Below are 57,671 nucleotides of genomic sequence, written 5' to 3'. Positions count from 1 at the left end.
GATCCCGACATGGAGCGGCGCAACGCCTACGCCATGGCCGAGCGCCGGGCACGCCAGCTGGCCGGGCTCGACCGGCAGACGGCCGAGCGGCGGCTGTCGGCGTTCCTGCAGCGGCGCGGGTACCCGGGCGACCTGGTGCGCGAGGTGGTGACGGCGGCGCTGTCCGCCGCGGGCTCGTAGACTGGTGCGATCATGAGCACCCTTCACCAGGCCCCGACCGTCGAGGCCGTCGAACCGGCCGCGGCGCCGCGCACCTACGAGGTCCGCACCTTCGGCTGCCAGATGAACGTGCACGACTCCGAGCGCCTGAGCGGATCCCTCGAGGCCGCCGGGTACGTCCCCGCCGACGGTGCGGAGCCCGACGTCGTCGTCATCAACACGTGCGCCGTCCGCGAGAACGCCGACAACAAGCTCTACGGCAACCTCGGCCATCTCGCCGGCGTCAAACGCCGCCACGCCGGCATGCAGATCGCCGTCGGCGGCTGCCTCGCCCAGAAGGACAAGAACGTCATCCTCGAGAAGGCGCCCTGGGTCGACGTCGTGTTCGGCACCCACAACATGGGGTCGCTCCCGAGCCTGCTCGAGCGGGCGCGCCACAACGACGAGGCGCAGCTCGAGATCCTCGACGCGCTCGAGGTCTTCCCGTCGACGCTGCCGACGAAGCGCGACTCGACCTACAGCGGCTGGGTGTCGATCTCGGTCGGCTGCAACAATACCTGCACCTTCTGCATCGTGCCCGCGCTGCGCGGCAAGGAGAAGGACCGCCGGCCCGGCGAGATCCTCGCCGAGATCCAGGCGCTCGTCGACGACGGTGCCGTCGAGGTCACCCTCCTCGGGCAGAACGTGAACTCCTACGGCGTCGAGTTCGGCGACCGGCAGGCGTTCGGCAAGCTGCTCCGCGCCGCCGGGCAGATCGAGGGCCTCGAGCGCATCCGCTTCACGAGCCCGCACCCCGCGGCCTTCACCGACGACGTCATCGACGCGATGGCCGAGACGCCCTCGGTCATGCCGCAGCTGCACATGCCGCTGCAGTCGGGCTCCGACCGCATCCTCAAGGCGATGCGCCGGTCCTACCGCTCCGAGAAGTTCCTCGGCATCCTCGACCGGGTGCGCGCGAAGATCCCGAACGCGGCGATCTCGACCGACATCATCGTGGGCTTCCCCGGGGAGACCGAGGAGGACTTCCAGGAGACCCTCCGCGTCGTCGAGGCGGCACGCTTCGCGTCCGCGTTCACCTTCCAGTACTCCATCCGCCCCGGCACGCCCGCGGCGACCATGGACGAGCAGGTGCCGAAGGAGGTCGTGCAGGAGCGTTACGAGCGCCTCATCGCCCTCCAGGAACGCATCTCGTGGGAGGAGAACCAGCGGCTCGTCGGCCGGGCCGTCGAGGTGCTCGTCTCCACGGGCGACGGCAAGAAGGACGCTGAGACGCACCGCCTGAGCGGCCGCGCGGAAGACAGCCGCCTCGTGCACTTCGAGGTCCCGCCGGGCTCCGAGCTGCCGCGCCCGGGCGACGTCGTCTCGGTCACGATCACGCAGGCGGCGCCGTTCCACCTGCTCGCCGACTCGCTCGACGACGCGCCGCTGCGCGTCCGCCGCACCCGCGCGGGCGATGCGTGGGACCGCGCCGAGGCCGAGAGCTGCGGCGTGCCGGCGGCCCCCGGGGCATCCGGCGCCGGCAGGGTCTCGCTCGGGCTGCCCGTGCTGCGCGCCCGCGGCACCGAGCCGCTCGTCGCGCCCGGCGTCGGGACCATGCCGATCTACGACCCCACCGACGCCCAGCGCTGACGTGACCCTCATCGCGATCGTCGGCGCCACCGGCACCGGCAAGTCCGACTTCGCGCTCGACCTCGCCGAGGCGTTCGGACGCGTCGGCCGGGTCGCCGAGGTCGTGAACGCCGACGCGATGCAGCTCTACCGCGGCATGGACATCGGCACGGCCAAGCTGCCGCCCGAGGCGCGCCGCGGGGTGCCCCACCACCTGCTCGACGTGCTCGACGTCGCGCAGGAGGCATCCGTCGCCGCCTACCAGCCCGACGCCCGCGCCGTGATCGACGAGATCGTCGCGCGCGACGGCGTCGCCCTGCTCGTCGGCGGGTCGGGTCTCTACGTGTCCTCCGTCATCCACGACTTCCGGTTCCCGGGCACGGATGCCGCGATCCGCGCGCGGCTCGAGGCCGAGCTCGTCGCGCTGGGCCCCGGCCTCCTGCATGCGCGACTGCGCGACATCGACCCCGAGACCGCCGCGAGTGTCGACCCGCAGAACGGACGGCGCATCGTGCGCGCGCTCGAGGTCATCGAGCTCACGGGGGAGCCCAAGGCCGCGCGCCTGCCCGACGAGCCGGTGCCGTGGCGCGAGCACCGCATCGTCCATCTCCGCAGCGACCGCGCGCGCCTCGTCGAGCGCCTCGACGCCCGCGTCGAGCGCATGTGGCGCGACGGGCTCGTCGGCGAGGTGGAGGCGCTCGTGCCGCAGGGCCTCGAGCGCGGCGTCACGGCCCGCAAGGCGATCGGCTACGCCCAGGCGCTCGCCGAGCTGCACGGGCGGATGTCGCGCGACGACGCCGTCGCCGAGACGCAGCAGCTCACCCGCACGTACGCCCGACGGCAGGTCGGCTGGTTCCGCCGCTACGCCGACGCCACCACGATCGACGCCGACGACGCGGTCGATCGGGGCGCCGAGCTGGCCCGCCAGGCGGCCCTAGACTGATCGAATGTCCTTCGATCTGCGATTCACCAAGGGGCAGGGCACCGGCAACGACTTCGTGCTCTTCAGCGACCCCGAGGGTGACACCGAGCTCACGCCCACGCAGATCGCCGCGATCTGCGACCGACGGTTCGGCGTCGGCGCCGACGGAGTCATCCGCGCCGTGCGATCGAGCAACCTCGACGACGGCGCCGCGGCCCTCGCCGCAGATCCCCATGCCGTCTGGTTCATGGACTACTGGAACGCCGACGGCAGCGTCTCCGAGATGTGCGGCAACGGCATCCGGGTCTTCACGAGCTACCTGCTCGACCAGGGCCTCGCCGAGCTGCCGGCCGGCGGGTCGATCGCGATCGGCACGCGCGCGGGCGTCCGCACCGTGAGCCGCACGGCGACCGGGTTCCAGGCCGACCTCGGCCCGTGGCGCCTCGCCGGCGGCGAGCCGCTCGTGCGGGCGAAGGAGCTGCCCGTCGCACGCCCCGGCCTCGGCATCGACGTCGGCAACCCGCACGTCGTCGTGGCCCTCGCCGACGACGACGAGCTCGACACGGTCGACCTGAACTACCAGCCGCTCATCGACCCCGTTCCCGACGCGGGCGCGAACATCGAGTTCGTCGTTCCGGCGGAGCCGCTCGTCGAGGACGGCATCGGCCGCATCCGCATGCGCGTGCACGAGCGCGGCTCGGGCGAGACGCTCTCGTGCGGCACGGGCGCCGTGGCATCCGCCCTCGCCGTTCGGCACTGGGCGGGCGAGGGCGCGCCGAACGACTGGCGCGTGCACGTGCCGGGCGGGGTGCTCGGCGTGCGGATGTTCCAGGCACACGACGGCGAGCACGTGGCCCTCGCCGGGCCGGCCGAGCTCGTCTTCGACGGGGTCCTCAGCCTCGGCTGACCAGCGGCTCAGTCGCCGGCCGCGTGCCGCACCTCCAGCACGCGGAACCCCTTCGAGTTCGCCGCCCGCTCGACGTCGAACCCGAGGTCCGTGCCGATCCAGCGCTGCAGCGACTCGGCGCCGAGGTGCTTCGCGACCACGAGCCACGCCGCCGCGTCGGGCTCGAGGCGCGGCAGCCACCGGCCGAGCATCGCGTGCAGCTCGGCCTTGCCCACGCGGATCGGCGGATTCGACACGATCTGCGCGAATCGCACCTCGGCGGGAACATCGTCGGGCACCACGGCGTTGACATTCGATATGGAGAGCCGCTGACAGTTCCGCCGCACGAGGTCGAGCGCACGTTCGTTGACGTCGACCGCCCAGACCGTGGCATCCGGCGACTGCAGCGCGAGGCTCACTGCGATCGGTCCCCATCCGGCGCCGAGGTCGAGCAGGTGGCCCGCAGCGGGCGGCTCGGGCATGGTATCGAGCAGCACCCGCGTCCCCTGGTCGAGGTGCTCGGGGCTGAAGACGCCGGCAGACGTCACGAGCTCGAGCTCGCGCCCGGCCAGCCGCGCACGGATGGTGCGGACGGTGGAGTCGCTCCGAGGGGCAGGGGAGAAGTAGTGGTCGGAGCCCATGCAAGCAAGCTATCGCACGACAGCAGGACCGAGAGAAGTAGGGTGGATTCGATGAACGAACCAGAGCGAAGCACCGCCGACGACGCCGTCGAGCGCGTGCTGCGCAGCGCGGAGACCCGCGCGGGCGTGGCGCGATTCGGCGCCGCCGAGGCGTCGGCGATCCAGCGGGACTGGTCGGATGCCGCGGGCGCCGACACGGCGGACGGCGACCAGTACGACCGCGAGGAGCGCGCGGCGCTCCGTCGCGTCAGCGGGCTCTCCACCGAGCTCGAGGACGTCACCGAGGTCGAGTACCGGCAGCTGCGACTCGAGAACGTCGTGCTCATCGGCGTGTACTCCCAGGGATCGCAGGAGGACGCCGAGAACTCGCTCCGCGAGCTGGCGGCCCTCGCCGAGACCGCGGGCGCCCGCGTGCTCGACGGGCTGCTCCAGCGTCGTCCGCACCCCGACCCCAGCACGTACCTCGGCAGCGGCAAGGCGGAGGAGCTCCGGCACGTGGTGGCGGCGCTCGGCGCCGACACCGTGATCGCCGACACCGAGCTCGCGCCGAGCCAGCGGCGTGCGCTGGAGGACGTCGTGAAGGTGAAGGTCATCGACCGCACCGCGACGATCCTCGACATCTTCAGCCAGCACGCGAAGAGCCGCGAGGGCAAGGCCCAGGTCGAACTCGCGCAGCTCGAGTACCTCCTCCCGCGCCTGCGCGGCTGGGGTGAGTCGATGTCGCGGCAGGCCGGTGGCCAGGTCGGCGGCGCGGGTGCGGGCATGGGCTCCCGTGGCCCGGGTGAGACGAAGATCGAGCTCGATCGCCGTCGCATCCACTCGCGCATGGCGAAGCTGCGCCGGCAGATCGCGGGCATGAAGCCCGCGCGCGAGGCGAAGCGGGCCAACCGCCGCCGCAACGCGGTGCCGTCGGTCGCGATCGCCGGGTACACGAACGCCGGCAAGTCGAGCCTGCTCAACCGCATCACCGGCGCGGGCGTGCTCGTCGAGAACGCCCTGTTCGCCACCCTCGACGCCACCGTGCGCCGCAACACCACGGCCGACGGCCGCGTGTACACGATCGCCGACACCGTCGGATTCGTGCGGAACCTGCCGCACCAGCTCGTCGAGGCGTTCCGCTCGACGCTCGAGGAGGTCGGCGACGCCGACCTGATCGTGCACGTGGTCGACGCCGCGCACCCCGACCCCGCCGGCCAGATCGCGACCGTGCGCGACGTCATCGGCGAGGTGGGCGCGCGCGACGTGCCCGAGCTCGTGGTGTTCAACAAGGCCGACCTCGTGTCGCCCGAGGACCGCCTCGTGCTGCGCGGCCTCGAGCCGAACGCCGTGTTCGCCTCGGCCCGCACGGGCGAGGGCGTCGCCGACGTGCTCGAGGCGATCGGGCGCATGCTGCCCGACCCCGCCGTGGAGGTCGACCTCCTCGTGCCGTACGACCGCGGCGACGTGGTCTCCACGCTGCACGAGACGGGCCGCGTCCTCTCGGTGGAGTACGTCGAGGACGGCACCCGCATCCGTGCGCTCGCGTCGCCCGAGCAGGCCGCGCAGCTCGCGGAGTTCGACGCGGCATCCGTGCCCGCCTGACGAGCGGGCGAAACGCTCGACACGATCGGCGCACCCGACCCAGGGTGTGCCGATCGTCCCGTTTCAGGGCGTCACGTCACGTCATAGTGCTCATTTCCGCGGAACGCAGGCGTATCGTCGCTGGTGATCGTCGGTGCACGGCCGGATGCCGGGCACCAGGAGCGACCGCCGAGCCCGGCACCCGCCCGCGACACCCACCCGCCGAGTCCGGCCGGGGGACGCGGCCTGCCGTGCCTTCCCCGACGACCCGGCCCCGCCCCGCAGGAGCACCATGGCAGAGACCGGACAGGACGCCGGAGGCGCCGACTGTCGGCCCCGCCCGCCGGTCTCGTTCGAGCTGTTCCCGCCGCGATCGGATGCCGCGGCGCTCGCGCTCGGGCGCACGATCGACCGCCTCGCCGAGGCTGATCCCGCCTTCATCTCGGTGACCTTCGGCGCCGGCGGCTCGTCGCGCGAGCGCTCGCTCACCGTGCTCCGCTACATGCTCGAGAACACCGACGTGGAGCCGATGGCGCACCTCACGTGCGTGGGCTCCTCGCACGCCGAGGCGAACCGCTTGGTGCGACAGTTCCTCGACGCCGGCATCACGAGCTTCCTCGCGCTCCGGGGCGACCCGCCCGTGGGCGCCCATCCCGACGCGGGGATCGGCGACCTCGACAGCGCCGCCGAGCTCGTGCAGCTCATCCACCGCGTGCAGGAGGAGCGGGAGCCGTTCGCGCAGGTCGGCATCCCCGGGCTGCCCGGCGTCACGCAGATCCGCGAGCGTCCGCGGCCCGAGCGCGTCGCCGTCGCGGCGTTCCCCACGGGGCATCCGCGCTCGCGGGGCCCCGCGCAGGACGTGGACACCCTGCTCGCGAAGGAGATCGCCGGGGCCAACCTGGCGATCACGCAGCTCTTCTGGCACGCCGACGACTACTTCGGGTTCGTCGAGCGCGCCCGCGCGGGCGGGGTCACCATCCCGATCCTGCCGGGCATCATGCCCGTCACCACGCCCGCCCGGCTCGCGCGGCTCACCGAGCTCACCGGCGTCGAGCCGCCCGCGTCGCTCGCGATCGACCTCGAGATCGAGCCCGACCCGGCCGCGCAGACCGAGATCGGCATCGACTACGCGACCCGGCTCGCCGCCGCGGTGCTGGACGGCGACGACGCGCCCGGCCTGCACCTCTACACCTTCAACCGCCACGAAGCCGTGCTCGACGTCGTCGACCGCCTCGGCCTCGGCCCCCACGACCGACTCGTCAACGAGAGGAACACCACAGAACGATGACCGCACACGCCTTCCCCACCGGCACGATCCTGGGCTACCCGCGCATCGGCCGCCGTCGCGAGCTCAAGAAGGCCGTCGAGGCTTTCTGGTCCGGCGCGATCGACGCCGCCGAGCTCGAAGCCGCCGCGGCCGAGCTCCGGGCCGCGACCCGGGAGCGCCTCGCGTCGCTCGGCCTCGGGCGCGACGACTCGTCGATCCCCGAGTCCTTCTCGTACTACGACCAGGTGCTCGACGCCGCGATCGCCGTCGGCGCCGTCCCCGAGCGCTTCCGCCGCCTGCAGGACGAGGCCGGCCGGGTCGACCTCGCCGGGTACTTCACCATCGCCCGCGGCGAGGGCGAGGACGCCCCGCTCGAGATGACGAAGTGGTTCGACTCGAACTACCACTACCTCGTCCCCGAGATCGGCCCCGACACCGCCTTCGCGCTGCACGCCGACCGCGTCCTCGCGGAGTTCGCCGAGGCGAAGGCGGCCGGATTCCTGACCCGCCCGGTCATCGTCGGCCCGGTCACCCTCCTCCTCCTCGCCAAGGCCGCCGACGGCGCGCCCGAGGGCTTCCGTCCGCTCGACCGTCTCGACGACCTCGTGCCCGTCTACGCCGGGCTCCTCGCCGAGCTCGCCGCGGCGGGTGCCGGCTGGGTGCAGCTCGACGAGCCGGCGCTCGTGAGCGAGAGCATCGACGAGCCCCGCGAGCGGGTGCTCGACGCGATCGGCCGTGCCTACGACGTCCTCGGCTCGGCCGAGGACCGTCCCGCGATCTTCGTGGCCGCGCCCTACGGCGCGCTCGGCGACGCGCTGCCCGCGCTGGCCGCGGCCCCCGTCGAGGCGATCTCGCTCGACCTCGTGCGCGGTGCCGCGCCCGAGCAGCTCGACCCGGCGACCGAGGAGTCGCTCGCCGCGAAGACGCTCGTCGCGGGCGTCGTCGACGGCCACAACATCTGGCGCGGCGACCTCGCGCACGCGTTCGAGCGCGCCGACGCGCTGCGCTCGTTCTCGGGCGACGTCGCCGTCTCGACCTCCACGTCGCTGCTGCACGTGCCGCACGACGTCGACGACGAGACGCTGCTCGACCCGCGCCTGGTCAGCTGGCTCGCGTTCGCCGACCAGAAGGTCGCGCAGGTCGCGGCGCTCGCGCGCGGCCTCGCCGAGGGACGCGACGCGATCGCGGACGAGCTCGACGCGGCATCCGCCGCGCTGGCCGACCGCGCCGGCGCGCCCGGCGTACGCGTGCCCGCCGTGCGCCACCGTCTCGACGCGCTCGTCGACCGCGACTTCACGCGGGCGGCGTACGACGAGCGGGTCGCGGCGCAGGAGGCGCTCGACCTGCCCGAGCTGCCGACCACGACGATCGGCTCGTTCCCGCAGACGCCCGAGATCCGCCGCGCGCGTGCGCGCCTGGTGAAGGGCGAGCTGTCGGATGCCGAGTACCGCGCGCTCATGCGCGAGGAGATCGAGCGCGTCATCCGCCTGCAGGAGGACCTCGGCCTCGACGTGCTCGTGCACGGCGAGCCCGAGCGCAACGACATGGTGCAGTACTTCGCCGAGCTGCTCGACGGCTTCGCGGTGACGCAGCACGGCTGGGTGCAGTCGTACGGCTCGCGCTGCACGCGCCCGTCGATCCTCTGGGGCGACGTCTCACGCCCCGCGCCGATGACGATCGAGTGGTCGACCTGGGCGCAGTCGCTCACCGAGAAGCCCGTCAAGGGCATGCTCACGGGCCCGGTCACGATCCTCGCGTGGTCGTTCGTGCGCGACGACCAGCCGCTCGGCGACACCGCGCGACAGGTCGCGCTCGCGCTGCGCGACGAGATCGGCGACCTCGAGCAGGCCGGCATCCGCGTCATCCAGGTCGACGAGCCCGCGCTGCGCGAGCTCCTGCCGCTGAAGCGAGCCGACCAGCCGGCGTACCTCGACTGGTCGGTCGGCTCGTTCCGGCTCGCCACGGGCGGTGCCGCGTCGGCGACGCAGGTGCACACGCACCTCTGCTACTCGGAGTTCGGCGTGGTGATCGACGCGATCCGCAACCTCGACGCCGACGTCACCTCGATCGAGGCCGCACGCAGCCGCATGGAGGTCGTCGACGACCTGTCGACGAGCGGCTTCGACCACGGCATCGGGCCGGGCGTCTACGACATCCATTCGCCGCGCGTGCCGAGCGCCGCCGAGGTGCAGGCGCTCCTCGAGCGGGCCGTCGCCGAGATCCCGGCGTCGAAGCTGTGGGTCAACCCCGACTGCGGCCTGAAGACGCGCGGCTACGACGAGACCGTCGCCTCGCTCGAGCACATCATCGAGGCGACGCGTGCCGTGCGCGCCGAGCTCTCGGAGCCCGTGCTGGCCGAGTAGTCCGCAACGACGAGGGGGCGGATGCCGCGGGCTCGCGGCATCCGCCCTCGTCGTCGCCTGCGCATGGACCTGCATGTGGCAACCCCTCGGCTGCCGTCGGGCGATCGCACAGGTGGATCGCGTACGGTCGGCCCATGCGTCTCGCGGTGAACGAATCCGGCAGCGGTTCGAAGACGGCCGTGCTCATCCACGGCATCATGTCGGATTCGCGAGCCTGGCACCGCGTGACCGCCGAGCTCCGCGAGCACGGGTTCCGCGTGCTCGCCGTCGACCTGGCCGGGCACGGACGCAGCCCGCGCGCCCGCCGGTACTCGCCCGCCGCCTGGGCGGACGACGTCGTCGAGACCCTCGCGCCGCTCATCGACGGGCCGCCCGACGTGGTCATGGGCCACTCGCTCGGGGGCCTCGTGGCCAGCCTCGTCGCCGACCGCATGGCGCCGCGGGCCGCGATCTACATCGACCCGGCGTTCTCGTTCCCGACCGGCATCCGCGGCTGGGCGTTCAAGGCGTTCTTCGCGGTCGCGCCGCGACCGAAGCGCTCGGCGCTCGTGCGGATGAACCCGAAGTGGAGCGCGGCCGACGTCGACATCGAGCTCGCGACGCTGCGGGACTGGGACCGCCGCACGATCCTCGGCTTCGCCGACACACGTCCGCTCGTGCCGCCGGCCCGGCTCGTCGCGCCCAGCCTCGTCGTGCTCGCCGAGAAGAGCCTGCTCATCACGGAGCGCGTCGCGGCGCAGCTGCGCCGCCAGGGCATGACGGTCGAGACCGTCGAGGGAACGGGCCACACCGTGTTCCGCGACGACCACGCCCGCTTCATGGACACGGTCGTCGACTGGCTCCGCGGGGTCGCGAAGGCGCAGCCCCAGGCGGCCTTGGCAGTCGCCGCCTAGACGGCGCGGAGGACCGCCACGACCTTGCCGAGCACCTCGGCGTGGTCGCCGAGGATCGGCTCGAACGCGCTGTTGCGGGGGAGCAGCCACGTGTGGCCGTCGCGCTGGCGGAACACCTTGACCGTGGCCTCGCCGTCGAGCATGGCCGCGACGATCTCGCCGTTCTCGGCGGTGCGCTGGGAGCGCACGACGACCCAGTCGCCGTCGCAGATGGCCGCGTCGATCATCGAGTCGCCGACGACCTTGAGGATGAACAGCTCGCCCTTGCCGACGAGCTGGCGGGGGAGCGGGAAGACCTCGTCGATCTGCTGCTCGGCCGTGATGGGGATGCCGGCGGCGATGCGACCCACGAGCGGGACCATCGCGGCGTCGCCGACGGGCACCGGCTCGCCGGCGGAGGGCGCGCGATCGGCGGAGCCGGGCAGCTCGATGAGCACCTCGAGGGCGCGGGGCCGGTTGGGGTCGCGGCGCAGGTAGCCGGCCAGCTCGAGCTGGTTGAGCTGGTGCGTCACGCTCGAGAGGGACGAGAGGCCGACCGCGTCGCCGATCTCGCGCATGCTCGGCGGGTAGCCGCGACTCGACACCGAGCGCTGGATGGCCTCGAGGATGGCGACCTGCTTGGCGCTGAGGCTCTTGCGGCGGCGCGCCCGGCCCTGCTCCCGCACGTCGTCGATGTCGGTGCTCACGGTCTCCGCCCCTCGTTTCGGCCCTTCGCGACCGGATGTCGGTGGTCTCTGATCGACTGTGGTCGAACATTCGAAACTGTATCCGGCTGATGTCGGTGCGGCAAACATTCGTTCGAGTGTGTCGCGGAATCCGCGGGCACATTCCAGCGGATCGGATGCTTGCAGCTTCGAACATTCGAAGATATATTCGGAACAGAGCTTCGCATCCGGCCCTCCCGGCCGAGGGCCGGGTGCGACTCGTCCAGGAGGTGTGAGATGAGCGCAGCGATCGTACCGACCCGCACCATGACGGTGGAGTCCGCACCGCGCACCGCGACTCGGCTCCGGCTGACGCGGCGCGGGCGCATCGTCTTCACCGCGCTCGCCTCGCTGCCGCTCGTGGTCTGGGCGCTCGTCACCGTCCTCGGTTCGGGCGGCGCCGCGGCCCAGGGCGGTTCGTCGGCGCCCGCCTCCTCGTTCGAGTACGTCACCATCGGCCAGGGCGACTCGCTCTGGGCCATCGCCGAGTCGCTCGCGCCCGACGGCGACCCGCGCGTCCTGATCGACGAGATCATCCGCCTCAACGGTCTCGACGACGCCGTGGTCGAGCCCGGACAGCGGCTCGCGCTCCCCGTCGTCCCATGACGTCACGGCCGCGGGGCGCGCCTGCGCCCGTGGCTAGCATGGACTGGTGACGAGCCTCGACGACCTGCCCATCCGCGACGACCTCCGCGGCCGCACGCCCTACGGTGCGCCGCAGAAGTCCGTCCCGGTCGCGCTCAACGTCAACGAGAACACGCATCCCATTCCCGAGGACGTCGCGCACGACATCGTCGCTCGCGTGGCGGCGGCGATCCTCAGTCTCAACCGGTACCCCGATCGCGAGTTCACGGCGCTCCGCCGCGCGCTGGCCGACTACCTCGGACACGGCCTCGACATCGACCGCATCTGGGCGGCGAACGGCTCGAACGAGGTGCTCCAGCACATCCTGCAGGCATTCGGCGGACCGGGTCGCAGCGTGCTCGGCTTCGCGCCGACGTACTCCATGTACGGGCTGCTCGCCTCGGGCACCGGCACCGAGTGGATCACGGCCGAGCGCGACGACGAGTTCGAGCTCTCGCCCGAGACGGCCGTGGCCGCAGTGCGCGAGCACGACCCCGACCTCGTGCTGCTCTGCGCGCCGAACAACCCCACGGGCACGCCCCTGTCGCTCGAGACGATCGCCGCGGTGGCGGATGCCGCGCGCGGCATCGTCGTGGTCGACGAGGCGTACATCGAGTTCGCCGATCCCGGCACGCCGAGTGCGCTCACGCTGCTCGAGGGCCGGCCGCGCCTCCTCGTGTCGCGCACGATGAGCAAGGCGTTCGCCTTCGCGGGCGCGCGTGTCGGCTACCTCGCGGCCGACCCCGCGGTCGTCGACGCGCTCCGCCTGGTGCGCCTGCCCTACCACCTGTCGGCGCTCACGCAGGCGGCGGCTCTCGGCGCCCTCGCGCACTCCGACGAGATGCTCGCGATGGTCGGCGAGATCCGCGCGCAGCGCGAGCGGATCTCCACCGAGCTGGCCCGGCTCGGTTTCCACCCCTACCGCAGCGGGTCGAACTTCGTGCTCTTCGGCGGGGTCGACGACCCGCACGCGGTGTTCCAGGCGCTGCTCGACCGCGGCATCCTGATCCGCGAGATCGGTCTTCCCGGATGCCTGCGCGTGACCGCCGGCACGGAGGCGGAGACGAGCGCCTTCCTCGAGGCGATCGCCGTCTTCGCACCCGCTGCCGCGGGTTCCTGAACCACGACCGGCGCCTCGGCGCCCCGACGAGCGCCGAAGGCGCCCGAATAGGATGACCACATGACCACTCCCGGCGCCCCGCGCACCGCACGCGTGCAGCGCGAGACGAGCGAGTCCAGCATCGACCTGTCGCTGAACCTCGACGGCTCGGGCATCAGCGACATCGAGACCTCGGTGCCCTTCTACGACCACCTGCTCACCGCGTTCGCGAAGCACTCGCTCACCGACCTCACCGTGCGCGCACGTGGCGACATCGAGATCGACGTGCACCACACCGTCGAGGACGTCGGCATCGTGCTCGGCCAGGCGATCCGCGAGGCCCTCGGCGACAAGCGCGGCATCTCGCGCTACGGCGACGCGCTCGTGCCGCTCGACGAGGCGCTCGCGCAGGCCGTGGTGGACATCTCTGGGCGCCCGTTCCTCGTGCACTCGGGGGAGCCCGCCGGGTTCGAGTTCCACCTCATCGGCGGCCACTTCACGGGTTCCATGGTGCGCCACGTCTTCGAGGCGATCGCCTTCAACGCCGGCCTCACCGTGCACGTCACCGTGCTCGGCGGGCGCGACCCGCACCACATCGCGGAGGCCGAGTTCAAGGCGTTCGCCCGCGCGTTCCGCCAGGCGAAGGCCCTCGACCCGCTCGTCAGCGGCATCCCGTCGACGAAGGGCGCCTTGTGACCGCCACGCGCCGCGTGGTGCTGCTGGACTACGGCTCGGGCAACATCCACTCGGCCGCGAAGGCGCTCGAGCGCGCCGGCGCCGAGGTGCAGGTCACGGCCGACCGCGCCGCCGCCATGGAGGCCGACGGGCTCGTCGTCCCGGGCGTGGGCGCGTTCAAGGCCGTCATGGACCAGCTCCGGGCGGTGCGCGGCGACGAGGTCATCGACCGCCGGCTCGCCGGCGGACGACCGGTGCTCGGCATCTGCGTCGGGATGCAGGTCCTCTTCGACCGCGGCGTCGAGCGCGGAGTCGACACCGAGGGACTGGGCGAGTGGCCCGGCGTCGTGACCGAGCTCCCGTCGCCCGTGCTGCCGCACATGGGCTGGAACACCGTGCAGCCCGACGTCGGCAGTGCTCTGTTCGACGGCATCGAGGACGAGCGGTTCTACTTCGTGCACTCGTATGCCGCGCAGGAGTGGGTGCTCGACGTGATGCCGCCGTTCCCGCAGCCGAGGCTCACCTGGTCGGAGCACGGCGGACCGTTCCTCGCGGCGGTCGAGAACGGCCCGCTCTCGGCGACGCAGTTCCACCCCGAGAAGTCGTCCGAGGCCGGCATCCGGCTGCTCGCGAACTGGCTGGGCACGCTCGGCTGAACCGGTGGCCGGCTCGGGGATCGGCACCGGGCGTCATCCGCAGGCCGCCTGCGTTCGACACGACTAGGATGCTGTGACTGTGCCGCTGTGGTGCTTCACAGCCACCGATACGAGGACAGTGATGAGTGAGTTCAACAAGACGCCCCGTCTCGTGCTGCTTCCGGCAGTCGACGTCGCGGGCGGCAAGGCCGTCCGCCTGACGAAGGGCGAGGCCGGCACCGAGACGAACTACGGCGACCCCGTCGACGCGGCCGCCGACTGGGCCGACCAGGGGGCCGAGTGGATCCACCTCGTCGACCTCGACGCCGCCTTCGGCCGCGGCTCCAACGCCGGCATCCTGAAGAAGGTCATCCGCCAGGTGCGCGGCGTGAACGTCGAGCTGTCGGGCGGCATCCGCGACGACGCCTCGCTTGAGCACGCGCTCGAGATCGGCGCGAAGCGCATCAACCTCGGCACCGCGGCGCTCGAGAACCCCGAGTGGGCGGCGTCCGTCATCGCGCAGTACGGCGAGGCCATCGCCGTCGGCCTGGACGTGCGCGGCACGACCCTCGCCGCCCGCGGCTGGACGAAGGACGGCGGCGACCTCTGGCAGGTCATGGACCGCCTCGAGGAGGCCGGCGCCGCGCGCTACGTCGTGACCGACGTCACGAAGGACGGCACGCTGCAGGGCCCGAACCTCGACCTGCTCCGCCAGATCATGGACCGCACGCACCGCCCGCTGGTCGCGTCGGGCGGCGTCTCGAGCCTCGACGACATCGCCGCGCTGCGCGAGCTCGTGCCGCTCGGCCTCGAGGGCGCGATCGTCGGCAAGGCGCTCTACGCGGGCGCGTTCACGCTGGCCGAGGCCCTGGATGTCGCCGGCCGCTGATCCGGTCGACGGGCGTGCGGACGCCGCATCCGCCGCTCATGGCGACCACGCCGCCCACCACGACGCGGCCGCGACCGACTCCGCCGGCGTGCCGTGGGCCGGGCGATCGTTCCAGCCCAATCCGCACGCCGCCGACGACGGACGCGCGCCCGAGGCGCTCGCCGCCGCGGTCCGACGCTTCCGCGCCGGCGAGGGCGGACAGGCCGAGGTCGTCGCCGCGTTCGGCCCCGCACGCCTGCTGATCCCGCTCCTCGCCGACCTCGGCGACGGCGGCGCGGAGGTGGGGGCGCACGGCCTCGCCGTCGACAAGAGCCAGGAGCTCTCGATCGTCACGGTCGAGGGTCCCGACGGTCGCCGCGTCCTCCCGGTCTTCGCCTCCGTCGACGCGATGTCGGCGTGGAACCCCGTCGCACGTCCGGTCCCGGCCGACGGCGTCCGGGTCGCGCTCGCCGCGGCCGACGACGGCACCGACCTCGTGGTGCTCGACCCGGGCTCCGCGGGCGAGTTCGTGCTACGGCGGCCGGCCGTCTGGGCCGTCGCGCAGTCGCAGGCGTGGACGCCGGCGTTCGAGTCCGACGCGGTACGTGCGGCGTTCGAGCGATCGATCGGCACGGAGCTGGCGGTGCTCGGCGTCGAACTGTCCGCCGGGGACCCCGGCGCACGGCTCGCGGGCCCCGAGCTCGTCGTGCGCCTGGAGCTCGTCGGCGGTCTCACGCGCGCCGAGCTCGACGCCGTGCTGCAGCGACTGGCCGCGAGATGGGCGTCCGACGACGCGATCGCGACGCTCGTGGACTCCCTGGCCGTGCGGCTCACCGGACCGGCCGACCCGGTCGGCGACGCCTCCGCGTGACGGCGCCCGCGCTGCCGTAGGCTGGCGCACATGGGGGACAGGTCCATGGGGGACGGCGCGTCGAGGCATCCTGAGCACGACCTCGAGGGCGCCGACGACGAGCCGCTCGACGCGGCGGACGAGGCGGACGAGGCGGGAGCCCCGCGGGAGACCGACCCCGACGACCCGCGCTATCGGCCGCTCGTGCCCGACGACGATCCCGACTCGGTGCCGCCGCCCGCGCGGCCGGTCATGTCCGACCAGACGCGCCCCCCGGTGCTGCGCCCCGTGCCGCCGCCGCGGTCGATCCGCACCTCGCGCTCGCTCTGGCTGCTCAGCTTCGTGCTCAGCGCATTCGGCGTGCTCGTGGCCTTCCTCTCGCATGAGGCCGTCACGACCGAGCTGACCGAGCTCATCGGGCGGCTCTCGCCGACCTACGACGAGTCGGAGGTCGACTCGCTCGTCAACCTCGTCTACTGGGCGAGCCTCGCCGGACTCGCCATCGTCGTGGCCGTCGAGGCGGCGCTGCTCGCCTTCGTGATGAATCGTCGGGGTGGGGCCAGGTGGCTGCAGCTCATCGTGCTCGTGCTGCACGCCGCGGTCGTGCTCATGGGGTCGGCGTTCCTCGCGGTCGGCGCCGTGGCGGTACCCGTGGAGCTCCTGCTCGTCGCGGGGTTCGTGGTCGCGTTCGCCGCGTGGGTGTGCTCACTCGCCCCCTCCGCCCACCGGTGGTTCCGGATGAAGGACGAGGCGCAGCTGGCGGCGCTCGACTGAGGCCGGCGCCGTCGCGACCACGAGCGCCTCGCACGAGCGGGTCACGACGTCGCAGGCCTCGGCCGCGGCACGATCGAGCAGCGGACTGCCCGACAGCGCGCGCCAGCGCTGCAGCGCGGTCGCGGCGGCCGAGCGCACGTCGTCGACGCCGGCATCGTCGGGCAGTCCGAGGCGCCGCTCGGGAGCGGTTCCCGCGCCGCCGATGAGGCGCTCGGCCTCCGCGGATTCCTCGGGCGGCAGGTCGAGGCCCGTCGTACGGGCTGTGGAGAGGAGGGCGAGCTCGCGGAGCTCGTGCGCGTTCGACTCGAGCCGCTCGATGGCGGCGGGGAGACGCGATCCCGCGTCGCGCGGCCGCTCGCGCACGAGGGCGCCGAGGGCGGCTAGGGCGGTGCGCGACTTCAGCACGTCGGCGCGCGAGCGGAACTGGTCTCCGACGAGCCGCACGAGCTCCTCGAGGCCGCTGCGCCGGTACAGCTCGTCGGCGAGCTCGGTCGCGTCGTCGCATCCCGACCGGATCGCGACCGTCGACATGCGGATGCCGAACATGCCGAAGCGATCGAGCAGGTTGCGCCGCGCGTCGGGGCTCACGTCGATGCCCGCATCGGCGCGCACGAACCGGTCGACCGACACCAGCATGCGCTCGCGCGCGTCGCGGCCCAGCCGGGCGAGCTCGCGCAGTGCCTCGAACTCGTGCTCGCGCAGGGTGCGGGCGGACTGGGCGACGAGCCCCGCGATCGGCACGACGTCGAGCGCGAGGGAGCGCAGCGCGCCGTCGGTGCGGTAGCGCTCGGCGATCGTCCGCGCGGAGAGCAGCGCGTCGATGCGTCCGGCGCCGATCTCGTCGGCGCGCGAGAGCACGGCCATCGCGTTGACCGTCCGCGAGCGCCCGACCGTCGTGTCGTGGAACGCCGAGAGGAACCCGAGGTCGGCCGAGTGCAGGTGGCGCATCAGGTAGACGATCGCGTCCGCCTCGGGCGGGGACTCCTTCGGCGTGAGGAAGGCCGCCGACCGCGCCGAGATCTCCGTCGAGAGCGACGCGATGCCCGGGGTGTCGATGAGTGTGACCTCCTCGAGCCGCCGCGACGGCCACTCGACGACGATCCGCTCGATGTCGGCGTGCGGCGTCCCGTCGAGGTCGATCTGCAGGCGGCCCTCGACCCGTCGCACGGGCAGGGTGCGTTCGGCGCCCGACCGCCGGTGCATGGTGATGCGGGGGGTCGCGCCGTGCCGGTACCAGACGACGACCTTGGTGCACTCCGCGGCATCCGTCGGAGCGATCTCCTCACCGATGATCGCGTTCAGCAGCGTCGACTTGCCCGCCTTGACCATGCCCGCGATCGCGACGCGAAGCGGCTCTCGCAGGCGCATGGCGTGCTCGTCGAGCTGGGCGAGCGCATCGGGGTCGTCGCGATACTCGTCGGCCGCGGCATCCAGCAGCGCGCTGGTCTGCTCGAGGAGCCCCGCCGTCACGCCCGCCCGACCTCGATCGTCGAGCGGGTCGACGAGCCGGCGGATGCCGCGGCGGCGCCGACGCGGCCGGCCGGTGCCGGTCCACCCGATCCGGCCTGGGCGGCGGCCGCGGCCGTCTCGATGGCACGCGCACGGGCGTACAGCGCGTCGACGCGCTGCAGGTCGCGCTTGAGCTCGGTGACCCGGCGGTCGCGCTCGTTGGCGTACATCGAGGCGGCCTTCTGCGCGGCGAGCACGGAGTCGGCGAGCGAGCGGTGGTGCTCGTCGGCGATGGCGGTGAAGTGGTCGCGGGTGATCCGCTGCACCAGCCGGAGGCGGTCCTTCAGCTGCTTGCCGACCTGGAAGACGACGTCGTCGACCTGCCGCCGGATGAGCGCCTTCGCCTCGGTGCGGCGACGGAGCAGCCGGGCGGCCGTGTCGTCCTTGTACGCCTTGCGGCCGATCACCGCGCCCGCGGCCAGCGAGAGCGGGTTGATGATCGACATGCCGACGATGCCGGTGATGATGCCCACCATGAGCACGCCGCCGTAGGAGCCCTTCAGCCCGATGTAGAACTTCTGCATCGCGCCGAGGCGGCCGGACTCGAGCGTGGCCATCTCGCCGACGGGATCGAGCACGTCGCGGGTGTCGTCGACGTGGATCGTGGGCAGCGAGATCTCGTCCTCGGTGAAGTGCCTCGCCACCTTGGCCGAGAGCCACTGCGCGCGCTCCTGCGTCCACACGAAGGTGTCGGTCACGGCCGAGGAGACGCGCTGCTCGAACCACTCCACGATCTGCTCCCAGACGGGCCCGGGGTCGCCCTCGTCGATGGCGTCCTCGGCCTCGCGCTGGATCTGCCGCATCCGGTCGCGCAGGTCGTGCTCCATGTCGGAGATGAGGTCGGTGGCGCCGTCGTTGAGGGTGATCTGCCAGCGCGACGAGTTTCGCCGGAGCTCGTCGGCGCGGCCCTTGGTCGCCTCGAGCTCGGCGATGATCTCGGGCGTCTTCTCGGGAGTGACGAGCGCGCTCATCTCCGAGTCGATCGACAGCCGGAGGTGCTCGGTCGTGGAGACCAGGTCGACCGCCGTGGAACGGCGCTGCAGGAGCTCGGCCTGGCCGACGACGTCGCGGCGCAGGTACGCCGTCAGGTCCGCGAAACCCGACTCCGCGTTCAGCTCGGCATCCTCGGCCTTCATCGCGGCGAGGCGGAGGTTCGACGAGACGGGGAACAGCCGGATGCCGGGGTCGATGGCCGCGAGGTGCGCGCGGTCGAGCTCCTCGACCTGTCGCCATTGCGGGTACATGTCCACCTTGGTGAGCACGCAGGCGACGTTGGGGCAGATCCGCATGGCGTGGCGGAGGAATTGGATCTCGGGCTCGGTGTACTCCTGCGAGGCGTCGGAGACGAAGAGCATCGCGTGGGTCGACGGGAGCGCGGCGAGCGTGGTGAGCGCGTGCGCGGAGTTGAGTCCGCCGACGCCGGGGGAGTCGATGAGCGTCAGCCCGCCGCGCAGCAGCTTGCGCGGCAGCTCGATCTCCGCAGCCTGGACGTCGGGGTCCGAGCCCGTCTTCGCGCGCTCGGAGACGTAGCGCGGGAGGTCGCCGATCGGCACCGGGACGCGCTGCGGCCGACCATCCGCGTCGAACGGACCGCCGTCGGATCGCTGGGGCACCACCCACGCGGCCGACGTCTCTCCGTGGCGGACGCTCGTGGGCACGGCGGTCGCGATGTCGTCGTCGACCGGGCACACGGGCGCGTTCACGAGGGCGTTGATCAGCTGGCTCTTGCCCTGCTTGAACTCGCCGACGACGATGACCCGTACGCTCGGATCGAGGAGCCGCTCCTTCGTCTGCTCCAGTCGTCGCCGCAGGTCGGCCCGATCTCCGCTGCCGGCCAGGGCGATGCCCTGGTCCACGAGTTCGATCAGCTGCTGCACCCGATGCCTCCCCTTCGAGTTCCTACGATTCAACCAGAAACGCAGTGAAGTCGGCCCGGCGCGGAATGCTCCGCACCGGGCCGACCCGTGTGATCAGGACGTCACAGCTCCACGTCGACCTCGTTGTCGGCGACCTGGTCGCCGGGGCCGGTCTCGACGTTGTTGTCGCTGAAGTTGTCACTGAAGTTGTCGTTCGCCTGGAACGAGTCCTCGATGTCGGTGTCGGGGCTGAAGTTGTCGTTCACCTGGAACGAGTCCTCCACGTCGACGTCGACCTCGACGTTGTCGTCGAACGAGTCGACGGCGACGTTGTTGTCGTTCAGCGAGTCGTTGACCACGACGTTGTCGTCGAACGAGTCGACGGCGACGTTGTTGTCGTTCAGCGAGTCGACGACGTTGCCGTTGAACGAGTCGACGGCGACGTTGTTGTCGTTCAGCGAGTCGACGATCGAGTCGTTGACCGAGTTGTCCTGGAAGGAGTCCTCGATGTCCACGTCGACGTCCACCGAGTTGTCCTGGAACGAGTCCGAGATGTTCACGGAGTTGTCGGAGTTGTCCGAGTTGTCGGAGTTGTCGACCGAGTTGTCCTGGAACGAGTCGTTGATGAGCACGTTCGTGGAGTTGTCCGTCGAGTTGTCGACCGAGTTGTCGGTGTTGAGCGAGTCCTCGATGTCCACGTCGACCGAGTGGTCGTCGTTGAACGAGTCGTCGATGTCCACGTCGAGGTCGTACTCGGTGTTGCCCACCGCGACGCTGCCGCCGGCGACGATGTTGCCATCGCCCATGTTGTTCGCCTCGTTGTCGAACGACTGGGTCACGTCGCCGTTCGCCCAGATGTTCTGGTTGACCGACTGGTCCTGGATGACGTCGCGGTCGTCGATGTACGAGTAGTTGTTGACGACGCTGACCAGCTTCGCCTTGGCTGCGGCGTAGTCGCCGCCACCGCCGCCGTCGCTGTGGCCGCCGGACCAGCCGCCACCGCCGCCGCCGCCGTCGCTGTGACCGCCGGAGCCCCCGCTCCAGCCGCCACCGCCGCCGCCGCCGGACCAGCCGCCGCCGCCACCGCCGCCGCCACCGGCGACGCTGACGTTGCCACCCGTGTCGTACTCGCGGTTGCCGACCGGCGAGAAGTCGAGCGCGACCGGCAGGACCGCGTCGACGTCCGCCGCGCAGATGCCCTGCAGTCCGGCGCTCTGGAGCGCGCCGTCAGGGTCCGCCGCGAAGTCCGCGCCGGCCTGCGGGCTCTTCAGCAGGTCCATCAGGAAGTCCAGCAATGCCGTCGTGATGTTCGTCATGGTGTGTTCCCCTCCTCATCGAGGTTCAGGTTCCGTGACCGACACCAGCGCCGGCCCCCACGAGCAAGCCTGTCGCGCGGCATCCGTCTGGGCATCGGGTCGCGGCCCCCAACGTCGTCGCGCGCCGATGGGGGTTTCGGCGTGGGGCGTTAGGGGATTCCGGGGGACACGATGGGGGATCCGGCATCCGGAACGCACGGGATCGGGTGCGATGGGGCATGCGGAACGGGGGACACGCCTGCCGGCGCCGGTCCCGATCGCGCTACTGACCGGGATCCTCCTCCAGCTCCACGCGCAGTCGCGCGAGCAGCTCGGAGCGGGTCGTGACGCCGAGGCGGCGGCGGATGCGCGCGATGTGGTGCTCCGCGGTCCGCGGCGAGATGAAGATCGCGGTCCCGATCTCCGCGTAGGTCCGGCCCTCGAGCACGAGTCGCGCCACCTCGCGCTCGCGCGCGCTCAGCAGGCCGTCGTCGCGCTGGGCGGCGCCTCCATCGGCGTCGGGCTCGCCGCCGCCGTCCGATCGCTCCTCGTCGGGGTGCAGGCTGCGCGCGAGGGCGAGCAGCTGCAGGGTGTCCCGGTGCACCGATGCTCGCCCGGCCGCATGGCCCGCGAGCCGGCTCGCATCCCACGGGTAGCCCGCGGCGGCGAGGTCGCGCACGGCCGCCTCCACGGTCTCGACGACCACGTGACCGGCGATCGCCGCCGCCCAAGTCCGGCCGGCCCGGGCGAGGTGCTCGGCGGTCCGATTCCCCGGCGCGGCATCCGTCAGTGCCCTCGCATGCCGCTCGACCGACCCGGGGTCGTTGCGCAGGATGGCCGCTTCGATGGCCGCCCAGTGCAGGCTGGCCGACCAGCACGCCGGCCGGCCGGCGCGTCCCAGGAGGTCCCACCCCGCCGCGAGCTGCGAGTCGAGCAGGTGCGTCTCGTGCAGGCGGGCGGCGGCGACCGAGAGTTCGGCCAGCGCGGGCAGGGCGCAGAGATCGATCGGCATCCTGGCGATCGCCTCGCGCGCGGCCGCCCAACCACGCAGGAGCGTGGCGAGATCGTCGGTGCGACGGGCGAGCCCGATGCGCACCGCGTGCGCGAGCACCTCGTCGCGCAGGCCGAGGGGCACCGGGGTCGACATCGCCGACTCGAGGTGGTCGCGCGCACGGACGGGACGATCGGCGCGCAGTGCGACGAACGCCTGCATGAGGCGGAGCCGCGCGTGGAAGGCCGGGCCGCCCTGCGACGCGTCGATCGCGGCCTGCAGCACGTCGCCCGCCAGTTCGAGCTGCCCGGCGTTGAGGGCGACCTGTGCGGCGAGCACGGCGGGGACCTCGGGGAGCGGCCCGGCAGCTCCGGAGTCGTTCAGGAGGCTCGACGCCTGCAGGAGGGAGGCGAGCGCCGGGTCGGAGGAGCCCTCGAGCGCGTCGAGGATGCCGTCGGCCGTGAGCCGCAGCGCCACCAGGCCCGACGTCGGATACTCGACGGTGGGCGCGTGCGACAGCGCCGCACGGGCCCCCGCCACGTCGCCGACGCCGGCGAGGCAGATCGTCGCGAGCGGCGCGATGGACCCGTCGGCGGACGCGAGCGTGCGGCACACGTCGGCGCTGCGTTCGAGCATGCCCTTGCGCGCCCAGGTCGCGGCAGCGACGGCGACGGTGCGCGCGACATCGGCGGGCTCATCGCCGCCGAGCCCGAGGTCGACCAGGCGTTCGGCCTCGCCGACGTCGCCGACCGCCCACGCCGCCGCGGCGAGTCGTCCGGCGAGCGGACGCACCTGCGCGCCGAGTTCGACGAGCGCGACGTAGCGCTCGCGGGCCGCGTGGGGATCGACGTCGAGCAGCTCATCGGCTCGCGCCCGGAGCGACTCCTGCACCCGAGGGTCGCGGAAGTCCTGGCGGGCCAGGTCGAGCGCCGCCTCGCCGAGCGGCGCTCCCGCCGACTCGATGGCGTCGACCAGCTCGCGCCGCAGCGTCCACAGCTCGTGCGGCGGCGCGCCCTGCAGGATCGCCGTCCGGACCACTGGGACGAGGGATCCGTCGGGCGAGGCGAGCCCGCTCGCCCGCGCCGCGGCGGCGAGGGCCCGGAGGTCGGCCCCGGCGAAGCGGGGCGCCGTTGCGAACGCCGGCCCCGCCATCGAGAAGCCCACGGCCAGTGCGGTCAGGTACTCGTGCAGCTCGGCGTCGAGCCCGTCCAGCTCCTCGCGCAGCGGTTCGAGCACACCGCCCGGGAGGACGGCGCCACCGGTCTCATCGTCATCGGCGCCCGCGCCCAGTGCGAGGTCGACGAGTCGCGGGTTCCCGCGGGTGAGCTCGAGGATGCGGGACGCCGTGTCGGCCGTCGGCGCCGTGCCGAGGAGCTCGGCACCGCGCCGGCGGATCTGCGACGAGGTCATCGGATGCAGCGCGAGCACCGTGCCGCGCTTGCCGAGCCGATCGGCGAGCTTCGTCATCGCCGCGGACCGCGGCCAGGGACGGAACGCGACCACGACGTGCGGGCCGCCATCGCGGACGAGGCCGCGCAGGCGCCCCAGCTCGTCTTCCTCGAGGTCGTGCGCGTCGTCGACGAGGAACGCCACGCGCTCGGCCGCCTCGGGCACCTCGGCGGACTCGACGTCGTCGACCACGTGGAGCCCGTGCGCGCGGAGCGTCGCGGCCAGGTCGCCGAGCAGCGCCGACTTGCCCGTGCCGCCGGGACCCGTGATCCCGACGCGTACCGGATGCGCCCCGCCCACGATGCGGCGCGCGAGGGCGTCGGCCTCCACCGCGGCGTCGTTCGCGGCCGCGCCGCGGGCGTCCTGCGAGGACGGCCCCGTCACGGTGCCGGCTCGGGCGCGGGCGGGGGCTCCGGCGCGGGGTCGGGCGCGGGCTGGGGCTCCGGCGACGGGTCGGCGACGGGTGCGGGCGACGGGTCGGGGGAGGGCTCTGGTGAGGGGTCGGGGGTCGGCTGCGGCGTCGGATCGGGGGACGGCTCCGGCGTCGGCTCGGGTGAAGGGCTGGGCGGCGTGGTCGGGTCGGGCTGCGGGGTCGGTGCGGGATCGGTGGAGCCGGAACCCGCGGGAGAGAGGTCGTCCTGCGACGACGACCCGCCCGTGGCCGGGCTGCCGCTCGACGGCGTCGCCGGCGTCGCGCTGTCGGCCTGGGAGACCGCTCGTCGCGGTGCCGCCGGATCGGCGTCGGGCGCGGCATCCGTGCCGTCGGCGCCTTCGTCGGTGCTTCCGCCGACCGCGGCGAGCGGCACGGCCGAGCCGAAGACGTACCGGCCGGCGGGGGCGCCGTCGCTCGGCTCGCCGGAACCGCCGGGCTCGCCGCCCCGCTCGTCCTTGTCCCCGGCGGCGAGCGGCGTGATGGGGATCAAGACGGCCAGCAGCGCCGCGGCGACGCCGGCCAGGATGACCGCGCGGAGGCCGATCGACAGGCCACGCGACTCGGTGTCCCGGCTCGCCGCGATCGGAACCGCCGGTTGCGCGGCGTCGGCTGCGGCGGCCTCGGCGTCCGCCGCGGGCGCGGCAGCCGCGACGACGGATGCGTCGGGCTCGAGAAGCCTCGCGGCAGCAACCGCGGCGCCGAGGCTGATCGAGGCCTTCGGGTCGGCGTCGACCGCGACGGGGAGCTCGAGCTCCGCGGAGAGGAGCTGCGCGACGGCGGGGATCCGGGAGGAGCCGCCGATGAGCAGCACGGCGCTGACGTCCTGGGGCTCGAGGCCCGCGTCGGCGATGGCCGCCCGCAGCGTGGCCACCGTGGACCGCAGCGAGCCGTCGATCATCTGCTCGAACTCCGAGCGCACGAGGCGGACCCGCGCCTGCCCGTTCGGCAGCAGCACGGGCACCACGGTCTCGGCGTCGAACGACAGGGCCTCCTTGGCGTCGGTGCACTCGCGGCGCACGCGGGCGAGCGCGAGGGCGCCGTCGGGCGCCGTCTCGTCGACGTCGGCGAACACGGCGGGAGCGAGGTCCCGCACCTGCTCGAAGATCCGCTGGTCGAAGTCGGCGCCGCCGAGGCGCTCGATGCCCGTCGGAGTGCCCATCAGGGCGAACGCGTCGTCCTCCCGCTTGCGGAGCAGCGCCACGTCGAACGTGCCGCCGCCGAGGTCGTACACCGCGACCGCCGCACCGTCGTCGACCTTCTCGTGTGCGAGGTAGTGCAGTCCCGCGGCCTCGGGCTCGCTCACGAGCACGACGCCGGCGAGGCCGACGCCCGCGAGGGCCTCCCGGACCAGGCCGATCCGGTGCTCGCCCCATGAGGCGGGATGGGAGACCGCGATCACGTCGGGAGCACCGCCTTCGTGCTCCTCGGCGCGCTCGACGACCCATTGCGCGAGCACCGCGAAGAGGTCCTCGGGCGCGACACCGAGGTCGCCGACGATGATCGGCGTCTCGTCCCCGATCCGGCGCTTGAACTCGCGTACCACCCGGTCGGGATGGTCGATCGCCCGCCGCTCCGCGGGCTCGCCGACGACGACGCCGCCGTCCTCGCCGAGGTACACCACCGTCGGCACGGCCGCCTTGCGGGTGCCGAGCTCCAGCGCCTCGGAGGCGATCGTCCCGTCCTTGCCCCTCCGGCCGATCGCCGCCGCCGTGTAACTCGTGCCGATGTCGATTCCCAGCACGAACGTGCTCACTCGACTGCGCCCCCTTACGCGTGACAGCCCGTCGGTAGGGTCGCGGGTCCCCCTGCCACAACGTGTCGAGTATCCCGCGGCCCCCGGGGGGCGGCAATGGGGTACGTGTCCCCGCTTCGGGGTACAGGTCGTGTTCCCTCGCACCGAGATCCGCGTCATTCCGGGCCAGCACGGGGGACAGCCCTCCGAGAAATCCATGACCCCCCGAACGAGGGGCATTCACGTCGGCGGATGCCCGGCGATACTGGGGGCCATGATGGGGGCGCGGAAGGGGGGCGTCGCGCTCGCCGTGGCGTTCGCGATCGCCGTGAGCGTGAGCGTGGGCGTGAGCGGATGCGGCCTCTCGCTGTTCTTCCCGGTGGTCGACGAGTCGACGCCGACCGGCGAGGACGTCGAGGCGGCACTGGAGCCGTTCTACGGCCAGGTGATCGCCTGGGACGCGTGCGAGGAGTTCCAGTGCGCGACGGCGATCGCGCCGCTCGACTGGGAAGACCCGGGAGCCGGCGAGATCGAGCTCGCGCTCATCCGCCAGCCGGCGCGCACCGAGAAGGCGGGCACGCTGCTCGTGAACCCGGGCGGCCCCGGGGCATCCGGATTCGACGCCGTGGCCCGCGCGATCGACGTGACGGCGACCGAGGCGCTGCAGGACCGGTACGACATCGTGGGCTTCGATCCGCGCGGGGTCGGCCGGTCGACGGCCGTCTCGTGCTTCGGGCCCGCCGATCTCGACAAGCTGCTCTACGGCAACCCGCGCGGCTCGCGCGGCTCCGACGAGTGGATCACGACGCAGAACGACCTCACCCACAAGTTCGGCCAGGCCTGCCTCGCGAAGACCGGACCGCTGCTCGCGAACGTCGACACGCTGAGCACCGCCCGCGATCTCGACATGCTGCGCGCGGCGCTCGGCGAGGACCAGCTGGACTACCTCGGGTACTCCTACGGCGCGTACCTCGGCACGGTGTACGCCGGGGCGTTCCCCGATCGCGTAGGCCGGATGGTGCTCGACGGCGCGATCGACCCGGGCATCGGGCACGCGGCGATGACCCTCGCGCAGGCGCAGGGGATCGAGGCATCGCTCCGCTCGTACTTCGCCTCGTGCATGCCGGGTGGGACCTGCCCGTACTTCCAGGGCACGGTCGACGACGCGATGGCGGCGGTGCGGGGCATCCTCGACGCCGTCAGGAAGAACCCGATCCCGTCCAGCGACGGCCGCGTGCTGACGGCCGAGACCCTGCTGATCGCGATCGCCGCGCCGCTCTACAACGCGACCACCTGGCCGGTGCTCGACTCGGTGTTCGCGACCGTGCTCGCGATGCAGGCGGACACCGCGCTCGCCGTCGTCGACGGCTACTACGGACGCACGGCCGACGGGGTGTACGCGACCAACCAGATGGAGGCGCTGCGGGCCGTCAACTGCCTCGACTTCGAGTACCAGAACAACGTCGCGCAGATGAAGGAGCAGGCTCGCGAGCTCAACACCCTCGCGCCGTACCTCGGCATCTACCTGACGTTCGGCGACCTGTCGTGCCTGTCCTGGCCGTACCACGCCGAGCAGCCGCGGGCCGCGATCGCGGCGCCCGGCGCCGCGCCCATCCTCGTGCTCGGCACGACCAACGATCCGTCGACGCCGTACGCGTGGGCGGTGGCGGTCGCGACGCAGCTCGAGAGCGGCATCCTCGTGACCCGCAACGGCGACGGCCACACGGCCTACAACAAGGGCAACGCGTGCGTGGATGCCACGGTGGAGTCGTACCTCGTCGACGGCGTGGTGCCGCCGGGCGACGTGACCTGCTGAGCGCGTCGCCGGGTGCCCCCGGTCCGGGTCGTTGACCGTCCTCGGGCGTCGGAGCAGAATCGAAAGGCGCGCGCCAGGCGCGCGGAGGACAGGTGACTCATGGTCGAGCCCGGCGACTCCGGTCGCATCGCAGAGCCCTCGCTCGCAGCATCCTCGCCCGCCGAGCCCTCGCCGTACGACGAGGTGCTCGACGTCGCAGAACGGCACGCCCGGGCGTGGGTCTCGGGCATCCGGGAGCGGCCGATCCCGCCGCGGCTCGGCACCGACGAGGTGAAGGAGCGGCTCGGTCGCGACCTCCCCGAGTCGGGGGAGCCGGCCACCGAGGTGCTCGACCTGCTCGCCGAGGCATCCGAGCCCGGCCTCATGGCCATGGGGTCGCCGCGCTTCTACGGCTGGGTCATCGGCGGCACGCAGCCCGTCGCGCTCGCCGCGGACTGGATCGTCTCCGCCTGGGACCAGAACACGGGCCTGCGCGTGGTCACCCCGGCGGTCGTCGCGGTGGAGGAGCTCGCCGGCGAGTGGCTCGTCGACCTGCTCGGGCTCCCCGCCGGCAGCGAGGTCGGCTTCGTGACGGGCGCCACCATGGCGCAGTTCACCTGCATGGCCGCCGGACGCGACGAGGTGCTGCGCCGCGCCGGCTGGGACGTCGAGACCCAGGGCATGGCCGGCGGCCCGAAGGTGCGGTTCATCGCGGGGGAGGAGCGGCACGGCACGAACGACCTCGCCGCGCGCTACATCGGCCTCGGCAGCCCGATCATCGTGCCGAGCGACGAGCAGGGCCGCATCCGGGTCGACGAGCTGGAGCGCACCCTCGCCGAGGGCACCGGACCCGCGATCGTGCTGCTGCAGGCGGGCAACATCCACTCCGGCGCCTACGACGACTTCACCGCGGCGATCCGCGTCGCGCACGACGCCGGCGCCTGGGTGCACATCGACGGCGCATTCGGCCTGTGGGCCGCGGCGTCGCCGAAACTGCAGCACCTCGTCGCGGGCATGGACGGGGCCGATTCCTGGTCGTCCGACGCGCACAAGACGCTGAGCGTCCCGTACGACTGCGGCCTCGCCATCGTGCGCGACTCGAACGCCATGCACCGCGCCATGAGCATGCACGCGAGCTACCTCCAGGCGACCGACGTCGGCGCCGATCCGCACGAGAAGGCGCCCGAGCTCTCGCGGCGCGCGCGCGGCGTGCCGACCTGGGCCGTGCTGCGCACGCTCGGTCGCACCGGCGTCGCGGCGCTGGTCGAGCAGCTGTCGGATGCCGCGAGCGGCATCGCCGAGGGCGTGGGCCGGCTGCCCGGGGTCGAGGTGCTCAACGACGTGGTGTTCACTCAGGTCTGCATCGCGCTCGAGGACGACGCCGCGACCGAGGCGCTCAGCGAACGCCTGTGGGACGAGGGCGAGGTGCTCGCCATGACGTCGCGGTGGCACGACCGGGCGGTCGTGCGCTTCTCGGTGAGCAACTGGCAGACGGATGCCGCGCAGGTCCGACGCACGGTCGACGCCGTCGAGCGGGCGCTCGCCGCGGTGCGCGCCGGCGGGTAGGTCCGGCGCGCCTCGCGCACCAGTCGATCGGTTCCCAGCCGAGGTGTCGGTGGCATCCGGTTGAATGGAGGGATGGCCGAGGCGCTCGAGGCGTTCTCGCCCGCGACGCGGGCGTGGTTCACCGAATCCTTCGCCGCCCCCACCGAGGTGCAGCGTGGGGCGTGGCAGGCGATCGCGCGCGGCGACCACGCGCTCGTGGTCGCGCCGACGGGCTCCGGCAAGACCCTCGCGGCGTTCCTGTGGGCGATCGACCGGCTCCACCACGAGCGACTCGAGGAGCCCGTGGCGTCGCACGGCACTCGCGTGGTCTACCTCTCGCCGCTGAAGGCACTGGGGGTCGACGTCGAGCGCAACCTCCGGGCGCCGCTCGTGGGCATCGCCCGCACGGCGGCCGCGCTCGAGGTCGAGGTGCCCGAGGTCACGGTGGGCGTGCGATCGGGCGACACCCCGCCGGCCGAGCGCCGCACGCTCGTGACGAACCCCCCCGACATCCTCATCACCACGCCCGAGTCGCTCTTCCTCATGCTCACGTCGGCTGCGCGCGAGACGCTGCGCGGCGTCGAGACGGTCATCGTCGACGAGATCCACGCCATGGCGGGGACCAAGCGCGGCTCGCACCTCGCGCTCTCGCTCGAGCGGCTCGACGCCCTCGTCGGCGGGCCCGTGCAGCGGGTCGGGCTCTCGGCGACCGTGCGCCCGCACGAAGAGGTGGCGCGGTTCCTCGCCGGCACGCGCCCCGTCGCGATCGTGGCTCCGCCGTCGGGCAAGAAGTTCGACCTCGCGGTGCGCGTGCCCGTCGACGACCTCTCCGACCTCGCCGGCGAGACGGGCTCGGGCACGGTGTGGCCGCACGTCGAGGAGGCGATCCTCGACGAGGTGCTCGCGCACCGGTCCACCATCGTGTTCGCCAACTCGCGCCGGCTCGCCGAGCGCCTCACCGCGCGGCTCAACGAGCTCTGGGAGGAGCGCAACGCGCCCGTCGAGGCCGTCGAGGCCGCGGCATCCGTGGGCTGGCCCGCCGCCGGCCGACCCGGCCGACCGCCCGCCGAGCTGGCCGGCGCCTCGGGGCTCACAGGTGGCGCCGAGCCGATCATCGCCCGCTCCCACCACGGGTCGGTGAGCAAGGAGGAGCGCGCGCTCGTCGAGGCCGACCTCAAGGGCGGGCGCCTCCGGTGCGTCGTCGCCACCTCGAGCCTCGAGCTCGGCATCGACATGGGCGCCGTCGACCTCGTCATGCAGGTCGAGTCGCCGCCGTCGGTCGCGAGCGGCCTGCAGCGCATCGGGCGCGCGGGCCACCAGGTCGGCGAGGTGTCGAAGGGGCTCATCTACCCGAAGCACCGGGCCGACGTGCTGCACTCCGCCGTCGCCGCCGAGCGCATGATCGCCGGGGCGATCGAGGAGCTGCGCATCCCGGCGAACCCGCTCGACGTGCTCGCGCAGCAGACCATCGCCGCCGCCGCACTCGACGAGTGGGACGTCGAGGACTGGTTCGAGCTCGTCCGTCGCGCGGCGCCGTTCGGGGCCCTGCCCCGATCGGCCTTCGACGCGACCCTCGACCTGCTCGCGGGCCGCTACCCGTCCGATCGGTTCGGCGAGCTGCGACCGCGCATCGTCTGGGACCGGGACGCCGGCACGATCGTCGGCCGCCGGGGTGCCCAGCGGCTCGCGGTCACGAGCGGCGGCACGATCCCCGACCGCGGCATGTTCGGGGTGTTCATGATCGGCGAGGCCGGACCGGGCCGCCGGGTGGGCGAGCTCGACGAGGAGATGGTCTACGAGTCCCGCGTGGGCGACGTCTTCGCACTCGGCGCCACGAGCTGGCGCATCCAGGAGATCACGCACGACCGGGTGCTCGTCGCGCCCGCCGCGGGCGAGCCGGGCCGGCTCCCGTTCTGGAAGGGCGACGGCATCGGGCGTCCAGCCGAGCTCGGCGAGGCGATCGGCGGGTTCATCACCGAACTCGCGAGTGCGCCCACGGCCGACGCGCTCGTGCGCAGCCGCGCGGCCGGGCTCGACGAGCGCGCCGCGAAGAACCTCGTCGCGTTCATCGACGACCAGCGCGCGGCCACCACCGTCGTGCCCGACGGCGCCAACCTCGTGGTCGAGCGCTTCCGCGACGAGCTCGGCGACTGGCGCATCGTGCTGCACTCGCCCTACGGCATGCGCGTGCACGCCCCGTGGGCGCTCGCGATCGGCGCGCGCGTGCAGGAGGAGCTCGGCGTCGACGCGAACGCCGTCGCGAGCGACGACGGCATCGTGCTGCGCATGCCCGACACCGGCGACGAGCCGCCCGGGGCCGAGCTGTTCACGTTCGAGCCCGCCGAGCTCGCCCAGATCGTCACCCAGCACGTCGGCGGGTCCGCCCTGTTCGCGTCGCGGTTCCGCGAGTGCGCGGCGCGGGCGCTCATCCTGCCGAAGACCAACCCCGGCCGCCGCTCGCCGCTCTGGCAGCAGCGCCAGCGGGCGTCGCAGCTCCTCGAGGTCGCGCGCGACTACCCCGACTTCCCGATCCTGCTCGAGGCCGTGCGCGAGTGCCTGCAAGACGTCTACGACCTGCCCGCGCTCACCCGCATCGCCGAGCGCATCGAGCGACGCCAACTGCGCTTCGTCGAGGTGAGCACGGAGTCGCCGAGCCCCTTCGCGGCGAGCCTCCTGTTCGGCTACGTCGGCGCGTTCATGTACGAGGGCGACGCCCCGCTCGCCGAGCGCCGCGCCGCGGCCCTGTCGCTCGATCCGGCACTCCTGGCCGAGCTGCTCGGCACCGTCGAGCTGCGCGAGCTCCTCGACCCCGAGGTGGTGGTCGAGACCGAGCGGATGCTGCAGCGCCTCGATCCCGAACGCCGGGCCCGGGGCGACGAGGGCGTCGCCGACCTGCTCCAGGGGCTCGGGCCGATCACCGCCGACGAGATCGCCGAGCGCGTCGACGCCGAGACCGATGCCGCGACGGCGATCGACGCGCTCGTGGCCGCACGCCGTGCGGCCCGCGTGCGCTTCGCGGGCCGCGACTGGATCGTCGCCGTCGAGGACGTCTCGCGCCTGCGTGACGCGCTCGGCGTGCCGATCCCGCCCGGACTGCCCGAGGCGTTCGAGGAGTCGGTGCGCGATCCGCTCGGCGACCTCGTGAGCCGCTTCGCCCGCACGCACGGCCCGTTCACCACGCAGCAGGTCGCCGAGCGCTTCGGCATCGGCCAGGCCGTCGCCCGCGCGTCGCTCGGGCGCCTCGCCGCCGAGCGGCGCCTCGTCGAGGGCGAGTTCCTGCCGGGCGGAGCGGGGCTCGAATGGTGCGACTCGGGGGTCCTCCGGCGCATCCGCCGTCGCTCGCTCGCCGCCCTGCGTGAGGAGGTCGAGCCCGTCGAGCCCCGCCAGCTCGCCCGTTTCCTCCCCGAGTGGCAGCACGTCGGCGGCCGCCTGCACGGCGTCGACGGGGTCGCCGCCGTGGTCGAGCAACTCGAAGGAGTCCGCATCCCCGCGTCGGCGTGGGAGGCGTTCGTGCTGCCCGCGCGCGTCGACGACTACCGACCCGGCATGCTCGACGAGCTCACGGCATCGGGCGAGGTGCTCTGGGCCGGGGCGGGCACGCTCGCCGGCGACGACGGCTGGATCAGCCTGCACCTCGCCGAGACCGCCGCGCTCACCCTGCCGCCGCCCGAGGCGGGCCCGCTCGACCCGCTCGAGGCCGAGCTGCTCGCCGTGCTCGGCGGTGGCGGCGGCTACTTCTTCCGCCAGCTCGTCGAGGCCGTCGGCGCCGACGACGACCGCGCGGTCATCGAGGCGCTCTGGCGGCTCGTCTGGGCCGGACTCGTGACGAACGACACGTTCGCCCCGGTGCGCGGCCTGCTCGCCGGCGGCGGCGCGCACAAGACCCGCGCGCCCGCGCCGCGGGCCAGGATGCGCGGCCGATCGCTGACCCGCCGGGCGCTCGCGGCGTCCGTCACGTCGGATCGCGCGGCCCGCGCCGCCGCGAACCCCGCGCACGCGGCCGGACGATGGTCGGTCGTGCCCCTCGCGACCTCGGCCGCGACGCCGCGCGCCCAGGCCCTCGGCGAGACGTTGCTCGAACGCTACGGCGTCGTCACGCGAGGGTCCGTCGTGGCCGAGGGGATCGTGGGCGGGTTCGCCCTCGCGTACCGGTCGCTCTCCGCGTTCGAGGACTCCGGACGCGTTCGCCGCGGGTACTTCGTCGACGGCTTGGGCGGCGCGCAGTTCGCGACGACCGCCGCGGTCGACCGGCTCCGTGCCCAACCCGCAAGCGGGGCGATCGCGCTCGCGGCCACCGACCCCGCCAACCCGTTCGGCGCCGCGCTCGACTGGCCCGAGCCGCCCGGCGACGGCTCGCACCGGCCGGCCCGCAAGGCAGGCGCCTTCGTCACCATGGTCGACGGCGAGGCGACGCTCTACCTCGAGCGCGGCGGGCGCACCGCTCTCGCGTTCACCGACGATGCGGAGGTGCTCGGCGCCTCCGCGACCGCGCTGGCCGACGCGCTCCGCCGCGCGCGAGCCGAGCGCCTGCGCGTCGAGACCGTCAACGGCGACAACGTCTACGGCTCGGTGCTCGACCCCGCGCTGCGCGCGGCCGGCTTCCGCGAGACGCCCAGGGGACTGAGGTTCGATGCCCGAGGGTGACACCGTCTACCAGGCGGCCCGTCGGCTCGACCAGGCGCTCACGGGCCGCACCGTGGAGCGCACCGACTTCCGCGTGCCGGCCTACGCCACCGTCGACCTCGCCGGGCAGCCCGTGCACTCGGTGGGCAGCCGCGGCAAGCACCTGCTCATGCGGATCGGCGACCAGGTCGTGCACTCGCACCTGAAGATGGAAGGGGAGTGGCGCGTCTACCGCCCCGGGCAGCGGTGGACGCGCCCGGGCTTCCAGGCGCGTGCGGTCGTCCAGGTGCCCGGCGCGGTGGCGGTCGGATTCGACCTCGGGGTGCTCGAGGTGTTCCCGGCGAGCGAGGAGGCCGACCGCATGGCGTACCTCGGGCCCGACCTGCTCGGACCCGACTGGGACGCCGCCGAGGCCATCGCGCGGATCGCGTCGCGGCCCGACGTGCCGATCGCGGTCGCCCTCGGCGAGCAGCGCAACCTCGCCGGCCTCGGCAACGTGTACGTCAACGAGGCGTGCTTCGTGCGCGGCCTCCGACCCGATCGCGCGACCGGCACGGTCGACGTGCCGCCGCTGGTCGAGGTCGCGCGGCGCATGATCGTCGCGAACCGCGACCGGATCGCACGCACGACCACGGGCAACGACCGACGCGGCGAGCGGCTCTGGGTCTACGGGCGCGGCGGCGAGCCGTGCCGTCGGTGCGGCACGACGATCGAGCACGGCCGGCTGGGCCGCAACGACGTCGAGCTCCGCGACACCTGGTGGTGCCCGAGCTGCCAGGCCTAGGTGACGGGGCCGGTCCACTTCTCGCCGGGGCCCTGGCCGATGGCGTCGGGGATCGGCGAGGCCTCGCGGAACGCGAGCTGGAGCGAGCGCAGTCCGTCGCGCAGGGAGCGCGCGTGCATGTCGCTGATCTCGGGCGCGCCAGCCGTGATGAGCCCGGCGAGCGCGTTGATGAGCTTGCGCGCCTCGTCGAGGTCGACCTGCGACTCGGGGTCGTCGGCGAGGCCCACCTTCACCGCGGCGGCGCTCATGAGGTGCACGGCCGCGGTCGTGATGACCTCCACGGCGGGGACCTCGGCGATATCGCGGGTGGCGTCGGCGACGTTGGACTCGTCTGAACTGTTGCTCACAGACATCCTCTGTTAGACTACTGCGGGCCCGGGGCCAGTCCCCGGTACGAAAGTGGAGATTCTCCCACCCGCGCATACCGCTTCATCAAGGTTACCGGGTCGATTGCACTCCGCTTCCACGCCACCGAGCCGCCGGCTCAGGCAGGAAGTAGACAGGGTGCCGTAGTGCCGCATGGTGTGATTCCATGCGAGCCTGCGTGGATCTTCCGCTCTCGTCGACGGGCGGCATCCGCCTCCCGTTCGAGCACAGCTTGAGTAGAGGAGAACACGCATCAGCGATCCGCGTACCAATGACCGTATCCGCGTTCCCGAGGTCCGCCTCGTGGGACCTGGCGGGGAGCAGGTCGGCGTCGTGAAGATCGAGGTGGCCCTGCGGCTCGCGCAGGAGGCCGACCTCGATCTCGTCGAGGTCGCACCCAACTCGCGTCCGCCGGTCGTCAAGATCATGGACTACGGCAAGTACAAGTACGAGGCTGCGCAGAAGGCCAAGGAGGCTCGGCGCAACCAGGCGAACACGATCCTCAAGGAGGTCCGGTTCCGCCTCAAGATCGACAAGCACGACTACGAGACCAAGATGAAGCGCGCCGTCGGCTTCCTGAAGGCCGGCGACAAGGTCAAGGCGATGATCCTGTTCCGAGGCCGCGAGCAGTCGCGTCCCGAGATGGGCGTCCGCCTCCTGCAGCGCTTCGCGGAAGACGTGGTGGAGTTCGGCACCGTCGAGCACAACCCCACGATCGACGGCCGCAACATGGTCATGGTCATCGCTCCTCTGAAGAACAAGTCCGAGGCCAAGGCCGAGGCGAATGCACAGCGTGCTGCGGCGAAGGCGCGACCGGCGGCGGATGCCGCGGGCGAGCCCGACACGCAGGCGGCCGAGTCCACCGAGGATCAGGCCTAGCACCCCCGTCCGCCACTCCGGTGGCGGCAGAACCAAGGAGAAACACGAGATGCCGAAGCAGAAGACCCACTCCGGGTCCAAGAAGCGCTTCAAGATCACCGGTACCGGGAAGCTCAAGAAGCAGCAGGCCGGCATGCGCCACAACCTCGAGGGCAAGTCCTCGGTGCGCACCCGCCGCCTCAACGCGGACAAGGTCCTGTCGGCCCCCGACACCAAGGTCGTCAAGAAGCTTCTCGGCCGCTGAGCCGCGAGACCCGTAAGGAAGAAACAGAGCAATGGCAAGAGTGAAGAGGGCGGTCAACGCCCACAAGAAGCGTCGGGTCATCCTGGAGCGCGCCGAGGGCTACCGCGGTCAGCGGTCGCGCCTCTACCGCAAGGCGAAGGAGCAGGTCACCCACTCGCTCGTCTACTCCTACAACGACCGCCGCAAGAAGAAGGGCGACTTCCGTCGCCTCTGGATCCAGCGGATCAACGCGGCCTCGCGTCAGAACGGCCTCACCTACAACCGCTTCATCCAGGGCCTCGGCCTGGCGGGCATCGAGGTCGACCGTCGCATCCTCGCCGAGCTCGCCGTGAACGAGCCCGCGACCTTCGCGGCGCTCGTCGAGAGCGCCAAGCAGGCCCTCCCGGCCGACACCTCGGCCCCGAAGACCGCGGCGTAGCCACTGCTTCGGCCCTGACGGCCCGGCACCCCCGATCCCCGGGGTGCCGGGCCGTTTCGCATGTCCGCCGGGGCATCCGTCGTCCCTAGACTGGCTGCATGCTCGAGAACCCGAGGTCGCCGCGCGTCCGCGCCGTCGCGAAGCTCGCGAAGAAGCCGGCTCGCGTCGAGAGCGGGCTGTTCCTGCTCGAGGGCCCGCAGGCCGTCGCCGAGGCGCTCACCTTCCGCCCGCAGCTCGTCGTCGAGCTCTACGCGACGCCCACGGCCCTCGAGCGCTACACCGACATCGCGCAGACGGCCGTCGACGCGGGCGTCGACGTCGAGTTCGTGACCGAGGAGGTCCTCGACGCGATGGCCGACACGGTCACGCCGCAGGGCTTCGTCGCCGTCTGCCACCAGTTCCCGACCGCCGTGAAGGACGTGTTCGCGGCCGGGCCGCGCCTGATCGCGATCCTCGAGGAGGTGCGCGACCCCGGCAACGCGGGCACCATCGTCAGGGCTGCGGATGCCGCGGGCGCCGACGCCGTGGTCTTCACCGGGCGCACCGTGGACCTGTACAACCCCAAGGTCGTGCGCAGCTCGACCGGATCGATCTTCCACCTCCCGGTCGCCGTCGGCGGCCACCTCGAGGACGTGCTCGAGCGCGCCCGGGCCGCCGGCCTCACGGTGCTCGCCGCAGACGTGAAGGGCGAAGACCTCTTGGCCGCCCGCACCGAGGGCGTGCTCGAGCGTCCGACGGCGTGGCTGTTCGGCAACGAGGCGCGCGGGCTGCCCGAGGAGCAGCTCGCGCTCGCCGATCGCGTGGTCACGGTTCCCATCTACGGACACGCCGAATCGATGAACCTCGCGACCGCGGCATCCGTGTGCCTGTATGAGAGCGCGTTCGCGCAGCGCAGCGCGCATCACGAATAGGTAACCACCGGCGTCGTCCCTTTGTGGCCCCTCCGCGGGGGGCCCTAGTTTGGGGGGATGGAGCCAACCCAGCAGGCGCCCGCGACGTCGAACATCTCGGTGCGCCGCGGCGAACCCCTCGTGGTCGTCGAGCACGTCGAGAAGCACTTCGGCGAACTGCACGTGCTGAACGACATCAACACCGTCGTCAACCGCGGCGAGGTCGTCGTCGTGATCGGGCCGAGCGGCTCCGGCAAGTCGACGCTGTGCCGGGCGATCAACCGCCTCGAGACCATCGACTCCGGGTCGATCGCCATCGACGGCGAGCGGCTGCCAGAGGAGGGCGCCGCGCTCGCGAAGCTGCGGGCCGACGTCGGCATGGTGTTCCAGTCGTTCAACCTCTTCGCGCACAAGAGCGTGCTCGAGAACGTGACGCTGGCGCCGATCCGGGTGAAGCGGATGTCCCGCAAGGACGCCGAGGCGCGGGCCATGGAGCTGCTCGAGCGCGTGGGCGTCGCGAGCCAGGCGAAGAAGCTGCCCGCACAGCTCTCGGGCGGCCAGCAGCAGCGCGTCGCGATCGCCCGGTCGCTCGCCATGAACCCGAAGCTCATCCTGATGGACGAGCCGACGAGCGCGCTCGACCCCGAGATGATCAACGAGGTGCTCGACGTCATGGTCGGGCTGGCCGAGCAGGGCATGACGATGATCGTCGTCACCCACGAGATGGGCTTCGCCCGTCGCGCGGCCGACCGCGTGCTGTTCATGGCCGACGGGCGCATCGTCGAGGAGGCGACGCCCGCGCAGTTCTTCGACCACCCGCAGACCGACCGCGCGAAGGATTTCCTCTCGAAGATCCTCGAGCACTGAGAAGCCTGCGCTGCCACGAGCGGCGAGGGAACACCCACACGAGAAGAGGCAGAGACACATGAAACGGATGAGATTCGCACTCGTCGCGGCGGGCGCCGCGACGGCCCTCGCCCTTGCGGGCTGCGCCGGAGGCGGCGACTCCGGCGGCGAGGCCGAGGAGACGCCCACCGCCGCCCCCACCTTCGAGGCCGGCACGACCATGGCGGAGCTGTCCGACGCGGGCAAGATCACGATCGGCACCAAGTTCGACCAGCCGCTGTTCGGCCTCGTCGGACCGTCGGGCGAGCCCGAGGGCTTCGACGTCGAGATCGGCAAGATCATCGCTTCCGAGCTCGGCATCTCCGAGGACAACATCGAGTGGGTCGAGACCGTGTCGGCCAATCGCGAGCCGTTCATCCAGAACGGCCAGGTGGACATCGTCGTCGCGACGTACACGATCAATGACAAGCGCAAGGAGGTCGTCTCCTTCGCGGGTCCGTACTACATGGCCGGGCAGTCGATCCTCGTGCTCGCCGACAACGACGACATCGAGAGCGAAGACGACCTCGTGGGCCAGCCGGTCTGCTCGGTGACGGGCTCGACGCCCGCCGCGAAGCTCGCCGAGATCGGCGCCGAGCCGGTGCTCACCGACACGTACTCGAACTGCCTCGAGCCGCTGCGCAGCGGCCAGGTGGTCGCCGTGTCGACCGACAACGTGATCCTCGCGGGCCTCGCGGCCCAGAACGAGGGCGAGTTCAAGGTCGTGGGCAAGCCCTTCACCGAGGAGCCCTACGGCATCGGCCTCGCGCTCGAGGACACCGAGTTCCGCATGTGGATCAACGACGTGCTCGAGAAGGCCGAGGAGGACGGCCGCTACGAGGAGGCGTGGAACGAGACGGCCGGCACGGTGCTGCCGTTCGTCGACCCGCCTGCTGTCGACCGCTACGAGAACTGACCGATGGATGACCCGGGCCGAGCCTGAACGGCCGGCCCGGGTCCATCCGCACCGCACGGGCGAAGGGAATCCGTGGACGCCGTCATCGACAACCTGCCGACCTACCTGAACGGGTTCGGCACGACCGTCCTGCTCCTGATCGTGAGCGGGCTCTCGGCGCTCGTGATCGGCACTCTGGTGGCGGCGATGCGCATCTCGCCGGTCGCGACCCTGCGGGTCGTCGCGACGGTCTACACCGAGATCGTGCGCAACACGCCGCTGACGCTCGTGCTGATCTTCTGCGCGCTGGTGCTGCCGTACCTGGGCTCGCGACTGCCGTACCTCATCACGGCGATCATCGCGCTGTCGGTCTACACGTCGCCGTTCGTCGCCGAGGCGCTGCGCTCCGGCATCAACGGCGTCCCGGTCGGCCAGGCCGAGGCCGCCCGCAGCGTCGGCCTCGGATTCCGGCAGACCGTCTCGCTGGTCATCTTCCCCCAGGCGTTCCGGATGACGATCCCGCCCCTCATCAACGTCTTCATCGCCCTCACCAAGAACACGTCCGTCGCCGGCGGGTTCTTCGTCGTCGAGCTGTTCGCGGTCGGCAAGCAGCTCGCGAACGACAACGGCGACGCCGTCATCCCGATCCTGCTCGGGGTGGCGACCTTCTACCTCATCATCACGGTTCCGCTCGGCTTGCTCGCGGTCCAACTCGAGCGGAAGTGGGTGGTGCAGCGATGAGCAACGCCAACGTGCTGTTCGACGCGCCGGGCCCCCGCGCCAAGGTGCTCTCGCGCACGCTCTCCGTCGTCACCGCCCTGCTCGTGGCCGGCGGGCTGCTCTGGATGTTCCTGGTGCTGAACTCACCCAAGGAGTCCGGCGGCATCACCCTGCCGGGCATGTTCGACGAGTCGCGCTGGGACGTCTTCGCGGACCCCGAGGTCTGGGGCTTCATCTGGCAGGGCGTCCTGAACACGCTGCGAGCCGCGCTCGTCGCGTCGGTGCTCGCGGTCGCGCTCGGCGTCGTGCTCTCGCTCCTGCGGAGCGCCCGGAACCCGTGGATCCGGATCCCGACGGCGGTCGTCATCGAGTTCTTCCGTGGCATGCCGGTCCTGCTGATGATGCTGTTCATCCTGCTGGTGTTCGCGACGGGCGACTACTGGGCGGTCGTGGCGGCGCTCGCCATCTACAACGGCGCGCTCATCGGCGAGGCCCTCCGAGCCGGCCTGGCCGCGCTGCCGCGCGGGCAGCGGGAGGCGGCGCTCAGCCTCGGCATGCGCCAGCTGCAGTCGAAGATGCTCGTGGAGTTCCCGCAGGCGTTCCGGCAGATGCTGCCGATCATCGTCGCCCAGCTGGTCGTGCTCCTGAAGGACACGTCGCTCGGCTTCATCGTGGGCTACCCCGAACTGCTGCGCACGACGATGAACAACCTCTCGAGCTTCTTCGGCAACCGCTACCTCTTCCCGCTGTGGCTCATCACGTTCCTCATCTACCTCGTGATGAACCTCAGCCTGTCGTGGTTCGCCCGCTGGCTGGCCCGGCGCGGCGACCGCCGCTACCGCACGGGGGCCAAGCGCGGCGGACCCGCGCCCGAGGATCCGAACCAGGGGATGCTGCTCACCGAGGCGCGTGCGGAGGCGCGCGGCACCGGCGGGGGCCCGCCCTGATCCGCCCGCGGCCGGGCCGGAACCGCGCGTGCCCGCCCGCTAGACTCGTTCCTTGTGTCCGAGCCCCGTGAAATCACCGAGCAGGCCGTCGAGGCGGCCGTCGACGCCGCGCTCGCGGCGATCGCCGCGGCGGGCGACTCCGCTGCGCTGAAGCAGGTCCGCACCGAGCACACGGGGGAGAAGTCGACCCTCGCGCAGCTCAACGCCGAGCTCCGCAACGTGCCGAACGACCAGAAGGCCGCCCTCGGCAAGCTGGTGGGCGGCGCGCGCGGCCGCGTGAACCAGGCGTTCGCGGTGCGCGAGGCCGAGATCCTCGAGGCCGAGGCGGCCGCCCAGCTCGAGGCGGAGACCGTCGACGTCACGGCGCTGCCGTCGCGGTACACGGCCGGCGCGCGGCATCCGCTCGCCCTGCTGCAAGACCGGGTGTGCGACGTCTTCACCGGCATGGGGTGGGAGATCGCCGAGGGCCCCGAGGTCGAGAGCGAGTGGTTCAACTTCGACGCGCTGAACTTCGACGCCGACCACCCTGCGCGCGCCATGCAGGACACGTTCTTCGTCGACCCGCCCGAGGCGCACCTCGTGCTGCGCACGCACACGAGCCCGGTGCAGGTGCGCTCGATGCTCGAGCGGGAGGTGCCGATCTACGTGCTCGCGCCGGGACGCGTCTACCGCACCGACGAGTTCGACGCGACGCACCTGCCAGTCTTCATGCAGTTCGAGGGCCTCGCCGTCGACAAGGGCCTCACCATGGCGCACCTGCGCGGCACCCTCGACCACTTCGTGAAGTCGATCTTCGGCGAGGAGGCGAAGGTGCGCCTGCGCCCGAGCTTCTTCCCGTTCACCGAGCCGAGCGCCGAGCTCGACTTCTGGCACCCGACCTTCAAGGACGGGCCGCGCTGGATCGAGTGGGGCGGGTGCGGCATGGTGCATCCCAACGTACTGAAGGCCGCGGGCATCGACCCCGAGGTCTACACGGGCTTCGCGTTCGGCATGGGGATCGAGCGGGGGCTCATGCTCCGCAACGGCGTGCAGGACATGCGCGAGATGGTCGAGGGAGACGTCCGGTTCTCCCAGCAGTTCGGAATGGTGGTCTGACCGATGCGAGTGCCCCTCAGCTGGCTCGCCGAATACGTCGAGCTCGTGCCGGGTTCGACGCCCGAAGACGTGCACGCCGCCCTCGTACAGGTCGGCCTCGAGGAGGAGGACGTGCACACGTTCGAGCTCGAGGGCCCGATCGTCGTGGGCGAGGTCCTCGAGTTCACCGAGGAGCCGCAGTCCAACGGCAAGACCATCCGCTGGTGCCAGGTGCGCGTCGCGCCAGACGGCGAGACGGCGGCCGACGGCGGCGACGCGGTGCACGGCATCGTGTGCGGCGCCCGCAACTTCTTCGTCGGCGACAAGGTCGTGGTGACGCTGCCGGGTGCGGTGCTGCCCGGCCCGTTCCCGATCGCGGCGCGCAAGACCTACGGGCACGTGTCCGACGGCATGATCGCCTCGGCGCGCGAGCTCGGCCTCGGCGACGACCACGAGGGCATCCTGCGGCTGTCGACGATCGGCATCGACGCGCCCGTCGGCACCGACGCCATCGAGCTGCTCGGCCTGAACGACGCCGCCGTCGAGATCAACGTGACGCCCGACCGCGGCTACGCGTTCTCCATCCGCGGCGTCGCCCGCGAGTACGCGCACGCGACCGGCGCCCGCTACCGCGACCCGGTCGAGCTGTCGAGTCCGGCGGCCCCTGAGCAGGTCGAAGGGGCCTCCGGCGACGTGTTCCCCGTCGAGATCCGCGACGAGGCGCCCATCCGCGGCCGCGTCGGCTCGTCGGTGTTCGCGACGCGCATCGTGCGCGACGTGGACCCGGCCCGCCCCACCCCGGCGTGGATGGTCGCGCGGCTGAAGCTCGCCGGCATCCGCTCGCTCTCGGTCCTCGTCGACATCACGAACTACGTCATGCTCGAGCTCGGCCAGCCGATCCACGGCTACGACCTCGACCGCCTGCAGGGCGGCATCGTCGTGCGTCGCGCGACCCCGGGCGAGACGATCACGACGCTCGACGGCAAGGAGCGCCGCCTCGATCCCGAGGACCTCCTCATCACGGACGACCGCGGCGCCATCGGCATCGCCGGCGTCATGGGCGGCGCCGACACCGAGATGTCGGATGCCACGCGCAACGTGCTCATCGAGGCTGCGAACTTCGACCCGGTTTCGATCGCCCGCTCGGCGCGGCGTCACAAGCTCCCGAGCGAGGCGTCCAAGCGGTTCGAGCGCGGCGTGGACCCGCAGATCGCCGCCGCGGCGGCGACACGCGTCGCGCAGCTCATGGTCGACCTCGCGGGCGGCACCGCCGACGTCGGCGGCTCGCTCATCCACGAGGCGCCCGAGCGCGAGGCGATCCTGCTGCCCGACGGCTACGTGAGCGAGCTCATCGGCGTCGAGTACACCGGCGAGGAGGTGCATGACGCGCTCGCCGAGATCGGCGGGGCGATCACGCGCACCGCCGACGGATTCTCGGTCGTGCCGCCGTCGTGGCGTCCCGACCTCACCGGCAAGGCCGACCTCGCCGAGGAGGTGGCCCGCCTCGCCGGGTACCACCGCATCCCGTCGGTGCTGCCCGTCGCACCGCCCGGACGCGGCCTCACGCGCTCGCAGCGCATCCGGCGCCGGGTCGCCGACGCGCTCGCCGCGGCCGGGTCCACCGAGGTGCTCTCCTTCCCCTTCGCGACCGAGGACGAGAACGCGCTGTTCGGCAGCGCCGACGGAATGTCCGTGGCATCCGTGAAGCTCGCGAACGCGCTCGACGCCTCGACGGCGCTCATGCGGCGCTCGCTGCTGCCGGGGCTCATCGCCGCGGCCAAGCGCAACCGCTCGCGCGGGCTCGTCGACGTCTCGCTGTTCGAGCTCGGGCTCGTGTTCCTGCCCGAAGCGGGCGTCACCTACGGCGGCGCCGAGCTGCCCGTCGGCGACCGGCGTCCGACCGAGGCGGCGCTCCAGGCGCTGCAGGCGGGCATCCCGCCGCAGCCCCGGCACGTCGGCGCGCTCCTCGTGGGCGACGTCGTGACGAAGCAGCCCGGCCAGGCCGCGGTCCCCGCCGGCATCGTGGACGCGCTCGACGTCGTTCGCCAGGTCGCGCTCGCGGTCGGCGCCGAGATCGAGGTGGCGCAGGGCTCGCACCAGGCGCTGCACCCGGGTCGCACCGCCGAGCTGCGGGTGGCCGGACGACCGGTCGGGTTCGCGGGCGAGCTGCTGCCGTCGGTCGCCGAGGAGAACGACCTGCCGCGCGTCGTCGCCGTCGTCGAGCTCGACCTCGACGCGGTCATCGGGCTCACCGAGCCGAGGCTCGAGGCGGGCCAGATCGGCACCTACCCGGCGGCGACGCAGGACCTCTCGCTCCTCGTCGACGCGGACGTGCCCGCATCGGCCGTGGCGGGAGCGGTCCGCGAGGGCGCCGGCGCCCTGCTCGAGGAGCTGCACCTCGTCGACGACTACCGCGGCGCCGGGGTGCCCGATGGGTCGAAGAGCCTGACGTTCGCGCTGCGGTTCCGCGCCGACGATCGCACGCTCACGGCCGCCGAGGCCAGCGAGGCGAAGCTCGCGGGTGCCGCGGTCGCGGGCGAGCGCACGGGCGCGGCGATCAGGGAGTAGCGGGCGGGCGGCGTCTGCACGCCCGCGGCTGCTCGCAGCAGCCCGGGAGAGTACGTCTCCGCAGAATCGGTGGATTCGTCGACCTGTCGATGAGTCGACTTGTCGACTTGTCGACTTGTCGACTTGTTGACTTGTTGACTTGTTGACTTGTCGACTTGTCGAGGAGTTGATTTGTCGCCCGATTGATTAGTCGCCGAGTTGACGGGTCCACCGATTCTGCGGATGGGAAGTGCCATCCCTGCCGATGAGGAAGTGCGACCGCTGGCTGTCCGGATGATCGGAGGAAGTCGCCGCGCCGGCGATCCAGGACTGCGAGACCAGGCGCGCGTCAAGAGGAGCGAGACCAGGCGCGCGTCAAGACGGCGAGACCAGGCGCGCGTCAAGAGGAGCGAGACCAGGCGCGCGTCAAGACCAGCGATGCGCAGCGCGCTGCGCTCCTCGACTTCCGGGCTCAGGCTCCGTAGCGGTCGATCAGCCGGTCGAAGGCCGCATCGAGTTCGGCGTCGACCTCGCGACGCGAGGCGTCGGCGTCGTGCCAGTCCACGATCTCCTGCGCGCCGCGCCAGAACGGGATGACGGCGCGGTACTCGGGCACGAGCGACTTCACCTTGGCGTTGTCGAAGATCACGGAGTGAGCCTTGTCGCCGACGAGACCCGGTCCCTCGTCGGGGAGCTCGCGAGCGATCGCCTCGCTCGCGATGTGCACCGGCCGGAACTCCGCGCGGGCCGCGCGAGCGAGCACCGCGCCGATCTGGTCCCACGTGAGCGCCTCGTCCGACGTGATCTGGAACGCCTCGCCGACGGCCCGCTCGTTGCCGAGCAGGCCGGTGAAGGCCACGGCGAAGTCCCGCGTGTGCGTGAGCGTCCAGAGGCTGGTGCCGTCGCCCTGCACGACGACCGGCTTCCCTCGTCGCATCCGATCGATCGCCGTCCAGCCGCCGAGAAGCGGCACGAGGGTCGCATCGTAGGTGTGCGAGGGGCGGACGATGGTGGCCGGGAAGCCGCGTTCGCGGTAGGCCGCGACGAGCAGGTCCTCGCTCGCGATCTTGTCGCGCGAGTACTGCCAGTACGGATTGCGCAGCGGCGTCGACTCGGTGATCGGCAGGTGCCCGATCGGCTTCTGGTACGCGGATGCCGAGGAGATGTAGACGTACTGGCGGCAGCGCCCCTCGAACAGCTCGAGGTCGCGAGCGACCTGGTCGGGCGTGAACGAGCGGAAGTTCGCGACGACGTCGAACGTCTCGCCGCCGATCGCGGCGGCGATCGACGCGGGGTCGCCGGCATCGCCCGTGAGGTGCCGCACGCCCTCGATGCGCGGCCGCGTCGTGCTCGTGCCGCGGTTGAGCAGGGTGAGCTCGTCGCCGCGGGCGATCACGCGCGCGCTCGACGCCGAGCTGATGATGCCGTTGCCGCCGATGAACAGCACGCGCAGGGACATGGGTCCTCCTCGTCCGACGAGACCGACGACGCCGACGCGGTCGTCGACCCGAGCCTAGGCGAGTCTCAGCTGCACGGAGCGAACCCGACGAGCCCGCGCTCGACGTCGTACACCACGGTGTTCCGGAAGTATGGGACCAGTCCCGGGTTCACGAACGCCTCGTCGCCCTTCGACGCGACGCCGACCAGGTCGTTGCCCGGGACATCGCCCGCCGGGAACTCGAGGTGGAACCCGTTGTCGGGTTCGGTGCCGTCGGCGGTGAGCCAGAAGACCACGTCGTCGCGAAGCCGCTTGCGGTCGGCCGTGAGGAGTGCGTCGGGGATCTTGATCGCGCTCCCGTGCTCGTGCAGCACGGTCGTCGGGTCGCCCGTGTCGAGGATCGCGTTGCTCTCGAACGGGTAGACGGGCGTCGCCGCCGTTCAGCGAGTAGTGCCCGGCGAGCACCTGCTGCGAGTACGTGGGGAGTCCGCTGTTCGGGAGCTGCGGCAGGACGGCGAACAGGCCGTTCACCTGCGAAGAGCGTGGTCGGTGACGCGCATGGGCACGGTGCCTCGGGCCGGCGGTGCCCACGCGCGTCACGGGATGACGCGTCGAATTGCATCGGCGCGATGCCGCTCGATAGGGTCGTGGGCATGTCCACCGCTCGGATCGACCGCTCCGCACGCCTCGCGCGTGGCGTCGAGCGCGGCCTCCGACGTCGTGGCGTCCGCCGAATCCCGGCGACCCCTGCAGCGGCCTGAGCGGCCGGTCTCGCGGGGCGTCGCCGGACCATCGCCCCGACCCCGCAGACCCTAAGGTGGATTCATGACGTACTCCGTCGCCGTTTCCGGCGCGTCCGGCTATGCCGGAGGGGAGATCCTCCGTCTCCTCGCCGATCACCCCGACTTCGAAGTGCGCACCGTCACGGCGCACGCGAACGCCGGCCAGCCGCTCGTCGCGGTGCAGCCGCACCTCCGTGCGTACACGCACCTGACGCTCCAGGCGACGAGCGCCGAGACGCTCGCCGGCCATGACGTCGTCTTCCTCGCGCTTCCGCACGGGGCATCCGGTGCCGTCGCCGCAGAACTGCCGGACTCGACGCTCGTCATCGACTGCGGCGCCGACCACCGGCTCGAGCGCGCGTCCGATTGGGCGGCCTTCTATGGCGGCGACCACCACGGCGCCTGGAGCTACGGCGTCCCCGAGCTGCCGCGCCTGTCGGGCACGCAGCGCGACCGCCTCGCGCGGGCCCGCCGCATCGCGGCCCCCGGCTGCAACGCGTCGACCGTCGCGCTCTCGCTCGCCCCCGGCATCCGCGCGGGCGTGATCGAGGACCGCGACCTCGTGTCGGTGCTCGCGGTCGGCCCCTCCGGCGCCGGCAAGAGCCTCAAGGCGCACCTGCTCGCGAGCGAGATCCTCGGCTCCGCGAACCCGTACTCCGTCGGCGGCGTGCACCGCCACATCCCCGAGATCGCGCAGGCGCTCCGCTGGGCGGGCGCGTCCGAGCCCACCATCTCGTTCACGCCCGTGCTCGTGCCGATGTCCCGCGGCATCCTCGCCACGTCGACGGCGCGCATCGTGCCGGGCACGGATGCCGCGACGGTGCGTGCCGCGTGGGAGGACGCGTACGCCGGCGAGCAGTTCGTGCAGCTCCTGCCGCCCGGGCAGTTCCCGCGCACGGCCGACGTGCTCGGCGCGAACACGGCTTTGCTCGGCCTCGCGGTCGACGAGGCCGCCGGCCGCGTGGTCGTCGTCGCGGCCGTCGACAACCTCGTCAAGGGCACCGCGGGCGCGGCGATCCAATCGGCCAATATCGCCCTCGGCATCACCGAGTCGACCGGCCTCCCCGTGAACGGAGTCGCACCGTGACCGTCACCGCACCCGCCGGCTTCGAGGCCGCGGGCATCGCCGCCGGCATCAAGCGCTCGGGCGCCCTCGACCTCGCCGTGATCGTGAACCGCGGACCGTCGAACGCGGCCGCGGCGGTCTTCACGTCGAACCGCGCGAAGGCCAACCCCATCCTGTGGTCCGAGCAGGCGATCGTCGACGGGCAGGTCGCCGCGATCGTGCTGAACTCGGGCGGCGCGAACTGCTTCACCGGCCCCGAAGGCTTCCAGGTCACGCACCGCACCGCCGAGGCGGCGGGCGCCGCGCTGGGCGTCGCGTCGGGCGACGTGCTCGTCTGCTCCACGGGGCTCATCGGCGAGCAGCTCGACGGCGAGGTTGTCGAGGAGGGCGTGCTCTCGGCGATCGCCCGGCTCACCGCGGAGGGCGGCGAGGACGCGGCGCGCGCCATCATGACGACCGACACGACGCCCAAGACTGTGGTCGTCGAGGGCGACGGATGGCGCGTCGGCGGCATCGCGAAGGGTGCGGGCATGCTCGCGCCGGGGCTTGCGACGATGCTCGTCGTGCTGACGACCGACGCGCTCGTGCCGGCCGCCGGCCTCGACGAGGCGCTGCGCGCCGCGACCCGCGTGACCTTCGACCGGCTCGACTCCGACGGCTGCATGTCGACGAACGACCAGGTCACGCTCCTGGCATCCGGGGCGTCGGGCGTGACGCCCGATCCTGCCGCGTTCGCCGAGGCGGTGACCGAGGCGTGTCGGTCGCTCGCCCTGCAGCTCCAGGCCGACGCCGAGGGCGCGAGCCACGACATCGCGATCGAGGTGCACGGCGCCGTGACCGAGGACGACGCGGTCGAGGTCGGTCGCTCCGTCGCCCGCAACAACCTGTTCAAGGCGGCGATCTTCGGCAACGACCCGAACTGGGGCCGCGTGCTCGCCGCGATCGGCACGACGCAGGCGCCGTTCGATCCGTACCTCGTCGACGTGTCGATGAACGGCGTCCGGGTCTGCCACGCCGGCCGGCCCGACGCCCCGCGCGAGCAGGTCGACCTCACGCCGCGGGCGACGCACGTGCTCATCGAGCTGCACGCGGGCGAGGCATCCGCCACCATCTGGACCAACGACCTCACGCACGACTACGTGCACGAGAACAGCGCCTACGCGAGCTGAGCATGACCGACCCTTCGACGAGCTCAGGGACCACCCCTTCGACAGGCTCAGTGACCGACACTTCGACGAGCTCTGGGACCGAGGTCCCCGACGCCCTCGACGCTGACAGCGCCCACGCCAAGGCGCAGGTGCTCATCGACTCGCTGCCGTGGCTGCAGCGGTTCCACGGCGAGACCATCGTCGTGAAGTTCGGCGGCAACGCGATGGTGAGCCCCGAGCTCCAGCGCGCGTTCGCCGAGGACATGGTGTACCTGCGGTATGCGGGCATCAAGCCCGTGGTCGTGCATGGCGGCGGCCCGCAGATCTCGTCGATGCTCACGCGGCTGGGCATCGAGAGCGAGTTCCGCGGCGGCTACCGGGTGACCACGCCCGAGGCCATGGAGGTCGTGCGCATGGTGCTCTCGGGACAGGTGAATCGTGAGCTGGTCTCGCTCATCAACCGGCACGGCCCCCTCGCGGCGGGCCTCTCCGGCGAGGACGCGGGCTTGTTCACCGGACGCCGCCGCGGCGCGGTCGTCGACGGCGCGGAGGTCGACCTCGGGCTCGTGGGCGACGTCGTCGCGGTCGACCCCGCGGCCGTGCACGCGCAGCTCGACGCCGGGCGCATCCCGGTCGTGTCGTCGATCGCGCCCGACGCCGCCAACCCCGGCCAATCCCTCAACGTGAACGCCGACTCCGCCGCGGCATCCCTCGCGGTCGCCCTCGGTGCGGCGAAGCTGGTGATCCTCACCGACGTCGCCGGCCTCTACCGCGACTGGCCGAATCGCGACTCGCTCGTGTCGGTCATCGACGTCCAGGAGCTCATCGCGCTCCTGCCGCACCTCGAGTCGGGCATGATCCCGAAGATGACCGCGTGCCTCGAGGCCGTCGAGGGCGGGGTCGCGAAGGCGGCCATCATCGACGGCCGTATCCCGCATTCGATCCTGCTCGAGGTGTTCACCCGGTCGGGCATCGGCACGGAGGTGGTGCCCGCATGACCGACATCGACGTGCTCGACGACTGGCAGGGCCGCTTCGACCGGCGCATCATGCGCTCGATCGGCATGCCGCTCGCGAAGCTCGACCATGGGAAGGGCGCTCGCGTCTGGGACGACACGGGGCACGAGTACCTCGACTTCCTCGCGGGCATCGCCGTGAACTCGCTGGGCCACGCGCATCCGGTGTTCGTTGAGGCGGTCACTGCGCAGGCGTCCCGGCTCGCGCACGTTTCGAACTACTTCACGACCGAACCCGCTCTCGAGCTCGCCGAGCGCCTCACCCGGCTCGCCGGCGCAGGGGAGCACGGCCGCGCGTGGTTCGGCAACTCCGGCGCCGAGGCGAACGAGGCCGCGTTCAAGCTCGCCCGGCTCAACAACTCGGGCGGAGCCCGCTCGCGGGTCGTGGCGCTCGTCGACGGCTTCCACGGCCGCACCATGGGCTCGCTCGCACTCACGGGCAAGCCGCACATGCGCGAGGCGTTCGAGCCGCTGCCCGGCGGCGTCGAGCACATCCCCGCGACGGTCGAGGCGCTCGAGGCGACGATCGACGAGTCGGTCGCCGCGCTGTTCGTCGAGCCGATCCAGGGCGAGGCCGGCGTGGTCGAGCTGCCCGACGGCTTCATGGAGGCCGCGCGCGAGCTCACCGCGCGGCACGGCGCGCTCCTCGTCGTCGACGAGATCCAGACGGGCGCCGGACGCACCGGCCAGTGGTTCGGGTTCCAGCACGCGGGCATCACACCCGACGCGATCACGGTCGCGAAGGGCATCGGCGGCGGCTTCCCGATCGGCGGGCTGGTCACGTTCGGTCGTGCATCCTCGCTCTACTCGAAGGGCCAGCACGGCTCGACCTTCGGCGGCAACCCGCTCGCCACGGCCGTCGCCAACGCCGTGCTCGACGAGATCGAGACGACCGGGCTCGTCGAGAACGCCACCGTGCGCGGGACCCAGATCCGCGAGCGCGTCGAGGCCATGGACTCGCCGCTGGTCACGGGCACCCGTGGCCGCGGCCTGCTCCTCGGCGTCGCCCTCTCCGAGCCGGTGGCCATGCCCCTCGCCGCCGAGGCGATGCGCGCCGGACTCATCGTCAACGCCGCGAACGACTCGACCATCCGCATGGCGCCGCCGCTCAACATCGGCGACGCCGAGGTCGACGAGTTCGCCGACAAGTTCTCCCTCGCACTCGACGCCGTCGCGTCGCGTCGCTGACCTCCCCGACCCGTCCCGACACGAACGGAACCGCATGACCCGCCACTTCCTCCGCGACGACGACATCACGCCCGCCGAGCAGGCCGAGATCCTCGATCTCGCCGAGCGACTGAAGGCCGACCGCTGGGGCACGAAACCCCTCGCCGGGCCCCAGACCGTCGCCGTCATCTTCGACAAGTCGTCGACCCGCACGCGTGTGTCGTTCGCGGTCGGCATCGCCGACCTCGGCGGCTCCCCGCTCATCATCTCGACCGCGAACAGCCAGCTCGGCGGCAAGGAGACCCCGTCCGATACTGCCCGCGTGCTCGAGCGAATGGTGTCCGCCATCGTCTGGCGCACGTACGGGCAGGCCGGCCTCGAGGAGATGGCCGCCGGCACCACCGTTCCCGTCGTCAACGCGCTCTCCGACGACTTCCACCCGTGCCAGCTGCTCGCCGACCTGCTCACGATCCGGGAGCACAAGGGTGCTCTCCCAGGCCTGACCGTCACGTTCCTCGGCGACGGCGCCTCGAACATGGCGCAGTCGTACGTGCTCGCGGGCGTGACCGCGGGCATGCACGTGCGCGTCGCCTCGCCCGACGAGTTCGCGCCCGCGGCATCCGTCGTGGCCGATGCCGACCGCATCGCCGCGTCGACCGGCGGCTCCGTCACGCTGTACACGGATGCCGCGGAGGCGGCCTCGGGCGCCGACGTCATCGTCACCGACACCTGGGTCTCCATGGGCAAGGAGGACGAGAAGGCGCACCGCGTCGCGACCTTCGGCGCCTACCGGGTGGATCGCGAGCTGATGTCGCTCGCGGCATCCGATGCGGTCTTCATGCACTGCCTGCCCGCCGACCGCGGCTACGAGGTGACCGCCGACGTGATCGACGGCGAGCAGTCGATCATCTGGGACGAGGCGGAGAACCGCCTGCACGCCCAGAAGGCGCTGCTCGTGTGGCTGCTCGACCGGAAGGACGCGTGATGACCGACGCACCCGGCACCGGCGGCGCGAGCGGCCCTGACGGCAGCACCGCCGAGCACGGCACGAACGAGGGGGCGCTCTGGGGCGGCCGCTTCGCCAGCGGCCCGTCGCCCGAGCTCGCCCGACTCTCGAAGTCGACGCACTTCGACTGGCAGCTCGCGCCGTACGACCTGGCCGGCTCCCGCGCGCACGCCCGCGCGCTCGCCGCGGCGGGCTACCTGAGCGACGACGAGCTGGGCACGATGCTCGCCGGCCTCGACACCCTCGAGGCGCGGGTCGCGTCGGGCGAGATCGTCGCGGCCGAGTCCGACGAGGACGTGCACGGCGCGCTCGAGGCGGCCCTCATCGGCATCGTCGGACCCGAGCTCGGGGGCAAGCTCCGCGCCGGCCGCAGCCGCAACGACCAGATCGCGACGCTCGTGCGGCTCTACCTCAAGGAACACGCGGCCGTCATCGGCCAGCAGCTCGTGCACCTGGTCGACGCGCTCGCCTCGCAGGCCGACGCGCACCGCACCGCCGTCATGCCGGGCCGCACGCACCTCCAGCACGCGCAGCCCGTGCTCCTCGCGCACCACCTGCTCGCACACGGCTGGGCCCTGTCCCGCGACCTCGAGCGGCTCGTCGACTGGACGAAGCGGGCCGACGTGTCGCCCTACGGTGGGGGAGCGCTCGCCGGGTCCACGCTCGGCCTCGACGCGGCATCCGTCGCCCGGGACCTCGGCCTCGCGGCGCCGGCCGAGAACTCGATCGACGGCACCGCGAGCCGCGACGTCGTCGCCGAGTTCGCGTTCGTCGCGGCGATGATCGGCATCGACCTCTCGCGCATCGCCGAGGAGGTCATCCTCTGGAACACGCGCGAGTTCGGCTTCGTCACGCTCGACGACGGCTACTCGACCGGCTCGTCGATCATGCCGCAGAAGAAGAACCCCGACATCGCCGAGCTCGCGCGCGGCAAGTCGGGCCGCCTCATCGGCAACCTCACGGGCCTCCTCGCCACCCTCAAGGCGCTGCCGCTCGCGTACAACCGCGACCTGCAGGAGGACAAGGAGCCGGTGTTCGACTCGGTCGAGACGCTCGAAGTGCTGCTGCCCGCCTTCACGGGGATGATCGCCACGCTCGAGTTCCACACCGACCGCATGGCCGAGCTCGCGCCCGCCGGCTTCTCGCTGGCGACGGATGTCGCGGAGTGGCTCGTGAAGCGCCACGTCCCGTTCCGCGACGCCCACGAGATCACCGGGGCACTCGTGCGTTACGCCGAGGAGCACGACCTCGAGCTCGACGCCGTCGACGACGCCGCGCTCGCGGCGATCTCGCCGCACCTGACGCCCGACGTGCGCGAGGTGCTGACCGTCGAGGGCTCGGTCGCGAGCCGTGACGGCATCGGCGGCACGGCGCCCGTGCGGGTGGACGAGCAGTTCGCCCGGCTCACCGACCGCGTGCGGCACCTCGTCGCCGGCCTGCCGGCCACGGGGCGCGGTCGCTGAGCGAGCGGATGTCGGACGCCCTCGTCGCCGTCGGACGCGAGTGGTTCGCGCGCGACTCCGTCGAGCTCGCGCCGCTCCTGCTCGGGGCGGTCCTCGCGCACGACACCGAGGAGGGCCGCGTGGCCATCCGCCTCTCCGAGGTCGAGGCGTACCGGGGCGTCGGCGAGGACCCCGGCTCGCACGCGTTCCGCGGGATGACCCGGCGCAACGCGGTGATGTTCGGCGAGGCGGCGCACCTCTACGCGTACTTCACGTACGGCATGCACACGTGCCTCAACGTCGTCGCGGGGCACCCCGGGTCGTCGTCGGCCGTGCTGCTGCGCGGGGCCACGGTAGTCGAGGGGATCGAGCTCGCACGGCGGCGGCGGCCTGAGGCATCCGACCGCGACCTGGCTCGTGGACCCGCCCGGCTCGCGGTCGCGCTCGGCGTGCCGCTGTCGGCGAGCGGCGACGACCTGCTCGCACCGCCCTACGCACTCGAGGTGCCGACGCAGCCGCAGCCGTTCGAGTCGGGCCCGCGCACGGGCGTGAGCGGTGCCGGCGGGGGAGCGGCGTTCCCGTGGCGGTTCTGGATCCCCGGGGAGCCGGGCGTCTCGCCGTACCGCCGGCACGCCCGCTCGGACGACTGACGCGCGGAGCGATCCGCCGCCGAACGACTCAGCGCAGCGCGAGGTGCACGACGAGTGCGGCCGCGCACGCCCAGATGAGGCTCGCGAACGTGCCGATGATGAACCGCTCGCGCGCCTCGGGCGCCTCGAGCTCGGTGAACCGGCCGACGCCCTTCACGGCGACGACGATCGCGAGGCCCTCGGGGAAGCCGGCGATGATGGTGCCCGCGGTCGCGATGCGCTCGAGGAAGCCGATCGTGAGCCCGCCTCTCAGCACCTCGCGGCGCACTCCCGTCGTCACGCCCTGGCGCTGCTCCGCGGGGGTCGGCCGCTCGGCGACGATGATGCCGCCGTGGATGCCGGGCGCCACCGTGCCGCCCATCGCGAGGTTCAGGGCCGTGGCCGCGGCGGGGCTGCCGCCGAACACGGCCGCCGTGAACGCGAGGATCGTCACGAGCGGCCCGAACCCGGTGCGCCCGGTCGGCTCGGAGATCGAGGCGGCCGCGAGCAGTGCGACGCCGAGCGCGCCCGCGGCGAACCACACGAACGCGGGCCGCGGACGCAGGAACGCGAGCACCGAGAGGGCCGTCGCCGCCGTGAGGAACAGCAGGAGCGCCGACCAGGAGATGGCATCGGCGACGGCGACGAGGTTCACGGTGCTCCCTTCCGAGCGGCGACCGGGTGGGCGCGGCTTCGAGCAGTGTAGCGAGGCCCCGCCGGATGCCGCGGTCACTCCGCCGCGGCGGTTCCCGATTCGCCGGCGAGCTCGGTGGGGAGGCCGGAATCGAGCTCGGCGTCGAGCTCGGCGAGCAATCGCTCGAGGACGGGGCGCGCCTCCTCCTCGGCCCGCCACATGGCGGCCTTCAGGCGGGCGCTCACCGCGGCCGGGCTCACGTCGAGGAGCGCGGCGGCCTCCTTCTGCTGGTGGCCGGCGCGCATGAGCTCGACGACCTCCCAGCCGGGCTCGGTGCGGCGCTCGCGGAGCAGCAGGAGGAGCCGGACGAGGGCCTCGAGGTCGGCGGCCGCTCGCGGGTCGCCCTCGGCCCGCAACGCGAACCGTCCGTCGGCGCGCTTCGCGGTGCCGACGGCCTCGCGCGCCGCGATGAACGCCGAGCCGGAGGCCTTGCGGGCGGCGTCGGGCAGGGGCATCCGGATGCCGCCCACGCCCAGCCCGACGCTCCACCGGCCGATGCGCGTGGCGTCGAGCACGATCGCGAGGGCCGTGCCGGCGGAGCGGGTGACGAGCTGGATCTCGTCGCCGGCGGTCTGGTCGGCCGGGAGCACGAGCTGGTCGGCGTACCGCTCGGTGAGCACCTCCACGAGCGCGCCGGTGCGATCAGCGTCGCGTCGGCTGGCGACCTGGTCGGCGGTGATGACGAACACTACGGCCCTCCTCTCGATGGCCTTCAGGTCGCGGGCTTGAATCGCGGCGATCAATGACTCGGCCTGAACTTCGTGTGATCAAGGATACAGACTTGAGAGCATGAGATCAAGGATGTGCCCTGAAGTCGTCGGTACCCGTCCCGCTGATAGCCTTGCTGGCGTGTCAGACCCCGAGATCCTCGCTTCCCAGCAGAACGACGCCTCATTCGAAGACGTCTGGGAGGAGCTCGTCTGGCGCGGCCTCGTGCACGTCTCGACCGACCAGGCTGCGCTGAAGGAGCTCCTCGCCGGCGAGCCGATCACGTACTACTGCGGGTTCGACCCCACCGCGCCGAGCCTCCACCTCGGCAACCTGGTGCAGATCCTCACCATGCGACGCCTCCAACTGGCCGGCCACAAGCCGCTCGGTCTCGTGGGCGGATCGACCGGTCTCATCGGCGATCCACGCCCGACCGCGGAGCGCACGCTGAACACGAAGGAGACCGTCGCCGAGTGGGTCGGCTACCTCCGCGGGCAGGTCAGCCGCTTCCTCTCAGGGGAGGGCGACAACGCCGTGCGCATGGTCAACAACCTCGACTGGACGGCCGGACTCTCGGCCATCGACTTCCTGCGCGACATCGGCAAGCACTACCGCGTGGGCACGATGCTCAAGAAGGACGCCGTCGCGTCCCGCCTGAGCTCCGACGCCGGCATCAGCTACACCGAGTTCAGCTACCAGATCCTGCAGGGGTTCGATTACCTCGAGCTCTTCCGGCTGTACGACTGCCGCTTGCAGACCGGCGGCAGCGACCAGTGGGGCAACCTCACGAGCGGCACCGACCTCATCCATCGCGTCGAGGGCGAGCACGTGCACGCGATCGGCACGCCGCTCATCACGAACTCCGACGGCACCAAGTTCGGCAAGAGCGAGGGCAACGCCATCTGGCTGGATGCCGCGATGTGCAGCCCCTATCGCTTCTACCAGTTCTGGCTCAACACCGACGATGACGACGTGATCTCGCGGCTCAAGGTGTTCACCTTCCTGAGTCGAGCGCGCATCGAGGAGCTTGCCGAGCTCGTCGAGCGCGAGCCGTTCAAGCGCGAGGCGCAGCGCGTGCTCGCGCATGAGGTGACGACCCTGGTGCACGGGCCGGATGCCACGGCGGCCGTCCTCGCGGCCTCGCAGGCGCTCTTCGGCCAGGGCGATCTCACGGTGCTCGATCCCGACACGCTCGAGTCGGCGCTCCGTGAGCTGCCGAACACGACCACGTCGCCGAACGCCTCGATCGCGCAGCTGCTCGCCGACACCGGACTCGTGGCGAGCCAGAGCGAGGGCCGACGCGCGATCGCGCAGGGCGGCGTCTCGCTCGACAACGTGCGCGTCGACGACGAGACCGCGACCCTCGAGGGCCGCGTTCCACCCGGCGGCATGGCCGTGCTCCGCCGCGGCAAGAAGACCCTCGCCGGCGTCTTCGTCGAATAGCCGACGGATGCCTCGGCCGGAGGCCCCGATCGTTTCCCAGTGGGGGGAGCGATCGGGGCTTCGTCGTCCTCGGGGGCGAGTGCCCGGATCCGCGGAAATCCGGGGTTCCGAAGCGCGACACGCCCGGGATGCAGCGCCGAGTTGCACGACCCCCACGATCGACGTAATGTATTCATCTGTTGCCCCACAGGAGCGAGAGAGCGACAGGGTTCATCAGGACCCAGCCTCTCGGCCTCAAGCGGCACGAAGATCCCAAGCCTCGAAGAGCATCTCTTCGCAGAGCTTGAAGCATCCGGAACCGTCCTCATGGGATGACCGGTTGAGAACGAAACAGCTCCGACTGATCGGCCCCACGGGGTCCTGACGTCGGGTGCGTCCGTTCCTTGAGAACTCAACAGCGTGCACTATGTTCAATGCCAATTTTTGAACCCCGACCCTGCCTTTTGGTGGGGTGGGATTCCTTTGGATTGATGGACAGTCAGTATTGATTGTCTTGTCAGTCAGAGATCAACTCTTGACCGGCCTTCGGGTTGGTTGAACATTTTTTTTGGAGAGTTTGATCCTGGCTCAGGACGAACGCTGGCGGCGTGCTTAACACATGCAAGTCGAACGATGAACTGGCAGCTTGCTGCTGGGGATTAGTGGCGAACGGGTGAGTAACACGTGAGTAACCTGCCCTGGACTCTGGGATAACCCCGAGAAATCGGAGCTAATACCGGATAGGACCC

At 72.2% G+C, this 57,671-nt stretch carries 49 protein-coding genes and 1 rRNA gene (1 of these 50 running past the window's edge); 38 read left to right on the top strand and 12 right to left on the bottom strand.

What is annotated here, in order from left to right; translation table 11 throughout:
- The 4 genes in view from ACWGO8_RS00250 to dapF are tightly spaced (at most 12 nt apart) and all read left to right on the top strand, a layout consistent with a single transcriptional unit that may run on beyond the window.
- Positions 1-180, top strand: the 3' portion of a protein-coding gene (locus tag ACWGO8_RS00250; protein ID WP_452041178.1) for a regulatory protein RecX. It extends 612 nt beyond the left edge of the window; only the last 180 of its 792 coding nucleotides appear in the window; its start codon lies beyond the left edge, outside the window; the stop codon is at positions 178-180.
- Between the two features lie 12 nt (positions 181-192).
- On the top strand, positions 193-1,788 hold the full coding sequence (miaB, locus tag ACWGO8_RS00245) for a tRNA (N6-isopentenyl adenosine(37)-C2)-methylthiotransferase MiaB (RefSeq protein WP_452041177.1): 1,596 nt from the start codon (positions 193-195) through the stop codon (positions 1,786-1,788).
- A gap of 1 nt (position 1,789) precedes the next feature.
- Entirely contained in the window at positions 1,790-2,710 is a 921-nt protein-coding gene (miaA, locus tag ACWGO8_RS00240) for a tRNA (adenosine(37)-N6)-dimethylallyltransferase MiaA (RefSeq protein WP_452041176.1), read from the top strand.
- A gap of 4 nt (positions 2,711-2,714) precedes the next feature.
- A complete protein-coding gene (gene dapF, locus ACWGO8_RS00235; protein ID WP_376956857.1) occupies positions 2,715-3,596 on the top strand; it encodes a diaminopimelate epimerase in 882 nt (293 codons plus the stop codon).
- Between the two features lie 8 nt (positions 3,597-3,604).
- On the opposite strand, the gene ACWGO8_RS00230 is transcribed toward dapF, so the two are convergent.
- Complete coding sequence (locus tag ACWGO8_RS00230; protein WP_452041175.1) at positions 3,605-4,216, bottom strand: class I SAM-dependent methyltransferase; 612 nt, start codon at positions 4,214-4,216, stop codon at positions 3,605-3,607.
- 51 nt (positions 4,217-4,267) lie between these two features.
- Between ACWGO8_RS00230 and hflX the strand changes: the two genes are divergently transcribed.
- The 4 genes from hflX (at position 4,268) to ACWGO8_RS00210 (ending at position 10,299) form a co-directional block, all read left to right on the top strand.
- Positions 4,268-5,797: a GTPase HflX gene (gene hflX / locus ACWGO8_RS00225; RefSeq protein ID WP_452041174.1), complete on the top strand. Its 1,530-nt coding sequence runs from the start codon at positions 4,268-4,270 to the stop codon at positions 5,795-5,797.
- Positions 5,798-6,068: 271 nt separating this feature from the next.
- Entirely contained in the window at positions 6,069-7,064 is a 996-nt protein-coding gene (locus tag ACWGO8_RS00220; RefSeq protein WP_452041173.1) for a methylenetetrahydrofolate reductase, read from the top strand.
- Entirely contained in the window at positions 7,061-9,406 is a 2,346-nt protein-coding gene (gene metE / locus ACWGO8_RS00215; protein WP_452041172.1) for a 5-methyltetrahydropteroyltriglutamate--homocysteine S-methyltransferase, read from the top strand. The genes ACWGO8_RS00220 and metE overlap by 4 nt, the downstream gene beginning before the upstream one ends.
- A gap of 134 nt (positions 9,407-9,540) precedes the next feature.
- Complete coding sequence (locus ACWGO8_RS00210) at positions 9,541-10,299, top strand: alpha/beta fold hydrolase (RefSeq protein WP_452041171.1); 759 nt, start codon at positions 9,541-9,543, stop codon at positions 10,297-10,299.
- Here ACWGO8_RS00210 and lexA read toward each other — a convergent pair.
- Positions 10,296-10,973, bottom strand: a complete 678-nt coding sequence (gene lexA / locus ACWGO8_RS00205) for a transcriptional repressor LexA (protein WP_376957558.1) — start codon at positions 10,971-10,973, stop codon at positions 10,296-10,298. The two genes, ACWGO8_RS00210 and lexA, sit on opposite strands and share 4 nt — an antisense overlap.
- A gap of 267 nt (positions 10,974-11,240) precedes the next feature.
- Here lexA and ACWGO8_RS00200 point away from each other — a divergent pair, with 267 nt between their 5' ends.
- From ACWGO8_RS00200 to ACWGO8_RS00170, 7 genes are all read left to right on the top strand, one after another.
- Complete coding sequence (locus tag ACWGO8_RS00200) at positions 11,241-11,609, top strand: LysM peptidoglycan-binding domain-containing protein (protein ID WP_452041170.1); 369 nt, start codon at positions 11,241-11,243, stop codon at positions 11,607-11,609.
- Between the two features lie 46 nt (positions 11,610-11,655).
- Positions 11,656-12,747 (top strand): histidinol-phosphate transaminase, encoded by a 1,092-nt coding sequence (locus ACWGO8_RS00195; RefSeq protein WP_452041169.1) that lies wholly within the window; start codon positions 11,656-11,658, stop codon positions 12,745-12,747.
- A gap of 60 nt (positions 12,748-12,807) precedes the next feature.
- Complete coding sequence (gene hisB / locus ACWGO8_RS00190) at positions 12,808-13,422, top strand: imidazoleglycerol-phosphate dehydratase HisB (protein WP_452041168.1); 615 nt, start codon at positions 12,808-12,810, stop codon at positions 13,420-13,422.
- Entirely contained in the window at positions 13,419-14,057 is a 639-nt protein-coding gene (hisH, locus tag ACWGO8_RS00185; protein WP_452041167.1) for an imidazole glycerol phosphate synthase subunit HisH, read from the top strand. Before hisB ends, hisH begins: the two co-directional genes overlap by 4 nt.
- Positions 14,058-14,178: 121 nt before the next feature.
- Entirely contained in the window at positions 14,179-14,925 is a 747-nt protein-coding gene (gene priA, locus ACWGO8_RS00180; RefSeq protein ID WP_452041166.1) for a bifunctional 1-(5-phosphoribosyl)-5-((5-phosphoribosylamino)methylideneamino)imidazole-4-carboxamide isomerase/phosphoribosylanthranilate isomerase PriA, read from the top strand.
- Positions 14,909-15,775, top strand: coding sequence for an SseB family protein (locus ACWGO8_RS00175; protein WP_452041165.1), 867 nt, complete (start codon positions 14,909-14,911; stop codon positions 15,773-15,775). The genes priA and ACWGO8_RS00175 overlap by 17 nt, the downstream gene beginning before the upstream one ends.
- Before the next feature lie 30 nt (positions 15,776-15,805).
- Positions 15,806-16,528 (top strand): hypothetical protein, encoded by a 723-nt coding sequence (locus ACWGO8_RS00170; RefSeq protein WP_452041164.1) that lies wholly within the window; start codon positions 15,806-15,808, stop codon positions 16,526-16,528.
- Here ACWGO8_RS00170 and ACWGO8_RS00165 read toward each other — a convergent pair.
- The 5 genes from ACWGO8_RS00165 to ACWGO8_RS00145 form a co-directional block, all read right to left on the bottom strand.
- Positions 16,460-17,998, bottom strand: coding sequence for a dynamin family protein (locus tag ACWGO8_RS00165; RefSeq protein WP_452041163.1), 1,539 nt, complete (start codon positions 17,996-17,998; stop codon positions 16,460-16,462). The two genes, ACWGO8_RS00170 and ACWGO8_RS00165, sit on opposite strands and share 69 nt — an antisense overlap.
- Positions 17,995-19,914 (bottom strand): dynamin family protein, encoded by a 1,920-nt coding sequence (locus ACWGO8_RS00160; RefSeq protein WP_452041162.1) that lies wholly within the window; start codon positions 19,912-19,914, stop codon positions 17,995-17,997. Before ACWGO8_RS00160 ends, ACWGO8_RS00165 begins: the two co-directional genes overlap by 4 nt.
- Before the next feature lie 101 nt (positions 19,915-20,015).
- Positions 20,016-21,209 (bottom strand): IniB N-terminal domain-containing protein, encoded by a 1,194-nt coding sequence (locus ACWGO8_RS00155; RefSeq protein ID WP_452041161.1) that lies wholly within the window; start codon positions 21,207-21,209, stop codon positions 20,016-20,018.
- 262 nt (positions 21,210-21,471) lie between these two features.
- Positions 21,472-24,012: a LuxR C-terminal-related transcriptional regulator gene (locus ACWGO8_RS00150; protein WP_452041160.1), complete on the bottom strand. Its 2,541-nt coding sequence runs from the start codon at positions 24,010-24,012 to the stop codon at positions 21,472-21,474.
- On the bottom strand, positions 24,009-25,814 hold the full coding sequence (locus ACWGO8_RS00145; RefSeq protein WP_452041159.1) for an Hsp70 family protein: 1,806 nt from the start codon (positions 25,812-25,814) through the stop codon (positions 24,009-24,011). Before ACWGO8_RS00145 ends, ACWGO8_RS00150 begins: the two co-directional genes overlap by 4 nt.
- Before the next feature lie 253 nt (positions 25,815-26,067).
- On the opposite strand from ACWGO8_RS00145, the gene ACWGO8_RS00140 reads away from it, so the two are divergent.
- The 4 genes from ACWGO8_RS00140 to ACWGO8_RS00125 all read left to right on the top strand — a co-directional run bounded on the left by ACWGO8_RS00140 (position 26,068) and on the right by ACWGO8_RS00125 (position 34,540).
- Complete coding sequence (locus tag ACWGO8_RS00140) at positions 26,068-27,609, top strand: alpha/beta hydrolase (RefSeq protein WP_452041158.1); 1,542 nt, start codon at positions 26,068-26,070, stop codon at positions 27,607-27,609.
- 99 nt (positions 27,610-27,708) lie between these two features.
- Positions 27,709-29,154: a pyridoxal phosphate-dependent decarboxylase family protein gene (locus ACWGO8_RS00135; RefSeq protein WP_452041157.1), complete on the top strand. Its 1,446-nt coding sequence runs from the start codon at positions 27,709-27,711 to the stop codon at positions 29,152-29,154.
- 72 nt (positions 29,155-29,226) lie between these two features.
- Positions 29,227-33,777: an ATP-dependent helicase gene (locus ACWGO8_RS00130; RefSeq protein ID WP_452041156.1), complete on the top strand. Its 4,551-nt coding sequence runs from the start codon at positions 29,227-29,229 to the stop codon at positions 33,775-33,777.
- On the top strand, positions 33,764-34,540 hold the full coding sequence (locus ACWGO8_RS00125; RefSeq protein ID WP_452041155.1) for a DNA-formamidopyrimidine glycosylase family protein: 777 nt from the start codon (positions 33,764-33,766) through the stop codon (positions 34,538-34,540). The genes ACWGO8_RS00130 and ACWGO8_RS00125 overlap by 14 nt, the downstream gene beginning before the upstream one ends.
- On the opposite strand, the gene ACWGO8_RS00120 is transcribed toward ACWGO8_RS00125, so the two are convergent.
- Positions 34,537-34,887, bottom strand: coding sequence for a DUF1844 domain-containing protein (locus ACWGO8_RS00120; protein WP_452041154.1), 351 nt, complete (start codon positions 34,885-34,887; stop codon positions 34,537-34,539). The two genes, ACWGO8_RS00125 and ACWGO8_RS00120, sit on opposite strands and share 4 nt — an antisense overlap.
- A 271-nt stretch (positions 34,888-35,158) precedes the next feature.
- Between ACWGO8_RS00120 and infC the strand changes: the two genes are divergently transcribed.
- From infC to pheT, 10 genes are all read left to right on the top strand, one after another.
- Positions 35,159-35,785: a translation initiation factor IF-3 gene (infC, locus tag ACWGO8_RS00115; RefSeq protein WP_452043499.1), complete on the top strand. Its 627-nt coding sequence runs from the start codon at positions 35,159-35,161 to the stop codon at positions 35,783-35,785.
- A gap of 49 nt (positions 35,786-35,834) precedes the next feature.
- The gene (gene rpmI / locus ACWGO8_RS00110) at positions 35,835-36,029 is read left to right on the top strand and encodes a 50S ribosomal protein L35 (RefSeq protein ID WP_148731620.1); all 195 of its coding nucleotides are present in this window, start codon (positions 35,835-35,837) and stop codon (positions 36,027-36,029) included.
- A 31-nt stretch (positions 36,030-36,060) separates the two neighbouring features.
- Positions 36,061-36,447 carry a 50S ribosomal protein L20 gene (rplT, locus tag ACWGO8_RS00105; protein WP_148731619.1) on the top strand — a complete coding sequence of 129 codons (387 nt, stop codon included), beginning with the start codon at positions 36,061-36,063 and terminating at the stop codon, positions 36,445-36,447.
- Positions 36,448-36,545: 98 nt separating this feature from the next.
- Positions 36,546-37,358 carry a TrmH family RNA methyltransferase gene (locus ACWGO8_RS00100; RefSeq protein WP_452041153.1) on the top strand — a complete coding sequence of 271 codons (813 nt, stop codon included), beginning with the start codon at positions 36,546-36,548 and terminating at the stop codon, positions 37,356-37,358.
- A gap of 57 nt (positions 37,359-37,415) precedes the next feature.
- The gene (locus ACWGO8_RS00095) at positions 37,416-38,204 is read left to right on the top strand and encodes an amino acid ABC transporter ATP-binding protein (protein ID WP_452041152.1); all 789 of its coding nucleotides are present in this window, start codon (positions 37,416-37,418) and stop codon (positions 38,202-38,204) included.
- Positions 38,205-38,262: 58 nt separating this feature from the next.
- Positions 38,263-39,138, top strand: coding sequence for a glutamate ABC transporter substrate-binding protein (locus ACWGO8_RS00090; protein ID WP_452041151.1), 876 nt, complete (start codon positions 38,263-38,265; stop codon positions 39,136-39,138).
- 72 nt (positions 39,139-39,210) lie between these two features.
- The gene (locus ACWGO8_RS00085) at positions 39,211-39,858 is read left to right on the top strand and encodes an amino acid ABC transporter permease (protein ID WP_452041150.1); all 648 of its coding nucleotides are present in this window, start codon (positions 39,211-39,213) and stop codon (positions 39,856-39,858) included.
- The gene (locus tag ACWGO8_RS00080; RefSeq protein WP_452041149.1) at positions 39,855-40,784 is read left to right on the top strand and encodes an amino acid ABC transporter permease; all 930 of its coding nucleotides are present in this window, start codon (positions 39,855-39,857) and stop codon (positions 40,782-40,784) included. The genes ACWGO8_RS00085 and ACWGO8_RS00080 overlap by 4 nt, the downstream gene beginning before the upstream one ends.
- A gap of 54 nt (positions 40,785-40,838) precedes the next feature.
- Positions 40,839-41,879: a phenylalanine--tRNA ligase subunit alpha gene (gene pheS / locus ACWGO8_RS00075; protein ID WP_452041148.1), complete on the top strand. Its 1,041-nt coding sequence runs from the start codon at positions 40,839-40,841 to the stop codon at positions 41,877-41,879.
- Between the two features lie 3 nt (positions 41,880-41,882).
- Positions 41,883-44,426: a phenylalanine--tRNA ligase subunit beta gene (gene pheT, locus ACWGO8_RS00070; protein ID WP_452041147.1), complete on the top strand. Its 2,544-nt coding sequence runs from the start codon at positions 41,883-41,885 to the stop codon at positions 44,424-44,426.
- Between the two features lie 451 nt (positions 44,427-44,877).
- Here pheT and ACWGO8_RS00065 read toward each other — a convergent pair whose 3' ends face one another.
- The gene (locus ACWGO8_RS00065; RefSeq protein WP_452041146.1) at positions 44,878-45,864 is read right to left on the bottom strand and encodes an NAD-dependent epimerase/dehydratase family protein; all 987 of its coding nucleotides are present in this window, start codon (positions 45,862-45,864) and stop codon (positions 44,878-44,880) included.
- A 65-nt stretch (positions 45,865-45,929) separates the two neighbouring features.
- Positions 45,930-46,217 (bottom strand): hypothetical protein, encoded by a 288-nt coding sequence (locus ACWGO8_RS00060; RefSeq protein ID WP_452041145.1) that lies wholly within the window; start codon positions 46,215-46,217, stop codon positions 45,930-45,932.
- A 451-nt stretch (positions 46,218-46,668) separates the two neighbouring features.
- Between ACWGO8_RS00060 and argC the strand changes: the two genes are divergently transcribed.
- The 7 genes from argC to ACWGO8_RS00025 are packed head-to-tail and all read left to right on the top strand — an operon-like array spanning position 46,669 to position 54,119.
- Positions 46,669-47,712 carry an N-acetyl-gamma-glutamyl-phosphate reductase gene (argC, locus tag ACWGO8_RS00055; protein ID WP_452041144.1) on the top strand — a complete coding sequence of 348 codons (1,044 nt, stop codon included), beginning with the start codon at positions 46,669-46,671 and terminating at the stop codon, positions 47,710-47,712.
- Complete coding sequence (argJ, locus tag ACWGO8_RS00050) at positions 47,709-48,860, top strand: bifunctional glutamate N-acetyltransferase/amino-acid acetyltransferase ArgJ (RefSeq protein ID WP_452041143.1); 1,152 nt, start codon at positions 47,709-47,711, stop codon at positions 48,858-48,860. Before argC ends, argJ begins: the two co-directional genes overlap by 4 nt.
- A 50-nt stretch (positions 48,861-48,910) precedes the next feature.
- Complete coding sequence (argB, locus tag ACWGO8_RS00045) at positions 48,911-49,837, top strand: acetylglutamate kinase (protein ID WP_452041142.1); 927 nt, start codon at positions 48,911-48,913, stop codon at positions 49,835-49,837.
- On the top strand, positions 49,834-51,042 hold the full coding sequence (locus tag ACWGO8_RS00040; RefSeq protein ID WP_452041141.1) for an acetylornithine transaminase: 1,209 nt from the start codon (positions 49,834-49,836) through the stop codon (positions 51,040-51,042). The genes argB and ACWGO8_RS00040 overlap by 4 nt, the downstream gene beginning before the upstream one ends.
- Positions 51,043-51,076: 34 nt before the next feature.
- Positions 51,077-52,006 (top strand): ornithine carbamoyltransferase, encoded by a 930-nt coding sequence (argF, locus tag ACWGO8_RS00035; RefSeq protein ID WP_452041140.1) that lies wholly within the window; start codon positions 51,077-51,079, stop codon positions 52,004-52,006.
- Entirely contained in the window at positions 52,006-53,490 is a 1,485-nt protein-coding gene (argH, locus tag ACWGO8_RS00030; RefSeq protein ID WP_452041139.1) for an argininosuccinate lyase, read from the top strand. The genes argF and argH overlap by 1 nt, the downstream gene beginning before the upstream one ends.
- A gap of 8 nt (positions 53,491-53,498) precedes the next feature.
- Positions 53,499-54,119: a DNA-3-methyladenine glycosylase gene (locus ACWGO8_RS00025; protein WP_452041138.1), complete on the top strand. Its 621-nt coding sequence runs from the start codon at positions 53,499-53,501 to the stop codon at positions 54,117-54,119.
- Between the two features lie 28 nt (positions 54,120-54,147).
- Here the strand turns inward: ACWGO8_RS00025 and ACWGO8_RS00020 are convergent, their stop codons facing one another.
- Both ACWGO8_RS00020 and ACWGO8_RS00015 read right to left on the bottom strand, forming a co-directional pair.
- Positions 54,148-54,753 carry a hypothetical protein gene (locus ACWGO8_RS00020; RefSeq protein WP_452041137.1) on the bottom strand — a complete coding sequence of 202 codons (606 nt, stop codon included), beginning with the start codon at positions 54,751-54,753 and terminating at the stop codon, positions 54,148-54,150.
- Positions 54,754-54,827: 74 nt separating this feature from the next.
- Positions 54,828-55,481: a DNA-binding protein gene (locus ACWGO8_RS00015; RefSeq protein ID WP_452041136.1), complete on the bottom strand. Its 654-nt coding sequence runs from the start codon at positions 55,479-55,481 to the stop codon at positions 54,828-54,830.
- Between the two features lie 160 nt (positions 55,482-55,641).
- Between ACWGO8_RS00015 and tyrS the strand changes: the two genes are divergently transcribed.
- Positions 55,642-56,943 (top strand): tyrosine--tRNA ligase, encoded by a 1,302-nt coding sequence (gene tyrS, locus ACWGO8_RS00010; protein WP_452041135.1) that lies wholly within the window; start codon positions 55,642-55,644, stop codon positions 56,941-56,943.
- 544 nt (positions 56,944-57,487) lie between these two features.
- Positions 57,488-57,671: ribosomal RNA gene (locus tag ACWGO8_RS00005) — 16S ribosomal RNA — on the top strand; the annotation flags it as partial.

This window comes from Agromyces sp. NPDC055661 (assembly GCF_053618135.1).
Note: the sequence above shows the minus strand (reverse complement) of the source record. Positions and strands in the feature narration are given on the sequence as shown.

Excerpts from the sequence above, each read along its gene's own strand:
- ACWGO8_RS00100 (WP_452041153.1), top strand. The coding sequence starts at position 36,546 with ATGCTCGAGAACCCGAGGTCGCCGCGCGTCCGCGCCGTCGCGAAGCTC.
- ACWGO8_RS00095 (WP_452041152.1), top strand. The coding sequence starts at position 37,416 with ATGGAGCCAACCCAGCAGGCGCCCGCGACGTCGAACATCTCGGTGCGC.
- ACWGO8_RS00175 (WP_452041165.1), top strand. The coding sequence starts at position 14,909 with ATGTCGCCGGCCGCTGATCCGGTCGACGGGCGTGCGGACGCCGCATCC.
- argF (WP_452041140.1), top strand. The coding sequence starts at position 51,077 with ATGACCCGCCACTTCCTCCGCGACGACGACATCACGCCCGCCGAGCAG.
- ACWGO8_RS00155 (WP_452041161.1), bottom strand. The coding sequence starts at position 21,209 with ATGACGAACATCACGACGGCATTGCTGGACTTCCTGATGGACCTGCTG.
- ACWGO8_RS00130 (WP_452041156.1), top strand. The coding sequence starts at position 29,227 with ATGGCCGAGGCGCTCGAGGCGTTCTCGCCCGCGACGCGGGCGTGGTTC.
- priA (WP_452041166.1), top strand. The coding sequence starts at position 14,179 with ATGAGTGAGTTCAACAAGACGCCCCGTCTCGTGCTGCTTCCGGCAGTC.
- ACWGO8_RS00125 (WP_452041155.1), top strand. The coding sequence starts at position 33,764 with ATGCCCGAGGGTGACACCGTCTACCAGGCGGCCCGTCGGCTCGACCAG.
- argC (WP_452041144.1), top strand. The coding sequence starts at position 46,669 with ATGACGTACTCCGTCGCCGTTTCCGGCGCGTCCGGCTATGCCGGAGGG.
- argH (WP_452041139.1), top strand. The coding sequence starts at position 52,006 with ATGACCGACGCACCCGGCACCGGCGGCGCGAGCGGCCCTGACGGCAGC.
- hflX (WP_452041174.1), top strand. The coding sequence starts at position 4,268 with ATGAACGAACCAGAGCGAAGCACCGCCGACGACGCCGTCGAGCGCGTG.
- ACWGO8_RS00135 (WP_452041157.1), top strand. The coding sequence starts at position 27,709 with ATGGTCGAGCCCGGCGACTCCGGTCGCATCGCAGAGCCCTCGCTCGCA.
- ACWGO8_RS00230 (WP_452041175.1), bottom strand. The coding sequence starts at position 4,216 with ATGGGCTCCGACCACTACTTCTCCCCTGCCCCTCGGAGCGACTCCACC.
- miaB (WP_452041177.1), top strand. The coding sequence starts at position 193 with ATGAGCACCCTTCACCAGGCCCCGACCGTCGAGGCCGTCGAACCGGCC.
- rpmI (WP_148731620.1), top strand. The coding sequence starts at position 35,835 with ATGCCGAAGCAGAAGACCCACTCCGGGTCCAAGAAGCGCTTCAAGATC.
- rplT (WP_148731619.1), top strand. The coding sequence starts at position 36,061 with ATGGCAAGAGTGAAGAGGGCGGTCAACGCCCACAAGAAGCGTCGGGTC.
- ACWGO8_RS00210 (WP_452041171.1), top strand. The coding sequence starts at position 9,541 with ATGCGTCTCGCGGTGAACGAATCCGGCAGCGGTTCGAAGACGGCCGTG.
- ACWGO8_RS00040 (WP_452041141.1), top strand. The coding sequence starts at position 49,834 with ATGACCGACATCGACGTGCTCGACGACTGGCAGGGCCGCTTCGACCGG.
- dapF (WP_376956857.1), top strand. The coding sequence starts at position 2,715 with ATGTCCTTCGATCTGCGATTCACCAAGGGGCAGGGCACCGGCAACGAC.
- ACWGO8_RS00025 (WP_452041138.1), top strand. The coding sequence starts at position 53,499 with ATGTCGGACGCCCTCGTCGCCGTCGGACGCGAGTGGTTCGCGCGCGAC.
- hisB (WP_452041168.1), top strand. The coding sequence starts at position 12,808 with ATGACCACTCCCGGCGCCCCGCGCACCGCACGCGTGCAGCGCGAGACG.
- ACWGO8_RS00140 (WP_452041158.1), top strand. The coding sequence starts at position 26,068 with ATGATGGGGGCGCGGAAGGGGGGCGTCGCGCTCGCCGTGGCGTTCGCG.
- ACWGO8_RS00065 (WP_452041146.1), bottom strand. The coding sequence starts at position 45,864 with ATGTCCCTGCGCGTGCTGTTCATCGGCGGCAACGGCATCATCAGCTCG.
- ACWGO8_RS00080 (WP_452041149.1), top strand. The coding sequence starts at position 39,855 with ATGAGCAACGCCAACGTGCTGTTCGACGCGCCGGGCCCCCGCGCCAAG.
- ACWGO8_RS00170 (WP_452041164.1), top strand. The coding sequence starts at position 15,806 with ATGGGGGACAGGTCCATGGGGGACGGCGCGTCGAGGCATCCTGAGCAC.
- pheT (WP_452041147.1), top strand. The coding sequence starts at position 41,883 with ATGCGAGTGCCCCTCAGCTGGCTCGCCGAATACGTCGAGCTCGTGCCG.
- metE (WP_452041172.1), top strand. The coding sequence starts at position 7,061 with ATGACCGCACACGCCTTCCCCACCGGCACGATCCTGGGCTACCCGCGC.
- ACWGO8_RS00090 (WP_452041151.1), top strand. The coding sequence starts at position 38,263 with ATGAAACGGATGAGATTCGCACTCGTCGCGGCGGGCGCCGCGACGGCC.
- ACWGO8_RS00200 (WP_452041170.1), top strand. The coding sequence starts at position 11,241 with ATGAGCGCAGCGATCGTACCGACCCGCACCATGACGGTGGAGTCCGCA.
- ACWGO8_RS00220 (WP_452041173.1), top strand. The coding sequence starts at position 6,069 with ATGGCAGAGACCGGACAGGACGCCGGAGGCGCCGACTGTCGGCCCCGC.